We start from the raw sequence: 57,671 nt of genomic DNA on the forward strand, positions 1-57,671 counted from the left end.
TTTCCCGAAATCATGCTCTGAATGAGGATTTAACGCATCATTAGTTAAAAATGATTTCAGATAAGACCATGTAAATAAATAAACCCCCATAGAGGCTAAGTTATTTTTCGGGTGTTTAGGTTTTTCTTCAAATTCAGTGATTGTGTAGTCTTCATCAGTGTTCATGATGCCAAAACGGCTCGCTTCATCCATAGGCACCTCAATGACTGAGATCGTCACATCTGCTTGTTTTTCTTTATGGTATTGAAGCATTTTGTCGTAATCCATTTTATAAATGTGGTCCCCTGATAACACGAGTACGTATTCGGGCTCGTATTGTTCAATGAAGCAAGTATTTTGATAGATAGCGTCTGCTGTTCCGAGATACCAAGACCCGCCTGCTTTTTCTACAAATGGAGGCAATGCTGTTAATCCCCCTTGACGATGATCAAGCCCCCAAGGAGTTCCAATTCCAAGGTGGGTGTTAAGTGCTAATGGTTCATACTGAGTGAGAACCCCTACTGTATCAATACCAGAGTTTGTACAATTGCTGAGCGGGAAATCAATAATGCGATATTTGCCTCCAAAATACACAGCTGGTTTAGCCAGCTTTTTTGTGAGCGAGCCTAATCGTTTTCCTTCCCCACCAGCTAAAAGCATTGCGACACATTCTTTTTTAGAACTGTTCATTTAGTAAGCCTCACTTTCATTAAACGTCAATTGATGGCACTTTGCTTGTTGGTTGCTTGTAAATTAGAAATTGTTCTCAAACCGCTTCTAAGATAGTACGAATATATTTCCTCTTTACTCTATGATTGTGCAAACGCTTACCATGACTAATAAAAAATATAAATTTTTCACTGGGGGTTTTTTGGGTAATAAGTTCTGTTTTATCTATTTTTTTAATTGAAATAAAGATTACCTATAGCTAATATTGGTCTTTTGAACTAAAATAATATGTATCAAAAGAACTAAGGTGAGGCTTATGAAGGATACAATTGAGCCACTCTATGATAAAAGTTGTACGTGTATGGTTTGTAGTCATTCATTTACAACAAAGAGAATTCGTTCTCGCTTTGTCAAAGTAAAAAAGCTGCACAATGATTTTTTTACTGAATATAAAGAAACTGATTTAAATCCTATTTATTATGAAGCCGCAGTGTGTCCGGAATGTGGGTTTACATTTACTGATATGTTCCAACCAAGCTTTCCACAAGGCTCCTCAGATGCGATAAGAGTAGTGTTGAAAAGCTGGAAGAAACAGAATTTTGGAGAGAAGCGGACAAGAAGCGATGCGATACGCACATTGAAGCTGGCCTTACTGTCTGCTGTCCTTAAAAAGGAAAAACATATCGTCATTGCCGGGCTTTGCCTGAGGTTAGCTTGGATTTACCGTGAATCACGTTCAAGTAAATTATCTTCAAGTGAATTATCCCAATCTGAAGAAAAACGTTTCTTAGAACAGGCATTAGAAAGATACATCGCTTCTTATGAACAAGCGGATTATGTTGGTACGCAGATGAGTGACATAAGAATTCTTTATTTGATTGGAGAGTTATCGAGACAATTAGGGAATCAAGCAGATGCCATTCGTTATTTTAGTGAAGTGATTCATCACAAAAATAGAGCAGTTGAAGCAAAGCTTGTAGAGATGGCAAGAGAACAATGGTACATCATGCGTCAAGACATCAAGGACGTAGAAAGTCAATAAAGGCAAGGGTATGAAAGATCATAGGAGGTCTGGCGTTATGAATGTGCAATACATAAATGCGATTTGCCGTGCTGCAAAATCGATTTTAACGAGTCATTTAGGAGTAGAAGTTGAGAATATGCGCCCAAGTGCAGGCAGCGGGACAGTTCCTTCACACGGGATTTCCGTCATTCTTGGGGTTAAAGGCGACTTAAAAGGTCAAATTATATGTACCTTCCAAACCGAAACCGCCTTAAATATTGTTGGAGCTATGATGGGCGGAATGAAAATAGAAGTACTAGATGAAATGGGCTTCAGTGCCGTTCAAGAGTTCGGAAACTGGGTTGCTGGAACGACTGCGACTGAACTATCAAAAGAGGACTGTGTGATTGATGTAACTCCGCCTGTAATCAATGAAGGAGATTCAAAATTCCACTCCAGTTATCCATATATAACAGTTCCCCTAAAAAGTACATTAGGGGAGATTCAAGTGCATATTTCCGTATCAGAAGATGGGGCAAAGACACGATCTGCTATATAGGCAGGTCGTTTTTTTGTTCACCGAATACACTAGAATGCTGCTTCCTAAAAAGAAATAAGAGTGTTCCAATCAAAAGAGTGTTCAAATCGACAAAAAACGGGTAAACTCATGGGTGTTATGGTAAAGGAGATGATATGAATGTCAGAAATAGATGTTTCCAAATTTGAGAAAAAAATGATTATCCGAACGATAGAAGAACGTGATTTTGATGCAATTATAAATATGCAAAAAGTATGTTTTCCAAACATGGAGCCATGGAAGAGAGAACATTTGCAAAGTCATATCGATATTTTCCCAGAAGGGCAGTTCTGTGTTGAGTATGACGGGGAAATCATTGGTTCCTGTTCTAGTTTGATTATCAACTTTGATGAGTACGATGATCAACATACATGGGATGAAATTACTGATGAAGGCTACATTACGAATCATGATCCTGAAGGATACAATTTATACGGAATTGAAGTGATGGTTCACCCGCAGTACCGCCGCATGAAAATTGGCAGAAGACTTTATGAAGCACGGAAAGATCTTGCAAGAGAACTTAATCTAAAAAGTATTATTATCGGCGGGAGAATCCCAAATTATCATAACCATGCAAAGGAACTTACGCCGCGTCAATATGTTGAAGAAGTAACGATGCATAACTTGTATGATCCAGTTCTTACTTTCCAAGTGATGAATGGATTCAGCTTGAAACGAATTAATCAGAACTATCTTGAAGACGACCGTGCTTCCATGCGTTATGCGACTTTGATGGAGTGGAATAATATTGACTATCGTCCGACGACTCCTAAACGTCAATTTAAAACATCTTTCCCTGTGCGCATTACGACCATCCAATATGAGATGAAGAAAATTTCTTCATTTGAAGATTTCGCGATTCAGTGTGAGTACTATACAGATGTTGCGGCAAGTTATCAATCGGACTTTGCTGTATTTCCGGAGATCTTTACGTTGCAGCTGCTTTCTTTCTTACCGGAAAAAAGCCCAAGTCGTGCAATTCGCAGGCTGACGGAATTTACTGAGGATTACATTGAATTATTTACGAATTTAGCGGTTAAATACAATGTAAACATTATTGGAGGATCGCATTTCGTTGAAGAGGAAGGGAAGATTTACAATATTGCGTATCTCTTCCGTCGTGATGGAACAATTGAGAAGCAATATAAACTTCATATTACACCAAATGAACGTAAGTTCTGGGGTATTCATGGTGGAGACAAAGTAAATGTATTTGATACAGACTGCGGAAAGATTGCCATTCAAATTTGTTATGATATTGAATTCCCTGAGCTTGGTCGTATTGCAGTTGATAAAGGTGCAAATATTATCTTTACTCCATTCTGTACCGATGACCGCCAAGGCTATCTGAGAGTACGTTACTGTTCACAGGCTCGTGCGATTGAAAATCAAGTATATACCGTTCTTTCTGGTACAGTTGGAAACTTATCTCAGGTGGAGAATATGGATATTCAATATGCTCAATCTGGTATCTTCAGTCCATCAGACTTTACGTTTGCACGTGATGGAATTGTCGGGGAGTGCAACCCTAATATCGAAACTGTTGTAGTCGGGGACGTTGACCTTGAAATCCTCCGCCGCCATCGCCGCGCAGGAAGTGTGAACCAGCTTCGTGATAGAAGACATGATGTCTATAAGATTGTTTATAAACAAGACTAAATCTAGAAGCTGAAGACATTACTAAAGCTCAGCACCTTGAAAAAGCACCTTTGCCAGGTGCTTTTTTGGTATGAATAAAACGAAAAGAGGTAGTATTTAGTTGGGCTGATTAAAGTCCCCCCTGCAGTAGTGGCTGATTTCCGCTGCGATCAACGGAGCGAAGAAGTAATATAGTGCTCCCTCATTATAAGTAGCTTCTAAACCTAAAAGACGGTGCGGCAGATAAAAGCAATTTTAATCAGAACTGAACTCATTTGCTACGTCATTACACTACAGTTCTGGAAAAAGCGATAACCTAGCGGATGAACTATACGGAGACTTCTACGGGGCCTAGAGCAGGAGTGAGATCCCACAGGGCAAAGCCCGAGGAAGCTCACTAGCTACCGTGAAAAGCGAAGTAAAGTTCAGTAGCGGCGAATTCGCTATAACCCATGTTTAATTATTTGAAGCTAAATAAGCTTTCAAGCTATAACTACCTCACTCCCAAAATAATAAAATGCAATCACTTAGCGGATGAACTATACGGAGACTTCTACGGGGCCTAGAGCAGGAGTGAGATCCCACAGGGTAAAAGCCCGAGGAAGCTCACTAGCTCCCCGTGAAAAGCGAAGTATGGTTCAGTAGCGGCGAATCCGCTATAACCCATGTTTAAAGCATTTGAAGTTAAGTCACTATTTTCCCATGAAAAGCCGAGTACATTTAAGGAACGGCGAGTATACTCAAGCACATATCCGCCCCTGTGGCTGGCAAAAACGTTTATCATCCTCCCTAAATGGATAAGCTGTAGACATTAAATGGGAGGAATGAAATATGAAGCTTGAAAAGGTATTACGGCCAGAATGGGTTATTCCAGCCATCATTGTACTCTTTATTTTAGGTTCAGGAGCTGTTCTTTTCTTAGCTGCCGTCTCAAAAGATCAAGTCGTAACCAATTGGTCGATGAATGTAGCAGGGCTTGATGAGTTTTATCAGACAGGAGAAGCGGTCGATATTCATTTATTTTTAGAGGACGCAGAAGGGCACCCGATTGAAGATGCCAATGTATCAGTTCTCCTAGACAGGCCTGAGACGGTGCATCATATGAATAAGGTGATGCATAAGGTCGAGGGGGGCCTATATGAGACAGAAGCCATCTTCTCTTTGCCTGGTACTTGGATTGGAATGGTAGAGGCAGTTAGAGGGAAGGATGTGTACCGCAATCAATTTTTGCTTCGGGTAGAGGGCGGAATAATTGCAGAATCTAATCGTGACCCTGAAGATGCATTCACTCTAGATCAGCCCTTACCTGCATATTTACAAAAAGAAATGGAAGCGATTCCGGCATCGCATCCTTAGACTTTTCAAATAATACCAATAGCGTTATAATGACTCTATGATAAAAGGTCGGAGACAAAGGGACCACAACATGATGCGGAGTGAAGGCAGCTCTGTAGATGGTTGTGGTCTTTTTTAGAGTAAGAAGGAGTGAAGAAGATGGCCCATACATTCTCAAGTGAAAAGCGTTTTGCTTATGTTAATGAGTTAAAAACAAAAGAATTGGATCTTTTGGTCATTGGTGGAGGGATTACTGGTGCCGGGATCGCACTCGATGGAGCATCAAGAGGGTTGAAAATTGGTTTAATTGAGATGCAGGATTTTGCGGCAGGGACCTCAAGCCGTTCCACTAAGCTTGTACACGGAGGTCTGCGTTATCTTAAGCAGCTTGAAGTTAAGCTAGTAGCGGAAGTGGGCAAAGAACGGGCCATTGTATATGAAAATGCACCCCATGTAACTTCACCTGAATGGATGCTTCTACCTATTTTTAAAAATGGCACATTCGGCAAATTCTCGACTTCCTTTGGTTTAAATGTATATGACCGGCTGGCTGATGTTAGAAAAGATGAAAGACGTCATATGTTGAACAAAAAAACAACGTTACAGCGTGAGCCTCTGCTTAGAAAAGATAAATTGAAAGGCGGCGGACTGTATGTAGAATACCGTACAGATGACGCACGTCTCACACTTGAAATTCTGAAAGAAGCCGTGAGACGAGGGACTGTTGCGGTTAATTATATGAAAGTCGAGTCTTTTCTCTATGAAAACGGTAAGGCAGTCGGTGTTGTGATGGTTGATCAATTTACAGGTGAGGCGCATAAAGTATTTGCGAAAGTGATTGTCAACGCAGCCGGACCTTGGGTAGATACACTGCGTGAGCAGGACAGGTCCAAATCGGGTAAGCAGCTTAAGCTATCTAAAGGGGTTCATCTAGTTATTGATCTTGCTCGTTTTCCTTTAAGTCAAGCGGTTTATTTTGATACTGAAAAAGATGGCCGGATGATATTTGCTATTCCTCGTGATGGGAAAACGTACGTTGGAACAACCGATACGTACTATGAGGCTGACATCGCTCACCCAAGAATGACGATAGCTGACCGCGATTACATATTAGAGGCCGCCAATTTTATGTTCCCTTCCCTGCATTTAACTCCAGAAGATGTTGAGTCAAGCTGGACTGGGCTCAGACCTTTGATTTATGAAGAAGGAAAAAGTGCTTCAGAAGTGTCACGGAAGGATGAAGTATTTACCTCTGATTCCGGCCTTTTGTCTATTGCAGGCGGAAAGTTGACAGGATACCGGAAAATGGCTGAGCGTGTGGTGGATGACGTTTGTAAAAAGCTTAGTATAAAAGCAGTCTGCCAAACGGATTCGATTACTTTGTCTGGCGGCCATGTAGGCGGGATTGACCAATTTCAAGCATTTTTAGAGCAGCAAACGAGAGAAGGAGTCCGTCTTGGGCTCTCAGAAAATACCGCGTATGGCCTCTCAAAATTATACGGCTCGAATGTGACGAAAGTATATGCCTGTCTTAGACAGACCAAAAGACATGCCGAAGCATTCCATTTGCCAAAAGAATTACTAGCTCAATTAAGGTATGGGATAGAAGAGGAAATGGTTGCAACGCCCCTTGATTTCTTTAACCGCAGAACGGGAGCTCTATTCTTTAATATTCAATGGGTAATTGAACATAAAGAAGCCGTTCTCCGCTACATGAAATCAGTGTTTGAGTGGAGCGAAGAAGAAGCGGCGATGCATGAAGAAGAATTAAATAGAGAGATTCACTTTGCTAGAACACCAGTAGCTGACGAGAATAAGCCAGTATAAGGCGTACAAGAAGTACGTCTTATCTTTTTTTGCCCTTAGAGTAATTTGTAAGACATAGATATTTAATTGCTAAGAGGTTTCTCCGGTGTGGTGTGGAATAGTATATAATGTCTAGGAGAGATTCGAACTAGGAGAGGTTCGACTTAGAAATGATCGAGTTAGAGAGGGGAAATGATATGAATTGGAGAGCTCGCTACGCGAGATGGAACAACTTCCATGCGCTAGAAAAGGAACTGAAAGAAACTTTAACTAAGATTGAAAGTAATGAAGCAGCCTTAGAAGATTGTTTTTATAAAGATCTAGAATTCGGCACGGGCGGCATGCGTGGTGAAATTGGCCCAGGTCCTAACCGAATGAATACATACACAATACGCAGAGCAGCTAAAGGCCTTGCTCTTTTCATTGAGGCACAAGGTGAGGAGGCAAAGGAAAGAGGCGTAGTCATTGCTTATGATTCAAGACACAAATCACCTGAATTTGCAAAAGAAGCGGCGCTCACTCTTGGAAAACATGGTGTGAAGACGTATTTATTTCTTGACCTTAGACCGACACCAGAACTGTCTTATGCGGTTCGTAAGTTAAACGCGTATGGCGGAATTGTTGTGACAGCTAGTCATAATCCTCCAGAGTACAACGGATTTAAAGTGTACGGCCCAGATGGCGGTCAGCTTCCGCCAGGTCCTGCAGATGAGCTTGTCCGTTATGTAAATGGAATTGAAGATGAGCTGACGATTGAAGTGGCGGATGAATTAGAACTTAAGGCAGAGCGCTTATTACAAATCGTTGCTGAAGATGTAGACAATGCCTACAACGAAGAGCTTAAAACAATTGTTGTGGATTCTGAGCTCCTTAAAGAAGTTGGAGGAGATGTGAAAATTGTTTTCACTCCGCTCCATGGTACAGCAAATGTATCAGTCAGACGTGTACTAGAGGAGACAGGCTTTACCGATGTCACTGTCGTAGCTGAGCAAGAGCTGCCAGATCCGCAATTTTCTACGGTGAAATCGCCTAATCCAGAGGAGCATGCCGCTTTTGAACTGGCAATTCAGTATGGTGAAAAAGAGGGCGCAGACCTGCTGCTTGCAACCGACCCTGATGCTGATCGCGTCGGACTTGCCGTGAAAAATAATGACGGGGAATATGTCGTATTAACAGGTAATCAAACAGGTGCACTTTTGCTTGATTATATTTTGAGTCAAAAAGAGAAGCAAGGGACCCTCCCTGCTAACGGAATTGTAATGAAAACAATTGTTACTTCAGAATTAGGCCGGTCCATTGCAGAACACTACGGAATGACGGCAATGGATACACTAACTGGCTTTAAATTCATAGGAGAGAAAATTGCTCAATTTGAGAAAACAGGCGAGCACACCTTCTTATTTGGGTATGAAGAAAGCTATGGCTATTTAATCGGTGATTTCGTACGTGATAAAGATGCTGTGCAAGCCTGCTTAGCTGCGGCAGAATTAGCGGCTTACTACAAATCTCGTCAAATGACAGTGTATGAAGGGTTACTTGAGTTGTATGAGAAGTATGGCTTCTATCAAGAGTCATTGCAGTCACTCACGCTAAAAGGAAAAGCTGGTATCGAGAAAATACAGTCGATTATTTCTTCCTTTAGAACAGAGCCGCCAGTTGAGATTGCTGGTAAACGAGTGGCCTATATTGAAGACTATCAATCGAGCCAATCAATGAATGTCGTATTAGCTGAACCGAGTATGATTCAGCTTCCAAAATCAAATGTTCTAAAATATAAGTTAGAAGATGGCTCTTGGTTCTGCATTAGACCATCCGGCACAGAGCCAAAAGTGAAATTCTATTTTGGGGTTCAGAAGAATTCATTAGAAGAAAGCCGGTTAAGCTTACAAGAGTTAGAGCAAGCTGTTATGAATCGTGTACATGCTTTAAGTTAATCTCACAGAGAGCTATGAATCCTTTTTAAGGATTTGTAGCTTTTTTAGTTTACTAAAAGCTGGATGATCCAATGTTTTCCTGTTAAAATAGCTAAAACTACAGAGGAGAGAGCCCATGATTACCTACCCCCACTTAAAACAAAGCGCGACAATAGGAGTGACTGCTCCTTCATCAGGAGTCCTAGACAATCTTCATCCTCTTTTAAAGCAAGCATGTGCACGGCTTGAAGCAAAAGGATATCAGGTGAGGAGTGGGGCAACAGCCTGGACTCAGGAAAAAGCAAGATCCGCTTCTGCAGCAAAACGAGCAGAAGAGTTTAACGGTATGATGGCGGACCAGGATATTGATGCGATCATTCCACCATGGGGCGGAGAATTGTTAATTGAAATGCTGGATGGTGTAGATTTTAAAGCGATACAGCCTAAGTGGGTGCTTGGATATTCGGATGTGAGTGTATTGCTGTTAGCAATCACACTGAAAACAGGGATAGCTACTGCTCATGGAACGAATTTAATCGACCTGCGGGGAGAAGAGTCAGATGAAATAACAGCCATGTGGGAACATGTTTTATGTACAAAACAAGGGGAAGGTATTGTTCAGCACTCATCTGATGTCTATCAAAAAGAATGGAATTTCGAAGAACCTAGTCCTCACATCTTTCATTTAACGGAACCGACAACTTGGAGGGCAGTCAATGATGAGAAAGTTGTTCTAGAGGGAAGATTACTTGGCGGCTGTATTGATGTCATCAGACATTTAATTGGAACACCTTATGGAGATGTAAGGAAGTTTTATAGTCAGTTTGGTGAAGGAAAGCCGATTATTTGGTATTTGGAAAACTGTGAATTAACGACAACGGATTTAAAAAGAACGCTTGTGCATATGAAATTAGCTGGATGGTTCGATCATTGTACTGGCATTATGTTTGGCCGGAGCAGTGCAAATCAGCCTGTGCAAGATTATACAGTGCATGATGTTTACAGCGAATTACAAACAGAGCTTGGGATTCCCGTCGTGTATGACATTGATTGCGGTCATATGCCGCCGCAGCTCACATTGATAAATGGTGCTTATGCTAAAGTGTTAGTGGACCGTGGCAGGGGCATGGTTGAACAATCTTTTATTTGAGCATCATCTTAGTACTCTCCTATTAATTGTTCTCATGAATTGTCTTATCCTCTCATAAAATGAAGGAAGCAGCATTTAGGAGGGGATTTTAAAATGAATGAGAACTGGAAGGAGCTTGAATATGCAATTGCTGAAATCACAGAAATTGCAGAAGGCTTTGGACTAGATTTTTATGAAATGAGATATGAGATTTGCCCTGCGGAAATTATCTATACATTTGGTGCCTATGGAATGCCGACACGTTATTCACATTGGAGCTTTGGAAAACAATTTCATAAAATGAAGCTGCAATATGACCTCGGCCTCAGTAAAATCTATGAGCTCGTTATTAACTCAGACCCTTGTTATGCGTTTTTACTAGACAGCAATTCGTTAATTCAAAATAAATTAATTGTTGCTCACGTCCTTGCACATTGTGACTTCTTTAAAAATAATGTAAGGTTTTCAAATACAAGAAGAGATATGGTAGAGAGTATGAGTGCAACCGCAGACCGAATTGCGCACTATGAGCATGTGTATGGAAAAGAAGAAGTGGAGAATTTTTTAGATGCGGTACTTGCGATTCAAGAACATATTGACCCAAGCCTCGTTCGTCCGAAGCTGGCATGGAGTAAGGATGACGATGAAGATAGTACGATCGTAAAAAAACGAGGCGATTATGATGATCTTTGGTCTCTTGATCAGAAAGCAAAAACAGAAGAGATAAAACCCAAAAAACGAAAGTTTCCTCCTAGCCCGGAAAAAGATATTCTCCTGTTTATTGAAGAATACAGCCGTGAACTTGAACCGTGGCAGCGTGATATATTAACTATGATGCGAGAGGAAATGCTCTATTTCTGGCCGCAGTTAGAAACGAAAATCATGAATGAAGGCTGGGCATCATTTTGGCATGCTAGAATCTTACGAGAAATGGACCTTACAAGTGAGGAGACCATTGAATATGCAAAATTAAATGCAGGCGTTGTTCAGCCTTCAAAAACGTCGATTAACCCTTATTATTTAGGGCTTAAAATCTTTGAGGATATTGAAGAGCGGTATAATAATCCAACAAAAGAAATGCAGGAGCGGCAAGGTGTAAAACCTGGCAGCGGACGTGAAAAAATGTATGAAGTAAGAGAAATCGAATCGGATATTTCTTTTATAAGAAACTATTTAACCAAAGATCTTGTGATGCGTGAAGATATGTATCTATTCCAAAAACAAGGTGCAGAATATAAGGTAGTAGATAAAGAGTGGGAACATGTCAGAGACCAGCTTGCTTCCTCAAGAGTAAATGGAGGGTTTCCTTATTTATCGGTAACCGATGGAGACTATTTAAAGAACGGTGAACTCTACATTACTCATGCATTTGAAGGAACAGAGCTTGATGTCAGTTACCTAGAAAAAGTTCTTCCATATTTATATCAACTATGGGGAAGAACCGTTCATATCGAATCAATTATTAATGAGAAACAAATTACATTTATCTATGATGGCAAGAAGGTACACCGTAAGTATTTATAAGCTTGTAAGAGGTTGGGATTGAAGTAAGGTCTATAAATTCTGAAGTGTGGTGTGTATAAAAGGCGACTCTAATAAAAAAGGTCGTCTTTTTGCGTTTTTTGATTTTGAACTTAATTATTTGTGTATTCACTCCGATGATTAGGGCGAAAGGCAATCGAATTCGAGGATGGCTTTTGAAGGAGTTGAAAAGCTGTCAAACATTCTGGTTAGTTTAAGGTTGCCGCTCCTGAAATATGCTTCGCTTTTCGCGGTGAGCTGCTGAGCTTCCTCGGGCTTTAGCCCTGTGGGTTCTCAGCCCTGCTCTAGGCACCGCAGAAGTCTTCACATATTTCATCCGCTAAGTAATCTTCTGAAAAACGGATTTAGTGGAGTGATTTCGATTTGTATCAGACCAATCGAAACACAAATTATATTAGCTTCACTATAAAGATAAGTCACTTAATCGTTCAATGAGGATGATACTTACCTACCTATTAGCTCCGTTGATTGGAGCGGAAGGCACCGACTCCTGCGGGAAGTGCGTGACCAGGGAAGACCCCACAGGAGCGTAGCGACGAGGAGGCTTCCGGACCGCCCGCGGAAAGCGTGTGCCTGCAGAGGAAATCAACAACTATGGCAAGGGGAGACATTGTTTTCATGTTCCTCACTGAAGAATTTGTACTGTTCATCAATTAGCATTAACCCAATGTACAATGTACATAGCGCTAATCTAGTGTTTCGTTTTGTACAAGCCAAATCTCATGCGAAGACGTATATTTCCTCTGCTCTTTGTTTAAACTAACCTTTGTATCATGGTTAATGGTACATATTACCGGGTATAAGTTTTAAAAAATGAATTGGAGGAATTTATAAATGAAGATGTTAAAAATGTTTTTAATGAGCATTGGGTTAATCACGATTCTAGCTGCTTGTGGAGGGAATGATAATGTAGATGAGCCTCCAGCAGATGCGCCTGTAGAAGAAGACGATACAATGTTTGATGATAACGATGACGCTGCTGCACCGGATGAAACGGGTGTTACAAATGGAGAAGAGGGCAGTTATGCATTCACTTCTTTCGATTTAGATGTGGAGTATCAAGATAACCAAGAGGTCGATGTTGATTATGAAAGCGAACAAGACGGAATGGAAGCAAAGTATCGCAACGACTTTGAAGGAATTGACCTTGAAGGCGATGAAGCGATGCAGGAGCTTGAGGCCTACTTCACTCAGTTAGATTTTGATTCAGCTGCAGCAGATGAAGAGGTCATTGACCAAGTGATGTCCGTCTTTAATTTAGATCCATCTTACACTGAATTTGAGCTAGAAGTTGATTTTGCAGATGGAACAGAAAAGGAATACAAAGCGCAAGGCAATCAATAAATACAAACAGACACATCACTTCGGTGGTGTGTTTTTTATAGGTTATAACTGACAGAAAATTTAAAATAGACTGTTGACTAGGTGCTTATCTTCGAAGTATGATTAAATTTGCTCCAAAAATCATTCGAGTTACGAATGAATAAGGAGGAATCTGGATAATAAAAGGCGGGTGTACATATGGATACGTTTAAGCGCTTAAAGAGCTTTTATTGGCCTTATAAAAATTACTTTATTTGGTCGCTTGTTGCCTTAATAGGTGTAACAGGAATGACCGTTATGTATCCAATTATTTTGCAATATACAATTGATCATGCTGTACTTGGCGGTCAGTATGAGGTCATCCCTTATCTCGTTTTAGGCTTGATCGCTGTCATGGCTGTTAAAGGGGGTGCTGTCTATATCCATCAATATTTAGGGGATTTGTTTGGTATTACAGCGGTTCATCGTTTACGGAATTCGTTATATGAGAAACTTCAATTCTTACCATTCCGTTATTATGACAATGCTAAAACAGGAGATTTAATGTCACGTCTAACAGGAGATGTGGAGACGTTTCGTTTCTTCTTATCATTCGGTTGTGCGCAGCTTGTAAACTTTGTTCTCCTTGTCTGCTTTAGTATGGGGGTTATGTTTTACTACTCTGTTCCACTGACACTTGTGACGATGGTGATGCTGCCCTTCCTAGCTGTAGTCGTTTGGAAGTTTGATAAACGGGTCCATCCCGGATTTCGGGGAATTCGTAAATCTCTCGCAAGGCTTAACACAAAAGTGCAAGAGAATGTAAGCGGGGTTCATACGGTTAAAGCTCTTTCGCAGGAAGATGAAGAAATTTCAAGGTTTGATCAGACCAATGATGATTATAAACAAAAGCACTTAGATATTTCTAAAATATGGGGAAATTACTTTCCGTTGATGGAGTTCATTGGAAATCTATCGGCTGTTTTTCTGCTTGCTTTTGGAGGATATCTGGTCATTCAAGGAAGCCTCCAGCCAGGTGAGTTAGTCGCTTTCTTTAGTTTAGTTTGGTATATTATCGGGCCGATTATGAACTTAGGTTTTATTATTAATATGTTTTCACAATCTAAAGCTTCAGGTGAGCGCTTGTTAGAGATTCTTGATGAAGAGGAGAGGCTGGATGCTGCAGATAGAAAAGAAGAGAGCAGCAATCCACGCTTAGTAGGGGAAGTCTCTTTTAAGGATGTCAGCTTGCATTACGGAGAGAGTGATCGTCCGGCTTTAAGCAGCCTGACTTTTCATGCCGGAGAAGGGAAAACGATTGGCTTAGTCGGTGCGACCGGTTCAGGTAAATCTAGTATCGCTCAATTGATTACAAGGTTTTATGAAAAAAGCTCAGGTGAGATTACGATAGATGGCAAACCGATAGAAAATTATTCACTAAGCCACTTGAGACATCATATTGGAACTGTGATGCAGGAAACGTTTCTTTTCTCCTCGACCATTCGTGATAACTTAGCATACGGTCGTCCTGATGCTTCAATGGAAGAAATTATTGCTGCAAGTATCCGGGCTGATGCTCACGAATTTATAACGGAACTGCCTGATGGATATGATACCGTGCTCGGTGAACGTGGTCTTGGATTATCCGGAGGTCAAAAGCAGCGTATTGCGATTGCCCGCGCGATTATTATGAATCCAAGCATCCTTATTTTAGACGACGCAACAAGTGCGGTTGATATGCAGACAGAAGTGAAAATTCAGCAAGCATTTCGCGAGCTGATGAAGGGGCGTACCACGTTTATCATCGCTCACCGAATCTCTTCTGTAAAACAGGCAGATGAGATATTGGTTCTAGATCGAGGTGAAATTGTAGAGCGCGGCACTCATGAACAGTTACTTCAGCACAAAGAAGGGTTATACCGAAGAATTTACGATATCCAAAATCAAGACCAAGAATATGTGTTGCAACAAGCATAAGGAGGTGTAGCAATTATGCAGCATACAGAGAAGAAAGTCCGATTTCATTATTCAACAGAACAAGTGATTGAAAAACCATTCAACTGGTCACAAATGGTAAGGCTTTTAGGGTATATGAAGCCTTATGCTTGGACCCTTTTACCAAAAACGATATTTGTCATGCTATTAGCAACGGCAGTGAGATTAGCTGTTCCTATCTTTATTGGGGTATATGCCTTAGACCGAGCCATTGCAACGAACGATCTCACTCTCGTTTATACGTACGCAGGAATCGTTCTCGCTCTGTACATCATTGCTTATGCAGCGAATGTCTTTCGAATTAGATGGATGAATGAACTAGGGCAGCATATTATTTATGATATTAGACAGGCATTATTTAAACATATTCAACGGTTGTCTCACCGTTTTTTTGACCAGCGTTCAGGAGGATCTATTCTAGTTCGAGTGGTCAATGACGTGAACTCGATGCAGGATCTATTTACGAATGGTGTTGTTAACTTATTGATGGACATTATTATGCTCGTTGGAATTGTGATTATCTTATTTACACTTAGTCCCGAGCTTGCGGTTTTGATTCTCATTGTGTTGCCGATTATGTTCATCATTTCAACTAAATTGCGTAGAAAAATCCGCAGGTCTTGGCAGGTTGTGAGGGTGCGTCAATCAAAATTAAATTCTCATCTAAATGAGAGCATTCAAGGGATTCGCGTCACTCAAGCCTATTCTCAAGAAAAACAGAATATGGAATTCTTTGATCAAGTGAATACGGATAATTATGAAAGCTGGAAGACGGCTACGCGTATGAATGCACTATTTCGTCCTTTTGTTGAAATGGCAAGCTTGGTAGGTGCTGTTATTCTTATTTGGTATGGTGCCCACCTTTATCAAACGGGTGCCGTTACCATCGGGGTATTTGTTTCCTTTGCTTTTTACTTAGGCATGTTCTGGGAGCCGATCTCAAGACTTGGCCAAGTGTATAACCAGCTGTTAGTAGGGATGGCCTCATCGGAGAGGATCTTTGAATTCCTAGATGAAAAGCCGTCTGTACCTGAGGCCAAACATCCAAAGACCCTTAAGGATGTAAAGGGTGAAATTGTTTTTGATCAAGTGGAATTTGCCTATGATGAGAAACGACGTGCTTTAAATGAAATCAACTTAACATTTAAAGCCGGCCAAACTATTGCGTTGGTTGGTCACACGGGTTCAGGTAAATCAACCATTGTCAATTTAATGAGCAGATTTTATGACCCAACAAAAGGCTCGATCACGTTAGATGGCGTTGATTTACGGGATTTGCAGATTGATGAATTAAGAACGAATGTTAGTTATGTCTTGCAAGATACGTTCATATTTGCTGGAACCATTATGGATAATATACGTTTCGGTAAGCCGCAAGCGACTGACGAGGAAGTCATGACAGCAGCTAAAGCGATTGGTGCGCATTCCTTTATCGAGCGGTTGGATAAAGGCTATTTCACAGAGGTTGAAGAAAAAGGGAATGTTTTATCTGTTGGAGAGAGGCAATTGCTCTCATTTGCCAGAGCATTGCTCGCTGATCCGAAAATATTAATTTTAGATGAAGCTACGGCAAGTATTGATACAGAGACAGAGCTTAAAATACAAGCCGGTCTAAAAAAGCTGCTTCATAACCGTACTGCTGTAATGATAGCCCATCGACTATCAACGATAAGAGATGCTGACCATATTATTGTTCTTGATCATGGGAATGTGATAGAAGAAGGGACGCATAATTCACTGATGAGTCAAAGAGGAACGTACTTTGGCCTCGTTCAATCACAGTATACTGCCATCACTGCTGAATAATTTGACTAGGCCTACGGATGAAATCATTGAGATGAAATCATTCGCAGGTCTTTTTTATGCGAGCAGGAACATTTTTAAATTTACTGCTTTTCATGTACACTTTAGAAAAAAACATGAGGGAGTGCGTTGTAAGTGAACAATGCCCAAATTCTAATTGTTGAAGATGAAGCGAATATTGCTCGAGTCATAGAATTAGAGCTTGAACATGAAGGCTACGAAACAGAGATTGCAGCAGATGGACTAAGCGCACTAGAGCAGATCGAGCAAGGTGGATGGTCTCTGATCCTGCTAGATGTGATGCTGCCGAGATTAAGCGGAATGGAAGTGTTAAGAAGAATACGGAAGGAAGGGAATACGACTCCCGTTATTATGTTAACGGCTCGCGATACCATAGTAGATAAAGTGATGGGCCTTGATCAAGGTGCAAATGATTATGTGACTAAGCCTTTTGAGATTGAAGAGCTGTTAGCACGCATAAGAGCCTGCCTCAGAACTCAACTCAGTACAAGCGGTACACAGATTGATGAAGGTGACTTAACGTTAGCTGATTTGTATGTAAATGAACGAACACGAGAAATTAAACGCGGAGAAACAACGATTGAGCTTACTCCGCGGGAATTTGATTTACTTGTCTATTTGCTGAGTCATACCCAGCAGGTAATGACAAGAGAGCAAATACTTGAGCATGTATGGGGATTTGACTATTTTGGCGATACGAATGTCGTCGATGTCTATATCCGCTACATTAGGCAAAAGCTCGATAAACCGTTTGATGCTCCTCTCATTCATACGGTCAGAGGGGTCGGCTATGTCATGAAGGAATCTACTACATGAGTATATCAAAGCGAATTACTCTTTTTTCGACGGGCTTTTTGTTTCTATTGCTTGTGTTAGTCAATGGCAGTATCTATTTTTTATTCCAACAATTTGCCACCAATGCTGAACTAGAGAGAATGCAGACGCAATTGCAAACAATTGCTGAATCAGCCCAGGGGAGCCAATCGGATCTATGGCTTACATCCTATGGTACCGGAGAGGGCATGCTCCGTGTGATCCGTGAAGACGGCTCATCTGCCTTAACGGTAACAAAGGAGCCTGATCTGCGCTTAATCCCTGCCGAATTCAGTAATAGGGAGAGCGGGCAAGTAATCGGCTATCAAGAACAAACCTATTCCCTTAACCGGTTTCCGGTGATTTGGGTGGATGGTACCGTTGTTTCTTTGGAATTAATTCATCCGCTTACTACACTTGAATCCACTCTTTCTATCCTTAGAATCGTATTAATGATTGCATCCGTATTGATTCTTATCCCTGCTTATTTTGCAGGACGGGCACTGGGCAGGCTCATATTAATGCCAGTTCAAACGTTAATGAACACGATGCAAGGCATTAGAGGAAGCGGGTCTTTTCAGAAGATTGATATCAAGCTTGGTGCGAAAGACGAGTTAGCTCAAATGAGTCATACCTTTAATGAAATGATGGAGCTGTTAGAAGAAAATTATGATAAGCAGCAGCGTTTTGTCTCAGATGCCTCCCATGAGCTCCGAACCCCTCTAACAGTGATCGAAAGTTATGCAAGCCTCCTAAAAAGATGGGGTATGAAGAAGCCTGACCTGTTAGAAGAAGCTGTAGATGCCATCTATGATGAGTCCCAGCGGATGAAAGGCTTAACAAAACAGATGCTGGCCCTTGCTACAGGAGAACCAGATAAAACCGTCATTCTTCAGCAAATAGACCTTGTAAAGTCGGCCGAAGATACAGCGAAACGGCTTAGGCAAGCATATCGTAGAGAGATCGTTGTCACAGCTAATGAGAAGCCCATCTATATACTCGGTGATCCAGAGCGAATCAAACAGCTTCTATTTATATTTGTTGAGAATGGATTGAAATACAGCGATGGTGACATTAGGATCACGCTTGATCAAAAGATAAATAATGTTCTACTCTCTATTCAAGATAAAGGAATTGGTATCCCGAAAGATGATATCCCAAATGTATTCGAACGTTTCTTTAGAGTGGATAAGGCTAGAAGCAGGCAGACGGGCGGAAGTGGTTTAGGTTTGTCCATTGCCAAAGCAATTATTGACGCGCACGGAGCAAAAGTAGATGTTCAAAGTGAAGAAGGAAAAGGGACGACATTTAGAATCTTCTTTTCACAAGTCAATGAAAAACAAAGTGGAGGTGAAAAGGTGGATGAGTAAGAAATATAAGTGGATCGCAGCAGGCGTTGTCGGTATTTTGGTGATTGGATTAGGTATGTTTATGATGCAGCCGGCAGAAGCTTCATTGGATGAAGAAGAAGTCCGGGAGCTGATAGGATCCCAGTTTGGAGGCACGATCAGTTCAGTAAACAAAACGTTAGCTGATGGAACAAGTGTCTTTGAAATTGAATTGTTATCAGATGGCGGTATTTATTTGATTATAGTTGATGCGGCTTCGGGAGATATTTTATCGTTAGAACAATCCATCGCAAGAGAAGAGGTAGGAAGCCCAGGTTCAACTGATGAGGCCGAGAAACTAACTGTAGAAGAAGTGAAAAGTCTGGTAAAAGAAGAGTATGGGGATGAGGTGGTTATCTCAAGTATTGACCTTGTTAGTGAAGCACAATCAGAAGACTCTTCCTATGAAGTGATGATGCAGGAGGGTGCAGGGGAATCACGATTGATTATTAATGCTGTAACGGGCGAGACAATCAGTTACTCTCTAGTAGATGAAGGAGAGCATCCAGGTGCTTCTAGCAATCAAAATAATGAGACAAAAGGTGAACCTATTGGAGAAGCGGAAGCCGCACGAATTGCCCTTTCAAAAGTAACGGGAGAAGTAGATGATGTCGACCTTGAGGAAAAAGATGGCCGCCTTTATTATGAAGTTGAAGTCGAAAATGACGCAGAAGGCTATGATGCCTATGTTTGGATTGATGCATTAACCGGAGAAGTAGTAAATATCATATGGGAAGATTAAAAGGTCCGGCTAAATACCGGGCTTTTTGTTTTCTCATGGATTCTCATCAATTTCTCATTTTCCTTTAAGGGTGTTTTCATTTCGTGTGTATATGATTAAGACATAAAGAAAACACACAAACAAAAAACACACAAAAAGGAGAGATTCATTATGAAAAAGTGGGTAGCCATTTTCTCAAGTGCTTTATTAGCTGGAGGTGCTGCAGTAGGAGCTTCTGCTTCTGATGCTGGTAAGTTCGTTTCATATGAAAATACGGTAGCAACAAACACTGAAACCGTAACAGAAAAGGATGACAATCAAGCCAAAGATCAGATTACAAAAGAAGAAGCAGTTAAAGCAGCGCAAGCTATTTTAGATGGCTCTGTAAAAGAAGTAGAGCTTGACCATGAAGATGGGAAGCTTATCTATGAGGTTGAATTATATTTTAACGGAAACGATTATGACTTTGATATTGATGCTATCACAGGTGATGTTTTATCGATTGATGATGATCTTCTAAAAACTCCAGTGAAAAATCAAATGAAGGTAAATGTAGGCGAAGCCAAAAAAGAGGTTCTTTCTCTATTTGATAAAGCGGGTATAAAAGATGTAGAGCTAGAAATGAAAGATGGTCGCTTTGTATATGAAATTGAAGTGAAGGTTGCAGGAGAAGATGGAGACGTCTACATTGATGCAACAACAGGTGAGGTGCTGTACATTGAAGATGATATTCGTAATAAAGCAATCAGTCATAGGGCTAATGAGGACGATAAAGAAAGAAGCAGCCTAGAGTCAACGAATAAGTCTGATCACGACTTTATAAAAATCACAAAAGAACAAGCAGTTGAAACCGCACTAAATCACGTAGGAGGGGGCACGATTGATGAGGTTGAATTAGATCGTGAGGATGGAATCTTAGTCTATGAAATTGAGATTGAACAAGATGGCCAAGAAGTAGACGTAGATGTTGATGCAGCAACAGGTGAAGTAGTATCTGTCGACTGGGATTAATTATAAGAAGAGTTTTAGAGAGTTGCCTCATATTATTAGGTAGCTCTCTTGTTTGTTAGGAGTGCCTCAATTAGTTAATAGAGGAATACGAATCTGCTTGTCAGTGATGCATATACAGGATGAATAGGAGCAATAAAGGAGAAGGGCGCAATATAGCCCGCAACTGTTCCAATAACTGGACCAGTCAGCACAATCACCTTTAAGGGCAAGGCATAAACATCTTGAAAAAATACAATTAAAGCAGCAGCACATTCACAGTTGGCAGCATAAATGCTTTCTTTGCTGAGGATTGTCATAATTAGGCAGGAGTTTATCCTTTTATAGCTAATCTCTATAATAAGCTTATTAAATTAGGGGATGATCGGATGATTCGGCAAGCAGAAGTGAGAGATGCAAAAGAAATACAGAGCATTGCAGAAATAACATGGAAGCACACATATAAACGTTTATATTCTATGGACGTTATAGAGAATTTTCTTCAAAAAGCGTATGAGATTGAGAGGTTAAAAAAATCAATTCAAATATGCTCAGAACGGAATGATTGTGGATTTATAGTGGCAGAAGACGAGGGTCAGTGTATAGGTTTCGCGCAAGCTGTTCCTTATTTAGATGGGCTGGAATTATCAAGAATATACATTTTACCGGACTCACAGCGAAAAGGACTTGGGCAGTTATTAGTAAATAAAATAATTGATATTGCCAAGGCTGCAAACAAACCTCACTTGTATGTATATGTAGAAAAGGAAAATGAGGATGCAAGGGCTTTTTATGAACGAGAAGGGTTTCATACGATCGATGAGATTGAAGATTCTGCGCTCGGTGTGAAAAGTACACTCGTAAAATGTCAGAAGCAAGTATCCTAGTATTATGGCTGCTAAGAGGTAACTGATTTGGAAACCTTTGTAGTTTGTTGAAAAGAAACACCTCTTCACATGGTATAATAGTACTGCATGAAAATCATAAGGAGGGGTGTAGGTGATACAGGAGAAATGGGATGCCATTTTAAACATATGTAACGACCTAGAATTACCAGTAGCGATTTTCTCAGAAACTCATAAAATCCTTACATATAACAGCTACACCGAAAAGGTAATGTTTCACCCGCAAAAACAGCTCGCTGCTATACTTGCACAATTGCCAAACGTGACAAATCAATTAACGAAACAGAATATGAAAATTCAGGGACAAGATTATATCGTTTATAAAAATATACTGAATACCGCCTCGCGCGAATCATATTTATTATTTTATCCAACTGATCAGCGCACTGAATTAATGAATGAGATTGAAGAGCAGCTAGAACAACTCGTAAATACTAGATTTGAAGGCACCTTAATTCATGACCAAGGAAAGATTATCAGTGTAGATGAAGAATCGGCTGTTTTATTTGGTTACACACGTAAGGAATTGATTCATTTATCTGTCTTTGAACTAATTTCACCGGAGGATTGGATCAAAGCGCAGGATGCAATTGTTAATGGATTAATCGAACCTTTTGAACTAAGGGCACTTCATAAAGATGGGACAACCATTCATATAGAGGTGCAGGGCCGACCCTACCCTTATAAGAAAAAAAAGGTGCGTCTTGTTTCGATACGAAATATTACTGAACGAAAAAAACAAGAAGAACAGATTACATACTTAGCTTATCATGATGAAGTGACAGGTTTATTAAATAGAAGAGCCTTTCAAGAGCATGTGAAAGAGCAGTTAAATGCATTAAAAAGCGACGAATCTGTCGTTGTCGCAACAATCGGATTAAACCGCTTAAAAACGGTAAATGATGCTATGGGAATTGAGGCGGGAAATCGTCTTGTAAAAGAAGTGAGCCACCTATTGAATGAAAAGTGTCTCCCGCGTATTCACCTAGCTCGATTGGGCAGCGATGAGTTCATCCTTTCATTTATCGAAAGCAATCCACAAGATGCTGTCATTCCTTTTATTAATAATATTCTGGAGTGCTTCAATGAACCTTTGCAGCTCGATGAATTCTATTTTCATGTTAATTTAAGCGTAGGGCTGAGTATCTCATCTAATGCTTTAATTGATGTGAATGAATTAATTAGACAAGCAGAAGTTGCCCTGCACACGATCAAAGATTCTACACATGGTTCTATTCAATTTTATGAAAAGGAAATGAGCACAGGCTCGATCCGTGAGATGATTATTGAAAACGAACTCCGCCATGCGATAGCTAAAAATGAATTTACACTTGTGTTTCACCCGCAGGCCTGCCTTGAAAGTGGAGATTTATCTGGTGTGGAGGCCTTGCTGCGTTGGAAGAGTTCTGCTTTAGGAATGGTGTCTCCTTTTGAATTTATTGAAGTGGCAGAAAAAACGGGTTTAATTATTCCAATTGGGAAATGGGTTATTGAGCAAGCTTGTCACTATGCCTTGAAGTTAGAAAGGGAGTTAGGGCGGCCGGTTAAAATGGCTGTTAATTTGTCACCGGTTCAATTTGTACAGCCAAACCTTGTTGAGATCATCACAAATGCCCTAGAAGAAGCCGGGTTAAATGCCTCTTCACTTGAACTTGAAATCACAGAATCTGTGGCGATGGAGGATGAGGCTCATGTGATGGAGAAGCTGACTGCTTTACGTGAGCTAGGAGTCCATGTGTCGATTGATGATTTTGGAACAGGTTATTCATCCTTACAGTATTTAAGTCAGTATCCGATTGATAAATTAAAAATTGATAAATCATTTTTGCGAGTGCAAACAAATACAAATCAAACGATTATAAAATCGATTGTCTCAATGGGTCATAATATGGGGATGAAAGTGATAGCGGAAGGCGTAGAGTCCTATGATCATGTAGCGCTGCTTAGAAGTCTCGACTGTGATGAGATGCAAGGGTTTGTATGGACAAAGCCTCTTCCATTTACTGAACTAATCACAAAATTAACGAGTGAAAGCAGGTTTCCTCTAGATACAGTTAAAAATTGATTGACATTTCTAATAAATCAGATACTATTGAACTATTATCCAAATATAAAATGTTAGAGGTGTCACATATGAAATACGCGTTTGCAAAGAGAATCCGTCATCTACAATCATCAGCCATTCGTGATATTTTAAAAGTCGTAGGAAGAGGAGATATCATTTCATTTGCAGGAGGCCTTCCTGATGATGAGCTGTTTCCGATCGAAGGAATTGAAGAATCGTTTGCTAAGGTGTTTGAGTCAGGCAAAAAGTCTCTTCAATATACAGAAACAGAGGGGTACCTTCCGCTTAGAGAAGTCATTTTAGAGAGAATGAGCAGAAAAGGGATTACGAGCTATTCTGCTGAAAATGTTATGCTTACTACCGGTTCGCAGCAGGTTATTGATCTGTTTTCACGTGTAATGCTGAATCCGGGTGATGTCATTTTAACAGAAGATCCAACTTACCTTGCTGCCCTGCAAGTATTTAAATCCTATGAAGCGAAGGTCGTGGCTGTAGCTTCAGATGATAACGGGATGCTTCCGGATGATCTAGAAAGAAAAATGAAGCAGTACAAACCAAAAGCAATCTATGTCGTGCCAACTTTTTCTAATCCAGCAGGCCGAGTATGGTCGCTTGAGCGCAGACAGCAGCTCTTGAGCCAAGCAGAAAAAGGCAATGTCATTATTTTAGAAGATGACCCGTATGGTGATATTCAATTCCGTCAAGATGAGACCTATACTCCGCTTGCCGCTCTAGATGACGGGACACAAGTTCTGTATACAAGTACTTTCTCAAAAACGGCAGTACCTGCTCTTCGAACGGGATGGGTAGCAGGACCATTTCAAGTCATTCGTATGATGGCCCAAGCTAAACAGGCAAATGACCTGCATTCTAATTCTTTGTCTCAACACGCGTTATACCAGCTATGTATGCATTTTGATTTAGATGCTCATATTCAGCAGTTAATACGCGTATATGAGAGCCGCATGAATATGATGGTAAATTGTATTGAACAAGCAAATATTGATGGGCTTCGTTTTGTGAAACCTAAGGGAGGCATGTTCCTTTGGCTGGAACTTGCTCCTGAAATTAACACAACAGCTCTATTGCCAGAAGCAGTAGAGGCAGGAGTTGCTTATGTTCCGGGGGAACCGTTCTATGCAGATGTAGCGCAAAAGAACACCATGCGCTTGAACTACACGCATGCAACACCTGAAAAGATTGAGCATGGGATGGGATTGCTGCTTGATCTTCTTAAAGAGAAAAGTAAAAACCCTCATATCTTCTCATAACATAGAAAACCGTGTGAGCACTCTGCTCACACGGTTTTTAACGTAATTACCTGAAAAGATTAAGAATAAGATCCAATAATCCAATCGAACTTAGGAAAATGATGAAGATGGCAACCGGTGCAAAATAACGTAATAAGAATAACCACGCATTTCCAAGCCACGTATCACCGAAGTCAGAATCAGATAATGCATCTGCTTTCTTAAAACCCCAGCCCATAAACAAAGCAATCATTAAACCGCCTAATGGAAGCAAAATATTTGATGCGATAAAATCGATTGAATCAAGAATATCACGACCACCAATAATCGCTACATTAGATAAAATGCCTTGACCAAGTGAAGAAGGGATACCTAGTAAGAAGATAATTCCCCCGATAACTAGAGCTGCCTTTCTACGTGACCAAGAGAAACGGCGAATAAAATAAGCAACCGCTACTTCTAATAGAGATACAGCTGAAGAAAGAGCAGCTGCTGCTAATAAGAAGAAGAATAATAGACCGAATAACCAGCCCATTGAAATACTGTCAAATACATCAGGCATGATCATGAATACAAGACCAGGGCCACTTGCTGGCTCAATTCCAAATGCAAAAACAGCAGGGAAGATCATAATGCCGGCTACAATCGCAAATAACGTATCAAGACCTGCAACACTCGCTGCAGCACCAGGCAGTCGTTCTTTATTAGATAAATAACTACCATACGTAATTAGGGCACCCATACCTAGACTTAATGAGAAAAAGGCTTGTCCAAGGGCTGCTAGATAAATATTCGGATCTGTTAGAGCGCTCCAATCAGGACTGAAAAGAAAGGCTAGACCTTCTCTAGCTCCACCAAGAGTTAATCCATAAGCAGAAAGACCAATTAATAATACACCTAATAATGGCATTAAAATTTTGTTTGAACGTTCAATCCCTTTTTTAACTCCAACATAGACAATGGCAATGGTCGCAGCCATAAAGAGGAATTGCCATAACAGCGGATGGTATGGATTAGTAATAAAGTCAACAAAAAATCCTTCATAACCGCCTTCAGGAGCAGTCCACAGGTTTCCTGTCAGATAATTGACGAAATAGTAAGAAATCCACCCTGCGATGACTCCGTAAAAGGATAGAATCATAAATGCAGCAGCTACTCCCATCAGTCCGGCTATCTTCCAAGGCTTCCCTGGAGCAAGCTTTTCAAATGAACCGACTGCATCACTTTTCGCTTTACGTCCAATTGTAAACTCCGCCATTACAATTGGAATCCCGATTAATAAAATACAAGCTAGGTAAATGAGCAAGAATGCTGCACCACCATTTTCTCCTGTAACATAGGCAAAGCGCCATACGTTACCTAAACCTACTGCTGACCCCATCGCAGCTAAAATAAATCCTAGCCGCGAGGCCCATTGCTCACGACCCACATCTTCCTTTAGCGACACAACGTATTCCTCCTTTAATACAGTAAAATAATTTCGTGAACTTACTATAGCATAAAAGCTTCTCTGTGAATAGGGAATTTTCTGACTTTTTAGGTATTTGTCCTCTAATTTTTAAAAAAGTATGTAATTCATAAAGGATTATTCATAATTTTCATATAATGATATCTTTTTGTTATACTTAAAATCAAGGATGGTGGTAGAAATGTTAACATTGCTTAAAAACGGAGATGTATTTACACCTGATTACATAGGAAAAAAGGATGTCCTCATCGGAGGAGGTAAAATTCTAGCGATTGATGAAAATATAACACTTGCAGGCACTGTAGGTGTTGAGATGATTAATGCTCAAGGTATGCATGTAGTGCCTGGCTTTATTGACAGCCACGTTCATATTATTGGCGGGGGTGGAGAAGGGGGATTTAGTACAAGAACACCTGAATTAACGTTAACAGAGGCGACGAAAGCCGGAGTGACAACCATTGTGGGAGTATTAGGTACAGATGGCTTCTCTCGTACAATGACAGATTTGATTGCTAAAGCAAAAGGATTAACAGAAGAAGGGATTACTTGCTTTGTGCATACTGGATCTTATCACGTGCCCATTCAGCCTGTGACAGGGAGAATTGAGACGGATCTAATGCTGATTCAAGAAGTTATTGGAGTGGGGGAAGTGGCGATTTCTGATCACCGGTCGGCACAGCCAGAGCTTAACGAGTTAAAAAGGCTTGCGGCAGAAGCTAGGGTGGGAGGTATGCTCTCTGGAAAGGGAGGGATCGTAAATGTTCACATCGGCGACGGTGCAGATAAGCTTTCATTATTAGAAGAGATTGCAAGGACCACAGAGATTCCAATCACTCAATTCTTACCTACGCATATTAATAGAAATAAAGATTTGCTCCAAGCCGGGATTATCTATGCGAGTAATGGAGGGCGCATTGATTTAACAACGAGCAACTTGCCTCATGAGGGCGAATCTGACTTGAAATGCAGTAAAGCGTTTAAGAAAATCCTCTCACGCGGGATAGATCTTTCTCTTGTTACATTCACCTCAGATGCTCAAGGAAGTCTGCCTAGATTCAATGACAAAGGGGAGTTTACCGGCCTTGGAATTGGCGAGATACGTTCTCTTTATAATGAAGTGCGTGCATCAGTTATAGAAGAAGGCATCCCGCTTGAGCAAGCTCTTCAAGTAGTCACACGTAATGTCGCAAACGCTCTTAAACTAAAAGGAAAAGGTGAGCTTGCAATTCAAAATGATGCAGATATTGTTCTGCTTGATAAACAAGACTTAACGATTGATACTGTTATTGCTAAAGGACAAAAAATGATTTCGCATAAAGAAACGATCATAAAAGGTACGTTTGAATAATTTATTAAGATGAATACCTTCACGCTGGTAAGTCGTTGCCTTATCAGCTAAATGTCCTATTTTACAGAATGAATTCAGAAAAATTTGAATTGATCATACATTTTTTGTATAATAGATAAGGAAAGAGTACATAGGGAAAGGAGTACCCCTTAAAAACCGACTGGTTAGTATAAAAGTCGACATAATTTTTGAATGCGCTTTCATTTGTATGTTTTATTTACTTAAATTCTGAACAACCGCTCAGAATATACTTATTTCTATACCTAGGAGGAAATGCGATGAACTTTGATTTAACGAAAGAACAGAAAATGATTCGTGATATGGTTCGAGATTTCGCACAAAATGAAATTGCACCAGGTGCTGAGGAAAGAGATGCAAGCGCTGAGTTTCCGGAGGACATTTTTAAGAAAATTGGAGAACTTGGACTTTTAGGCATTCCATTCCCAGAAGAATATGGCGGTTCAGGCGGAGATACGGTTTCTTATGCATTAGCTGTAGAAGAAATTGGCCGTGCATGCGGAGGTACAGGTTTAAGTTACGCTGCGGCTGTATCACTAGGGGCAAGTCCTCTTTATTATTTTGGAACGGAGGAACAGAAAAAAGAACATCTTACTCCCCTTGCACAAGGACAGTCCCTAGGTTCGTTTGGGTTAACGGAGCCTAATGCGGGTTCTGATGCAGGCGGTACACAAACAAAAGCTGTTCTTGACGGTGATGAGTATGTGATTAACGGCGAAAAATGCTGGATCACGAATGCGAGTTATGCAAGAACCGTGATTGTAACAGCAGTAACAGGAAAAGACGATAGAGGGAAGAACATTATCTCAGCTCTTATTGTCCCAACAGATTCGCCTGGATTCACGATTAATAGCAATTACGAAAAAATGGGTGTTCGAGCTTCTAATACATGTGAACTAGTTTTAGAGGATGTCAGGGTGCCGAAGGAGAATTTATTAGGTGACCCACAAGGCGGGTTTAAACAATTTCTTTATACATTAGATGGCGGCCGCATTTCCATTGCAGCTCTTGGAGTAGGTATTGCACAAGCGGCATTTGAGCGTGCGCTCGCTTATTCTAAAGAACGTAAGCAATTTGGAAAGACGATCTCTAGCTTCCAAGCGATCCAATTTAAGCTTGCTGATATGGCCATGGAAATTGAATTGGCGCGAAACATGGTGATGAAGGCTGCGTGGTTAAAGGATCAAAATCGTGCTTTTGGGAAAGAGGCTGCGTTTGCTAAGCTTTATGCGTCTGAAACAGCTACACGTACTGCTAATCAGGCGATTCAAATTCACGGGGGATATGGTTACATGCGTGAATATGAAGTAGAACGTATGCTGCGTGATGCAAAATTACTTGAAATTGGGGAAGGGACTTCTGAGATTCAGCGTCTCGTTATTTCAAGACAGCTAGGCTGCCGCTAACAAGATTGACGTATAGGCTCATCCACTTAAAACATAAGGGGGATTATTATGTCAGATATTCAAGTACCTATCGGAAAACTGTTAGAAGATGTAGCAAAAAGACAACCTGATCATGAAGCGGTTGTTTATTCTGACCGAGGGTTAAGGTATACGTATCAACAATTTGATGAAGAATGTCGCAAAGCTGCAAAAGGGCTTATGGCACTCGGAATTGAACGCGGGGAGCATGTAGCGATCTGGTCTACTAATAAACCAGAATGGCTCACAAGTCAATTTGCTACAGGAAAGATGGGAGCTGTATTAGTTACCGTCAACACAAATTATCGTACCTCTGAGCTTGAGTACTTACTGAAACAATCTGATGCAACGACCCTTATTTTAATGGATCAATTCCGTGATGCATCCTATATAGAGATGCTTTATAAAATTGTACCTGAACTGAAGCTTGCTGAGCGTGGAAACTTGCAATCTAGCAAACTTCCAAAATTAAAAAATATCATTTTCTTAGGCGAAGAGGCTTATCCTGGTATGTATACATGGGGAGATTTAATTGAGCTAGGCAAAAAGGTAACAGATCCAGAGCTTGATGCCCGTATGGACAGCCTCGATAAAGATGATGTGATTAACATGCAGTATACCTCTGGTACAACTGGTTTTCCAAAAGGGGTTATGCTGACGCATTATAATCTAGCTAATAATGCAGTTAATATTGCCGGCTGCATGAATTTAACGAATAAAGATCGCCTATGTATTCCAGTCCCTTTCTTCCATTGTTTTGGGTGCGTACTTGGAACAATGGCATGTGTTTCTGTCGGTGCTACGATGGTACCTGTGGAAGAATTCAGTCCAAAGGCTGTGCTTGAAGCCGTTTCAAAAGAAAAGTGTACGGGGCTTCACGGGGTGCCAACGATGTTCATCGGCGAATTAAATGATCCTGATTTTGACACATATGACCTGTCTAGCTTACGTACAGGGATTATGGCCGGATCTAATTGCCCAATTGAAGTAATGAAAGCGGTTGTGGATAAAATGGGTGCTAGTGAGATTACGATTGCGTATGGCCAAACAGAATCATCTCCAGTTATTACACAAACTCGCGTTGATGATCCATTAATGCTCCGCGTAGAATCAGTTGGCCGTGCTCTTCCTAATGTAGAAGTGAAGATTGTCGAACCAGGAACGAATGATGAGGTCCCTCGCGGCGTTCAAGGTGAGTTATGTACACGCGGTTATCATGTCATGAAGGGATATTACAAAAATCCTGAAGCAACTAAAGCAGCAATCACTGAAGATGGCTGGTTACATACGGGTGATTTAGCTGTGATGGATGAAAATGGTTATTGCCGTATTACAGGCAGATTAAAAGATATGATCATTCGCGGCGGAGAAAATATCTATCCGCGTGAAATTGAAGAATTTCTTTATCAGCATCCAAAAGTGCTGGATGTTCAAGTTGTAGGGATACCTGATGAGAAATATGGTGAAGAAGTCTCTGCTTGGATTAAATTAAAAGAAGGAGAATCGACAACAGCTGACGAATTACGTAAAGACTGCATGGGTAAGATCGCAGCTTATAAAATTCCTCGCTATATCGCATTTGTCGATGAATATCCGATGACGGCATCAGGCAAAATCCAAAAATTTAAATTAAGACAGCAAGCAGAAGAGACGTTCAGCCGAGTGACCAATGAATAGATTGTAAGCGTTATCAAAATTGGCCGGATGATGTCGAAGCTCATCCGGCCTCCCAATGAGGTGAGAAGATGTTTACGAAAATATTAATTGCAAATAGAGGCGAAATTGCTGCGCGCGTCATTCGAACATGCCAGCGCATGGGTGTTAAAACAGTGGCTATTTACTCTGAAGCCGATGAGAATGCTTTGCACGTCAAATTAGCAGACGAAGCCTATCTAGTAGGTAAGCCGAGAGTAAATGAGAGTTATCTCCAAGTAGAAAAGATTATAGAAGTAGCGAAAAAAAGCGGAGCAGAAGCTGTCCACCCTGGATACGGTCTCCTGTCAGAAAACAGTGAGTTTGCTAAACGGTGTGTAGAGGAAGGACTTGTTTTTATTGGACCTTCTCCTGAAGTGATCGCGAAGATGGGAAGCAAGATCGAAGCAAGAAAAGCAATGGAAGCAGCCGGTGTGCCTGTTGTACCTGGAATTGAACATGCTTTAAGAGATGTGGATGAAGCTGTAGAGGTAGCAAATAACATCGGATATCCTGTCATGCTAAAAGCGTCTGCTGGCGGCGGAGGAATCGGTATGCAGATTGTTCGAAATGAGGGAGAATGCCGCAAAGCATTTGCAGGTAACCAAACGAGAGCTCAATCGTTCTTTGGGGACGGTGCAATGTTTGTTGAGAAGTATATTGCAAACCCGCGCCATATTGAAATTCAAGTATTAGCCGACCAAAAAGGTAACACGGTTTATATTTGGGAGCGTGACTGTTCCGTTCAACGACGTCATCAAAAAGTTGTAGAGGAAGCCCCTTCCCCGTTTTTAGATGAAGAAACACGCAGACAAATGGGGGAAATGGCTGTGACAGCTGCTAAGGCGATTGGTTATGCCAATGCTGGTACAATTGAATGTCTTGTAGATGAAAATAAAGAGTTTTATTTTTTAGAAATGAATACAAGACTTCAAGTGGAGCATCCGGTCACAGAAGAGATTTCAGGACTTGACTTGGTGGAATGGCAGTTAAAGGTTGCTTACGGAGAAGAACTTGATTTCACTCAAGAGGAAGTGAAGCTAGAGGGACACGCAATTGAGGTCCGCATTTATGCTGAAGATCCGAAAACTTTCTTCCCATCACCAGGAACAATTAAAGAGATTAACTTGCCAGAAGCACCGTATATCCGCCATGAATGTCCGGTGAGCGCTGGTTCAGTAGTGACTCCTTTTTATGATCCGATGATTGCAAAGCTTGTCGTGAGAGCTGATACAAGAGATGAGGCCATTGAGAGACTGCAAGCAGCTCTTGAAGAATACTCAATTGAAGGCATTAAGACGAATATTTCTATGTTAAAAGAAGTGATCGCTCACCCAGTATTTAAGCGCGGGGAAGCGACTACAGCATTTGTGGAAGAAAATTTACAACCAGCCCAAGGAGGAAAACGATCATGACGAAAGTAACAACGAATATGGCAGGGAATGTATGGAAGATGTTAGTGAAAGAAGGCGACAAAGTAGAAGAAGGCCAAGATGTAGCCATTTTAGAATCAATGAAAATGGAGATTCCTGTTGCTAGTGAAGCATCTGGTACGGTGACCGTCATTCATAAGCCTGAAGGAGAATTTGTGGATGAAGGTGAAGTTCTGCTTGAGCTTGAATAAACAAATCTAGGTTAGCTGAAGCGTTACGCTTCAGCTTCCTCCATATTGGAATAAACTCAAAGTGCTACATGAATCAGCATTCGATAAAGGAGGATTTATGTGCTTCAGGATAAAGTATTGATACGTGAAGTTGGACCAAGGGACGGTCTTCAAAATGAAAAGCAGATGATTCGAACAGAGGACAAAATAGCATGGATTAATCAGTTATCCAAAACAGGTCTTTCTTATATTGAAGTGACGTCATTTGTAAATCCGAAATGGATCCCTGCATTAGCAGACTGCCTGGATGTGGCAAAGCAAATTGAACGTAAGCCTGGTGTGACGTATGCAGCACTTGTGCCTAATCAACGAGGCCTAGAAGGTGCCCTCGAAGCTGATATTGATGAAGTCAGTGTCTTTATGTCAGCGAGTGATACCCATAACAGAAAAAATATTAATAAATCAATGGATGCGACATTCCCTGTCTTAAAAGAAGTGGTACAACAAGCAAAGAGTGCAGGGAAGTCAGTAAGGGGCTATGTATCCACTGTTTTTGGCTGTCCTTATGAAGGCAAGGTTTCTATTGATCAAGTAGTACATACTTCAGAGAAATTAATGGAAATGGGTATTGATGAACTATCGCTAGGAGATACGATTGGTGTCGCGACGCCTAATCAAATCGAAGAAGTACTGCTCGCTTTGAAAGGCATTATTCCCATTGAAAGACTGGCCCTTCATGTCCATGATACGAGGGGAACCGCACTCGCTAATGTGTATCAAGCCTATCAACTAGGAGTTCGCCGTTTTGACGGGGCAGCAGGCGGGTTAGGGGGATGTCCGTATGCCCCGGGAGCTGCGGGAAATGTGGCGACTGAAGATATGCTTTACTTGTTTAACGGACTGGGTGTGGAAACAGGGGTTTCGCTCGAACAGTTAGTAGATAGTGCAGAGTTTATTCATAAAAAAGTAGGCCGCCCTCTGCCTAGTCATAATCTCCAAGCTAGACTTGCGAGCGATTGTAAGGAGGGTGTGTAATGGACTCACTCGTTTTACTTGAAAAGAATGAAGAGGGCGTTGCGCTTCTGACACTAAACCGTCCGAACGCTGCAAATGCTCTTTCAGTAGACATGTTAAAGCAATTTCATGCGCATTTGGATGAATTGGCATTTGATGAGAAGGTACGAGTGGTTGTGATCACTGGTGCAGGAGAAAAAGTCTTCTGTGCAGGGGCTGACCTAAAAGAACGTGCTGGAATGAACCCAACCGAAGTAAAGCGGACAGTTACACTCATTCGCACCCTGATGGATAAAGTAGAAACACTGCCGCAGCCGACGATTGCAGCCATGAATGGGGGCGCATTTGGCGGCGGACTTGAGCTCGCATTAAGCTGTGATATCCGTATCGCTAAAACAGGCGCCTTATATGGTTTAACAGAAACAGCTTTAGCGATTATTCCCGGAGCGGGAGGAACGCAGCGTCTGCCAAGGCTGATTGGTATTGGGAAAGCAAAAGAACTGATCTACAGCGCAGCTCGAATTGATGCAGATGAGGCGAAGCAAATTGGCCTTGTCGAAAGAGTCGAAGAGGCACATACACTTTTAAGAAGTGCTTATGAGCTTGCCGGTAAGATGGCTTCAAATGGACCAATCGCGCTAAGACAGGCTAAGCGTGCCATCCAGGCTGGAATGCAGGTAGATCTTGCCACAGGACTTGAGATTGAGAAGTTAGCTTATGAACAAACGATTCCAACAAAAGACCGGCTTGAAGGTCTGCAAGCGTTTAAAGAAAAGCGCAAACCGAACTACAGAGGAGAATAGGAGGCGTTTAGATGTCATTTGAACAAGTATTACAAGAACGTGTTGAGAAGATCAAAAAGGGTGGGGCTGAGAAATACCACGCAAGCAATGCGGAAAAGGGTAAATTATTTGTACGAGAGCGTCTTGAGCAATTATTCGATGAAGGAGTAGAACTTGAAGATGGCTTATTTGCTAATTGCCAAGCAGAAGGTCTGCCGGCAGATGGGGTCGTTACAGCAATAGGCAAGATTCATGGACAAACGGTTTGTGTGATGGCTAATGATTCAACGATTAAAGCAGGATCTTGGGGAGCAAGGACGGTTGAGAAAATTATCCGCATTCAAGAAACGGCTGAAAAATTGAATGTACCAATGCTTTATTTAGTGGACTCAGCCGGAGCGCGTATTACAGATCAAGTAGAAATGTTCCCAGGCCGCAGAGGAGCAGGGCGCATTTTCTATAACCAGGTGAAACTATCTGGGCGTGTGCCGCAAATTTGCTTATTATTCGGCCCTTCGGCTGCTGGCGGTGCGTACATCCCTGCATTCTGTGACATTGTCATTATGGTAGACGGCAATGCCTCAATGTATCTAGGTTCTCCGCGAATGGCTGAGATGGTCATTGGGGAGAAAGTATCACTTGAGGAGATGGGCGGAGCGAAAATGCATTGCTCGGTTTCCGGGTGTGGAGATGTACTTGCAAAATCAGAAGAAGAAGCGATCTCTATGGCTCGTGAATACTTGTCCTACTTCCCAGCAAATTATGGTGAACTGCCCCCTGAGACCACACCAGCTGCGCCTAAAGAGTTTGAAAAAAGTATTGATGAAATCATTCCTAAAAATCAAAACGCGCCATTTAATATGCATGATTTAATTGAGCGTGTAATTGATGAAGGCTCTTTCTTTGAAATTAAAAAGCTTTTCGCACCGGAGCTCATCACAGGGCTTGCACGTATGGACGGGAAACCTGTAGGAATTATTGCCAATCAGCCGCGTGCCAAAGGCGGGGTGTTATTCCACGATTCTGCTGATAAAGCTGCAAAATTCATCAACTTATGTGATGCCTATCATATCCCGCTCGTTTTCTTAGCGGATATTCCAGGCTTTATGATCGGAACGAAGGTAGAGCGAGCCGGTATTATTCGCCACGGCGCTAAAATGATTTCTGCAATGTCAGAAGCAACGGTGCCAAAGATCTCGATTATTGTGAGAAAAGCATACGGTGCAGGTCTTTATGCGATGGCTGGCCCTGCATTTGAACCAGATTGCTGCTTAGCCTTGCCTAATGCTCAAATTGCTGTAATGGGACCTGAGGCGGCTGTTAATGCAGTATATGCTAAGAAAATCTCAGAGCTGCCAGAAGAGGAAAGACCAGCATTTGTTGAAGAGAAGCGTAATGAATATAAGGAAAATATTGATGTGTATCGCTTAGCTTCTGAAATGGTCATTGATGGCATCGTTCAAGGAAACGACCTGCGTAAAGAGCTCGTGACACGCCTTGAAGCCTACCGTACAAAGGAATTAGACTTCACACACCGCAAGCACCCAGTTTACCCAGTATAACTTTTAACAAGAAGAGACTTGGGGTCACCGTGTTTTAACAAATGAGAAAAAAATGAACCGTGTATATAGCGGCTGTTTACTTTATTGCACTGGAGTCTGATTAACATATTTGGAGGACTCACTTTTGCTTTTTGCTATGGAGGATTGACAATGAGACTCTTGTTAGAAGTACTCAATTTCCTCCTCGCTCCGTTGATTGGAGCGGAAGGTAATCGACTCCTGCGGGATGTGCGTGGCCATGGGAGACCCCACAGGAGCAAAGCGACGAGCCGGACCGCCCGCGGAAAGCTATTGCCTGCAGCGGATATCAACAACTAGTAAAAGCGGGATACTTTTTCTTCTAGCATGATTCAGCAGCGGCTTATATGCTCTTTCTATCATTTAGTTCTAAATTCATACCACACTTTGATCCTGGTCTCTTTTTCAAAATGTGAGGGGGAAAAACGATGAGTGAGACTGTCTGGCATCCAACGAAAGAATATATTGAGTCAACACGACTTTATCAATGGATGAACAAATTAGGATACAGCGATTATGATACGTTTTTCAATAAAACGGTTGAAGACGTAGCATGGTTTTGGCATGAAGCAGAAAAAGAATTAGAAATTCCTTGGTATGAGCCCTATACCAAATCATTGAATGATGCAAACGGCATAGAATGGCCGATTTGGTTTGAAGAAGGTACCTTAAATGCATCTCATCTCTCCATTGGAAAATGGGCAGAAGATCCTTCCATGAAAGATAAAAAAGCGCTTGTTTGGGAAGGCGAAGACGGGGCAGTTAGATCCTTTACATATATAGAAATGCAAGAGGAAGTGGACCGTGTAGCAGGAGGCTTCCGCAAGCTGGGCCTGAAAAAGGGCGATGTTGTTGGAATCTATATGCCTATGCTGCCAGAAACGGTGATTGCGATGATGGCTGCTTCAAAGATTGGTGCAGTGTTCGCCCCGGTATTTTCAGGCTATGGCGCAGAAGCAGTGGCAACTAGGCTTAATGCGGGAGAGGCTAAAGCTCTTATTACAGCAGATGGATTTTTAAGACGTGGGAAGACTGTGATGATGAAGGAAGAAGCTGACCGTGCGGCTGACTTATCTCCCACCGTGGAAAAAGTGATCGTCATCAGCCGTCTGAATGCCGATACTATGTGGAATGATGAACGGGATGTTGATTGGCAGGAAATGCGTAACTCTGAGAAATATGAGCAGACAGAACGGATGGACAGCCAAGAACCTCTTATGCTTTTATATACGTCAGGGACAACCGGTAAGCCAAAAGGGGCAGTGCATACACATAGCGGCTTCCCGATTAAAGCGGCATTTGACGCTGGAATTGGGATGGATGTAAAAAGAGAAGATGTTCTTTTCTGGTATACCGATATGGGCTGGATGATGGGACCTTTTCTTGTTTACGGTGGTTTAGTTAATGGAGCTACAATTCTGTTATATGAAGGTACACCTGATTACCCAAATCCCGACCGTATATGGGAACTTGTGGCGAAGCATAACGTCAGCCATCTTGGTATTTCACCTACGTTAATACGATCTTTAATGACGCAAGGCGACGAGTGGGTCAATAAGCATTCCTTAGATACACTGCGTGTAGTAGGATCAACAGGTGAACCGTGGAATCCTGAGCCGTGGATGTGGCTTTTTCAGAATGTCGGTAAAAAACAAATCCCTATTTTTAATTATTCTGGCGGCACAGAAATTGCCGGTGGGATCTTAGGGAATGTACTCGTCAGACCAATAGGACCAATCACTTTTAACTCTCCGTTACCCGGAATGGCAGCAGATGTATTTGACCCAACCGGAAAGCCTGTTGAAAATGAAGTAGGCGAACTCGTAATTAAAAAGCCGTGGGTAGGGATGACAAAGGGATTCTGGGGTGACTCGGAACGTTATTTAAACACCTACTGGAGCCGATTCGAGCAAACGTGGGTACACGGAGACTGGGTGATTAAAGATACGGAGGGGCAATGGACGATTACCGGCCGATCGGATGATATTTTAAATGTTGCCGGCAAACGCTTAGGTCCTGCTGAAGTAGAATCAGTTCTCGTCGGTCATGAGGCAGTGAAGGAAGCAGGTACAATCGGAATTCCTGATGAAGTAAAAGGAGAAGCTGCGATTTGCTTTGCTGTTCTAAATCAATCAAAGGAACCTAGTGAGGCACTAAAAAAAGAGTTGTTAAGTCTAGTTGCTGAAAAGCTAGGAAAGGCGCTTAAGCCAAAAAATCTATACTTTGTCAGTGACCTGCCGAAAACAAGAAATGCAAAAGTAATGCGAAGGGCAATTAAGGCCGCTTATTTAGGATTAGAAACAGGAGATTTATCTGCTCTAGAGAATCCTCAAGTTTTACGTGAGATCGAGCAGGTAAAAGAAAATGTGAATTTATAAAAACAAGCAGATAAGACAATCGTCTTATCTGCTTTTTACTTGGACAAGTTTTTCCCTCTAATTACCAATAAAATTATTTGTATTCTTGTACATAAGCAGCAGGAAAAAAACCAAACTATGATTACACAAGGAGGAGGTGAGACACATGGCTAACAACAACAGCTCAAATCAACTTGTAGTACCTGGCGTACAACAAGCACTTGATCAAATGAAATATGAAATCGCTTCTGAGTTTGGTGTACAATTAGGACCTGATGCTACAGCTCGTGCTAACGGATCTGTAGGTGGTGAAATCACTAAGCGTTTAGTTCAAATGGCTGAACAACAAATGGGTGGTTACCAAAAGTAATTAAATATAATGGCTTAAGAGGTGGGTTCGCTCACCTCTTATTTATTGGAAGGACGGGTTCTAATGAGCATGTGTCCGGCATGTAATGGCCTTACTACACTTCATATCACATGTGAATATTGTGGACAAAATGTAACCATTTATGGTCGCACCTCCGATTATCAAGATGATTATAGTGCTTATGAAGAGTATGATGTAACAAGCGCTCAATCGATTCAAACTCAATCAACTCAAACTGAGAGTGAAGGCTGCACGCATTATGTAGGATGTGAAAGTTGCCGAACATCCTACACTTATTCATTTATAGAAGTTGACTACAACACGTAAGAAGCGACTTATCTCGTATTGAGAAAGCCGCTTCTATTTGTTTTATGGACGGATACGTAATTCAGTTTCTGCATCAAAGAAGTGAGCTTTGTTCATATCAAAGGCAAGATCTAGTGACTGACCGCCTTCTATATCTGTACGTGAATCAATTCTAGCAACAAATGCTTGGCCATTAACAGAAGAATAAAGAACGGTTTCTGCACCTGTCAGCTCGGCTACATCGATTTCAGCTGTTAATTTTGTTTCCGGTGATGATTCGATAAACAGAAGTTCATCATGAATATCTTCTGGACGAACGCCTAAAATAATCTCTTTGTTCATGTATCCTTTATCACGAAGAACAGACAACTTGCCAGCTGGTACTTTAACGGTTACATCACCAACTTTAAAATAATCGCCTTCAATTTTTCCAGTGATAAAGTTCATCGAAGGAGAACCAATAAATCCACCAACGAAAACATTCTCTGGGTTATCATATACGTCTTTAGGTGTACCTACTTGCTGAATAAATCCATCTTTCATAATAACAATGCGACTAGCCATCGTCATCGCTTCTGTTTGGTCGTGCGTTACGTAAATCGTTGTTGTTTGCAAACGCTTGTGTAGTTTAGTGATCTCAGCACGCATTTGTACACGTAATTTCGCATCTAAGTTTGATAATGGCTCATCCATTAAGAATACTTGAGGATCACGAACGATTGCACGGCCTAGGGCAACACGTTGACGCTGACCCCCAGACATTGCTTTTGGTTTACGATCTAACATCGCTTCAAGGCCTAGAATTTTTGCAGCATCTCTCACGCGACGGTCAATTTCATCTTTTTTAAATTTACGAAGCTTTAAACCGAAAGCCATGTTTTCGTATACATTCATATGCGGGTATAGAGCGTAGTTTTGGAATACCATCGCAATATCACGATCTTTTGGTGCTACATCATTAACGCGGCGGTCGCCGATGTATAAATCACCTTTTGAGATATCCTCAAGCCCTGCAATCATACGTAGTGTCGTTGATTTACCACAACCAGATGGCCCAACAAAAACAATAAACTCTTTATCTTTAATGTCAAGATTAAAATCAGTTACTGCAGTCACATCACCATCATAAATTTTATATATGTTTTTTAATTGAATATCTGCCATTTTAAATCCCCCTCATGTGTTCGTGCTGTTATTGTAACCCCTTTCACACAAGCAGAGCTATGGTCAGTGTGCACAAGCTTTCAGTCATCGTTTGTGCACATTGACGATTAATCATGTTGATAATGAAGGAGAAGCATATAGACGAGAGCTGCATCTGAGAATTGTTTTATATCAATACCAGTCCGATCTACAAATTTATCAATCCGGTATTGCAAACTATTTCTGTGCATATGTAAGGCTTTCGCTGCTTGTGTAGTATTAAGATTATGGCTGAAGTACGTCCCAACCGTTGTAAGCAGCTCCTTATCATTAAGCAGTTCCACAGAAATCAAGCGTTGGATGATACGATCCATTTCCTTACCAGTTGAATTCCTCATTAAATACAAAAGCAGCACCTCTTGTTCTTTATAAACGTGTTTAGGGTGGCTTTTAGATAAAAGGTATTGAAATAGCTCATGTTGAAATAAGAAGGACTCCCTAGAATTCTCGACTGTGGATTCAATCCCAATCAAGGTATATAAATCAAGATAAAAATCCATTGAGATCGCTTCAGCAAAGCTCTCTATATCCATCTCATCCCCGTATCCATCTATTGACTCTAATACAACGACTCCATATTGTTGATGCACCCAGACTATCGTTATTACATGCGGAAATGCCTCCTGCCAGGTAGAGCTAAGGGCTTCGTAATCATCAATTGATTCGCTTAAATGAAAATGAATAAGCCGGACAGGCCTCTCTATGTTTGGCTGCCTCACATCTGATTCAAGCAGCCACGCCCGCCATTCTTTGTCTGTATATGTGACGGCTTTTGGGGTGTGCTGATACTCTTTATAAAAATACGTTAATAATGCTGTCTCTTTTTCATTTAACTGATCCCGCCAAAAACCAAGAAGGGAAGCTGAATCATCAATCAGCCATAAAACTTCTGGATGTGGAGGAGTGATATGGGCTGGAACAATGGCTTTTTCAAATAATCGTTTGATTTTTTCATTCACAGTTACTAAGCACCTCTCATATACACTGTTTTTACAGAGTATAACAAACAATGGAGAATGACAGAAACAAATCTGCCAAAACAAAAATCCTTCTGCATATAACACGAGAAGGATTTAATACATGTTGTTATTTATTTTCATTTGGTCGATCTTCTCTTTCAAGATCTCTTGCTTCTTCAATGGTTCCTGCGTGATGTTCATTTACGACACCGCCGCCAAGCCCCTCATTAATCATCCGGTCGATATCCATAAAAAACTCGTCTCTTCCTTCATTAGATGAACCAGTAGAAGAACTATACTTGTTTTCCTTTTTCTTATCTGACATCGCTCACCCCTCCTTTACCTATAGGATGGATGATTACGAATAAATCTATGCATTAATGCTCTTCGTATACATGATATAACATCAAGTCATGGACTTTGGGTTCAAGCTCCTTTTTCTTGTCCTCAGTTGGCACTGGATGATTCCAATCAATTGAGCCATCCTTATGGTACGTACCAGTTAAGTACGATCCCGCGTAAAAAAAAGAAAAGGCCCATTCTCTGCGTACTAAATTATTTCGAAGTTCCTTCCATTGAAAATGAGAAATCAATTTGCTGCCCCCTAACATGCTGCATATAGTTTAAGCGTTTACAATAACTATATCATGTCCGGGAGTGTTGTGTTAGGCTTCCTTTTCCGAAATATCATCCGAATGCCAATGCCCGCCTCCAAACCATAAGTAAACCTGCCCATCAGATTCGTGGATATAGGTAAAACAAACAAGTCCTGATTGTAAGGCCATCTTGATTCCGGCTTCGTCATTGTATTTGATTTTTTTGTACATCACACCGAGATCCTGCATAGATGATTCTATAAGGCTTCTTTGTATATGAGTGTGTTTATACTTTGGAGCAAGTAAAACTGCTGAGAGTTTGGTTCCAAAATTAACGACTACAGAACAAGCAATGATTTTCCCTTCCCAAAGAGCAATTTTAATGGAATTCCCAGCTTCTTCGATATGGTGTTTCTTTAGATGAAATACATATGAGTGGATTGGCTGCTTAGGTGCCTTGTCGTACCGTTTTGTAAAACGTATGAGCGGACGCCGGTACTTTTCCCAATTATGATAATTGATGGTAATGATCTTCAACGCACTTCCTCCTTTTCTGTTGAATAAAAAGAAAGCCACAAAAAGAAAAATCATAAAAAGAAAGCAACGATTTTAGCTTCCGAATATATATGGAACTAGCGTATGGAGAGCGTGATATCGTATACTATGTGATATGCGCCTATATGGTGATTGATAGAAAGGGTGACAGCTGTTGGATACAGCATGGTTTATTGGATTTATGGTAATCATAGGAGCCGTTATTGGCGGTGCAACAAATTCACTTGCTATTAAAATGTTATTTAGACCTTATACTGAAAAAAGAATTGGGAAGTGGAGAGTTCCTTTTACTCCAGGACTCATTCCGAAACGCCATCAAGAGCTAGCAACACAGCTTGGCCACATGGTTGTACATTATTTACTCACAGCAGAAGGATTAGGTAAGAAACTAAAGAGTACAGCGTTTGTAAAAGCGATGAATGACTGGTTATCGACGGAACTGTTGAAGCTGCTTAGAAGTGAACTAACGATAGGAGAGCTTCTAGAAGATAAACTTGGTGTGAAAGAGCCGAAACAGACACTGCTTCAAAAAACGGAAGGCTTGATTGAAAAAAGCTATGATCGTTTCTTTCAAGAGAACCGTTATAAGCAGATCAGTGAGGTGCTTCCAAGAGGGGTTAATGAAAAAATTGACCATAGTGTACCCGTAATTGCGGACTTCTTGTTAGAGAGAGGACAAGCTCTTTTTAGCAGTGAAGAAGGCAAGGAGCGTCTAAGCAAGATGATTGACCGTTTTCTTTTAAATAAGGGGACATTAGGAAATATGATTTCAATGTTTCTTGGCAATGAGAGGCTCGTTGATAAGCTCCAGCCTGAACTAATGAAGTTTATGCGAGATGATGGTACAAAGAGAATGGTTGAAGAGATTTTAGAAAAAGAGTGGGCGAAACTAAAACAAAAAGATGTATCACTCATAGAAGATCAACTAAACAAAGAAGATATTATTGAGTATATGACGACCGCTTTAGAGAAAAATGTCCCGTTTTATCAATGGGTAGACCAGCCGCTTTGTGACTGGAGTGAACCATTTGAAGACACGTTAGTTACCAATTGGGTGCCAAAGCTTGTCGATGCTGTTTCTGATTTATTAGCCCTGCACCTTGAAGGACTGTTAGAAAAGCTGAATTTAGAGGATATCGTTCGTGAGCAGGTTGAGGCATTCTCTGTAGAACGTTTAGAGGAACTGGTATTAACGATCTCTAAACGGGAATTTAAAATGATCACCTATCTTGGGGCTTTGCTCGGAGGTATGATTGGATTTATTCAAGGTTTATTTGTTTTATTCATCGGGTAAAGAGTAAGGAGTGTGACTATAAATATTGTTTAAATTCACCCTTGAAGGATGAATTGTCTGTTTAGACATGTTATAGTCGTAAAGACTATTTTTTTAGGAGGACGTTATAAATGTCAAATGTATACGATAAGGCTCATGAACTAAAGAAAGCAATTGCTGAAAGTGAAGAATTCTCTGCATTAAAATCAATGCACGAACAAATTGAAGCAGATGACATTGCTAAGAAAATGCTAGAGAACTTCCGTAACCTGCAGCTTGAGCTTCAACAAAAGCAAATGCAAGGTATTCAAATTACGGAAGAAGAAGCTCAAAAAGCTCAACAGCAATTTGAACTTGTTCAACAACATGAGTTAATCTCGAAATTAATGGAAGCTGAACAACGTCTAAGTGTTATCATTGGTGATATCAACAAAATCATCACAGAACCTCTTGAAGAGATCTATGGTAACCCTGAAGGTCAACAATAATTTAATAAACGTACAAAAAGTCACGAGAATGATGCTCGTGACTTTTTTTATTGAGGATTATTCTTCTTTAGTTTTTTACCAATCAAAACAGCCATGTGCAGAACAAATCCAGCAAATAACCCCACACTAGCTGCTCCTAGAAGACCCATGACTATTTCTCCCGCTGAGCCTTCTGCGAATTGTAGACTGGTTAACAGCATAAAAACGGCAGGTACAACTAAATAAAACTGTACAAATGATTTCATATGAACTCCCTTTTTCTATTAAGATGAACGTTATCTACAAAAGAGTATAACGAAAGCAACGAGATACGTCTATTTAGTTTTGGTTCTATTCAAACAGTCTGTAACATACAGTCTAGAGAACAGACAGGCAGACCGAAATGGGACGTGTCGTCGTAAAGAAAAAGGGGGAAAGCATCATGACGTACCGATTACTAGCCCTGAATATTGATGGAACATTGATTGGTTCAAATGAGAAGATCTCAAAGCAAACGAAAGAGGCTATTGAGTATGTGAAGAAAAAAGGGGTGTATGTCACCTTAGTGACTTCAAGACCTCACCTTTCCGCAAAACGTTTGGCAAAATCCTTAAAGATTGATAACTATTTAGTAACAAACAATGGCGCATTTGTTGCAAATGACGCAGAAGATCCTTTATACGTAAAGCGAATTGATGTGAATAAAACATTGCAGCTCGTTGAAGTATTAGAGCAGTATGATTGTCATATTCGTGTTCTTCATGAAAGCTTCTCTATTGGAAATAAGGTACGGCAGAAAAATCAGCTGATCGCAAAGATGACGATTGGTGTAGGGGACCCATTATTTTACCCTGTGACGTTTGTAGATTCTGTTTATGATCGTTTACTGCAAGAAGCGATTGCTCCTCCTAAAGTACAGGTTCAATTCTTTGATGAAGAAGAACAGAACTCCGCTTTAAACCAAGTGAAAGAAATGATTAAAGGGATAAATGCTGTTTCCATTCAAGATGGAAAAGTAGAGTTTGTAGCAGAGGGAGTCTCAAAGCTTCATGGGTTACAAAAAGTAGGGCAAGAGCTTGGTATTTCCCTGCAAGAAATGGTTGCTGTCGGCCTTGAAGAAGATGATATACCAATGATCAGTCAAGTAGGATTAGGGGTAGCTATGGGGAATGCCAGTGAAGAAGTAAAGAAGGCAGCCGATTGGATCACGCGCTCGAATCATCAAAACGGAGTTTCTTACATGATTCGAGAAGTGTTTAGAAAGCAGCTCCGTGTTCAAGTGGAATAAAACAACTCATAGTACTTCCACATCCATAATAAATAAGAGCTGTCCCAAATGGGGCAGCTCTTTTGTTTACACATGAAATAACAATAACTTACCAGCACGTGTAAGGCGATGAGTATGATTTGTATAGTTGTTTTCCTCTAACTTTTTCTTTCCAATCTCTTGTGCGGCATCATCATCCGCAGCTTCGATTCGTTCCTCAAAAACCATTTCGCCATTAGGTTCATAAACGGTTAGAAAATACTCATTCATTATTATTTCCCCCTAAACTATTGTAAGAATAGTGTAAATTCAAACGCTTACATTAGCAAGTATAAAATATATTTGGTAATTATTGTTTTTGCTGTTGCAATAATTGGAAGGTGGTCATATACTGTATATATAGATATACACACCAATACACTTTAAGAGGTGAAGCTCATGTCAGAGAATCAATTAATTAAGAAGATTATTTTATTCGAGTTAAAGAATACACCATTCATTAAGTATCTATGGATGGTTGCTGCAATGGGTTTAATTGTTTTTTTAGGAAGTCAATTTATTAATGAAGTAAGCGGGGGCGGACGATTCCCTATTATTTATGACTTTCTGTTTTTTAGTGCTTTGTCGCTTGCGTACACGGTAAGATACAAACCATTCAACATACAAGATATAAAAGGCGGGTTATACGCTAGTTCTTTTTTTATCTTACTTAAACAAACACCTATTGCTGATCGAGTTATTATGAAAAGCAGATTTATCATGAGTGCAATTTATATTCTGACGTTTAACACTATTGTATTTGTGCTGTTCTATGTGTTCTCAAATAATATCAAAGAAGTATTATCAGTTTCTGAGGCAATAATTCTCGGTCTAAGCTGGCTTGCCATCAGCTATGTGTGGGGGGGATTATATGCAGCAGGTGAACCAGGTGGAAGATATTCACCTGTGGCTTTGATCATATGGAGTATCGTTTATATTGCAGTGCTTTTTGTATTACTAACTGGATTTAACCTGCTAGCAGGAGCCCCGTATATCATTTGGTCTATCAGTATTGTACAAACAAACCCTATGTTACTCTTAGGTATTTCATTTTTGTTTATGATCATAGCTACAGCCACGTGGATTTACTCTTATAGATACTATGAAAATAAAACTAGTTATCACCTATAAAAGGATCGTCTGTTGAAAGGAGGTCTTTGATTGAAATTACCAATAAGCGTCCAAGAAGGCTCGCGCACCCCGATATATCATCAAATAGAAGAACAGATTAAAGCACTCATTGTTTCAGGGCATGTAAGTGCAGGTACACCGCTGCCTTCTATTCGAGCGTTATCAAAAGATCTTGCTTGCAGTGTCATTACCACAAGAAGAGCTTATCAAAATCTTGAGCAGCAGGGGTATATAAAAACCAGCCAAGGCAGAGGAACATTTGTAGCTGAAATTGATGAAAGATCTAAGAAAGAAGCTAAAACAGAAGCTGTGTATGACACATTAAAAAAAGCAGTAGAAGTAGGACGTCGGCATAGTTATACCGATGATGAACTTAGAAAATTATTTGAAGAAGCGCTAATGGAATAGATCGATTACAGGGAGGGATATGTAATGATTTCGTTACAAGACATATACAAAAAGGTAGATAAAAGCTTCGAACTAGGCCCATTATCTTGCCAAATTGAACCGGGCAGTATTGTAGCACTCGTTGGGAATAACGGGGCTGGAAAGTCCACATTATTTCAAACCATGATGGAATTAGTGAAAAAAGAATCTGGGGAAATCGACCATCATTTTGGGACAGATCGTGAAAACGGATGGAAACAGGCTTTTGCTTATGTCCCGCAAACACCGCTGATGTACCACGGGTTTACAATAGTCCAATTAGCAGATTTCTTTGAAATGAGCTATCCGGGTTGGAATCGTAATGAATTTGACAGGCTTACTTCATTATTTAATTTACCCTTAAAGAAACAAGTGGAAAAACTTTCAGGGGGGATGCAGAAAAAAGCGATGCTTTCATTAACATTAGCAAGGGAATCAAAGGTTTTGCTCTTAGATGAACCTTTAGCTGGAGTTGATTTTGAAGGCCAGGAACAAATGAGAGATGAAATGGTTCGATATATGGAAAGGGCAGAGGATCAAACGATTTTGTTATCAACTCACTCAGCTGATGAAATTAGAACACTCGCAGACTATATTTTGTTAATGAAAGATGGACATCTTCTCAATCAGTATGAAAAAGACAGCTTGATCGCATCTTGGAGCCGTATTTGGGTGGAGGGAGATACATCTGCCCTTAAAAATCTCAAAGGCATGGTTTCAGCTAGCAAGCAGGGTTCATTAGTTGAATGCGTAACGTCCAATGCGTTTGAGGTTGAACAAGAATTGAAGAAGATGGGTGCTACAGTCACATCGATTCAACCACTAGAGCTAAGAGAAATCTTGCGCATTATCTTAAAAGAAGAAACGAAATCTGCATAAGAACGTATAACATAAGAACCTATAAAACTAGTGCAAACAAGAAAATAAAGGAAAGGCGGGAGTGAGATGACGCTTAAAATTAATAACATTACCAAACGCTTTGGTCAATCTGTGGCGGTTGATCAGCTGTCACTAGAAATTCCTAGTGGAGAAATGTTTGGAATGCTTGGAGCCAATGGGGCGGGAAAAACAACCACCTTTCGAATGATGCTTGGTCTCCTAGAACCGACGGAGGGGGAAATGACTTGGAAAGGGGAGAAGATTGATTATTCTCGGACAAATGTCATTGGGTATTTACCGGAAGAGCGAGGATTATATCCAAAACTTAAAGTAAGAGACCAGCTTATCTACTTAGGGCGCTTGAAAGGGATGCATAAAAAAGACATCATCACAGAAATGCGAATGTGGCTTGAACGATTTAAAGTGACGGATTATGAAACAAAACGCATTGAAGAATTATCAAAGGGAAACCAGCAAAAAATTCAGTTTATCGCATCCGTCATCCACAGGCCTGAGCTGCTTATATTAGATGAACCTTTCAGTGGACTTGACCCAGTTAATGCTGAATTACTAAAAGAAGCCGTAATTGATCTGAAAATGAAAGGCACGACAATTGTCTTTTCCAGCCATAGAATGGACCACGTAGAAGAACTGTGCCAGCATTTATGTATCCTCCGTCATGGTACACCAGTGGTTAAAGGGGAGCTTCGTGAGATTAAGCGCAGCTTCAGAAATAAATTTATTGTAATCGAAGGAGAAAGGTCGTTTGAGACGCTTAAAAACCTTCCTGGCGTTAAGAAGTTTCAGCAAAAGCAGGGCGGCGTGCGTCTACAGGTGGAAGATGAAGAAGTGGCAAAAGTCATTTTTGCAGAAGTGGCAAAGTCCGGATATGTGAGGCGTTTTGAAGTAGAAGAGCCAAGCCTTCAAGATATATTTATCGAGAAAGTAGGGACTGCATATGCGTAATTTTGGAATCATTCTAGCTCATACTTACAAAAACCGTCTCATGTCTAAGGCCTTCCTCATTTCGACTGCCATTACTCTGGCCTTTATGCTTGTTCTTACAAATATGGATCGTATTTTCATGATGTTTGAAGAAGATGCAGAGAGCCGCGCAGTAGAAGTTGCTCTTGTAGAAGAAGGCAGTGAGCTGTATGAACCTTTAAATGAACAGCTTATGCAGCATGAAGACCGCATCCAGCTTACTAGAACTTCATTAAGTGAAGAAGAAGCGTTAGAAGCTGTGTCAAGCGGGGATTTTGGTGCAGCCCTTGTAGTTAATAGAGATAGCGCTGGTGAGATTCAAGCAACGTATTATTCTGACTCTCTAACGCAGCAATTTACACCGATCCAGCTGCAAAATGCTCTGCAGCACATTAAAGAAACAGAAGCAACACAAGAACTGGGACTTAGCGGTGAAGTGTTAGCTGATATTTACTCACCGATCACATTTGAAACATCTACAGTGAGTGATACGGCGCGAACAGAAAGTGAATTAAACCAAGCAAGATCGATTGTATATGTGCTTCTGTTCGTCATTTATTTTTCTGTATTAATCTTTGGAAATATGATTGCAACTGAAATAGCTACAGAAAAGTCTTCGCGTGTTATGGAGATTCTTGTTTCTAGTGCCTCGCCAGTCGCACAGATGTTTGGAAAAATAGTTGGGATAGGGTTATTAGCATTAACGCAATACGGGTTGATCTTTCTAGTTGTCATTCTTAGTTCATTAGCAGGGGCCGAGCAGGCTGAAGGCGGTCTTTCGATGCTTCAAGCGCTGTTTTCAGAGGATATTCCGCTAGATTTAATTGGATTTGCTGTTTTGTTTTTCGTATTAGGCTATTTGCTGTATGCGACTCTTGCTGCTACTCTAGGCTCCTTAGTCAGTCGTATTGAAGATGTCAATCAAGTTATCGGTCCAATGAATCTGCTTGTGATCGTAGCATTTTTCATAGCTATGTTTGGCTTAAATGCACCTGAATCAAGTTTTATCACGATTACTTCCTTTATCCCGTTTTTTAGTCCAATGATCATGTTCTTACGTGTCGGGATGCTTTCTATACCCCTATGGGAGCTATTATTATCAATCGGTCTTCTTCTGGCATCAATTGGACTTTTAGCGACAATTGGAGCAAGAATCTTCAAAGGCGGCGTATTATTATACGGTAAGAGCTCAGCATTAAAGGATATTGGCCGCGCTCTTAGAATGACAAGAAAATAACGAAACAAGAGTAAGAATAATTAATGTACTGGAAATAAGAGTGGATTTGTATCTGAAGTATCTTATGATATGATGAGATTATTAAAAGGAAAGGAGGGCGAATAGATGATTGAGTTTATAACAGATATGACGATGCTTTGGTTAAGTGTTGTTATGACAGTGCTTTTAGTTGCCGCTTTTGCGAGAGCGAGTGTGGCAGGAGTTTGGTTTACGTTTCATATGACAAGTAAAAAGCAGTTAAGCCAAACAGAACATCAACCGTTAGTCATAGCTGCTCTCATTCGCCCTTCATCAAATCCATATCGACCTAAGATCCCATCTGTATTTGATAAGGGCCAGTCTGATGATGAGCCGCACTCTCTTGTTGTTTAACTAAAATAGTTAAAACAACAAGGAGGAATAAAGTTGAAAAAAGTATTATGGATCATAATAATCATCTTAATGGTAGGTGCATTAGCAGGCTGTGGTGCGAACGGTCAGCCGATTACAGCAGAAACAGAGGGGATTTGGAATCACTTCTTTGTTTACCCGCTTTCTTGGGTTCTGATAAGTGTAGCAGATCTATTGAATGGAAGCTTTGGGTTATCGATTATTGTTGTGACAATAGGCATCCGGCTATTCTTACTACCATTGATGATCAAGCAGCAAAAAAGCAGCCGTGCAATGCAGGCATTGCGTCCCGAGATGGAAGCTTTGCAGAAAAAGTACGGTCAAGGAACAAAGCGTGATCCAAAAGATCAGCAGAAAATGCAAAAAGAATTGATGGCTTTATATAAAGACAGCGGAGTTAATCCAATGGCTGGTTGTTTACCGCTTTTTATTCAATTACCGGTGATGATGGCTTTTTATTTTGCGATCATGCGCACAGAAGTGATTGCTCTACATTCATTTTTATGGTTTGATCTAGGTTCACCAGATCCTTTATATATCTTACCTGTTGTAGCAGGAATTACGACGTTCCTCCAAGTGAAAATGACTTCATTTCAATTAAATGATCAAATGAAAGTGATTATTTATATTATGCCAGTCATGATTGTCGTAGCTGGAGTTACGTTACCATCAGCTTTATCATTGTATTGGGTAGTGGGAAATCTATTTATGATTATCCAAACCTATTTTACTGTAGTAAGGTTTGAACAATTGAAAACGGATATTTCTAAGTGATGTTTAAGAGGATGCCTTCATATATTGAGGGGTCCTCTTTTGTTTGTCGTGATATTCACCCACCACCTCATCCATGCATAAAATGGCAAATGAAGGAGGAGATGAGATGAATCAGGTGCAAGAAATGCAATCATTGTGTCAGCAATATATGAATCAAGCAGTGCATACTCAAATGAATGGTCAGCCTGCCTATAACGGTGTGATAGAAAATGTCGATAATGAATACCTTTACTTGCTCGTGCCGGTAGATGAATTCGGGCAATATATGGATTTGGCAGATTTAATGGGAGATGATCAACAGAATCAAATGGTACGTTCTTATCAAGATCAGCGTTATCCATATTATGCATACAATCCTTATTACCAGCCTTATTTCTATCCATATTACCCTAGGCCAAGAGGGTGGAATCGTTTAATCCTTCCGCTAGCAGCCCTGACTGCGATCGCTTTATTATAGGTGACATTTATATAAAATGGGCTCAAATTTGAGTCCATTTTCCGTTTCAAAATATGGGTAAATTAATTGTGGGAAATCTAGTTATTTCATGTTATTTGTCATGATTAGATAGTCTCAAATGCTAATTTGCGTGATAATAATAGTGGGAAACAAGTATTTTTACAGCAAAAGACATTATCTTTACTTCCCCGGGAAATAATCGACGACATCTTCCTAATTATGCAAGTTGAAAGGGATCATTCTTGCCTTTATTTCCTGATGACCGTTTAAATTATGTGATTAGTGGAAAATGTACTAAAATAGGTGTAAAGTCAAATTAGTCATATGGGTATTCATAACACTTGATTAATTTGTCCGTATAGACAAGAAGGAGGATGCGGGAATGGGACAATATCTCGTTTATCTCGTTGAGGATGAACAAAATTTATCAGAAGTATTAAAGGCCTATCTTGAGAAAGAAGGTTGGGAAGTAAGTGTATTTAATGACGGAGATGCTGCTCGTGATGCAATTGAAGACAAGCCTCATTTATGGATTCTAGATATTATGCTGCCTGGAACAGATGGGTATCAACTATTAAAAGGCATTAAAGAAAATGGAGATACACCTGTTATCTTTATTTCAGCGCGTGACCAAGACTTAGATCGTGTCTTAGGTCTAGAAATGGGAAGTGATGATTACTTAGCGAAGCCATTCTTGCCGCAAGAACTGATCATCCGCGCTAAAAAGCTAATAAATCGTGTATATGGCTCGGCTTCTCAAGACCAGAAGAAAATTGAACTTAATCAATACCTTATTGATCCTGTGGGTCGTACGGTTGTCGATTCAGAAGTGAGCGAAGAAGAAATTGTTGATTTAACAACAAAAGAAATGGACCTAATCTTGCTTCTAACAGGTGAAATTGGTAAAGCATTTTCACGCGAGAAGATTATTGAACATGTATGGGGTGAGAATTACTTCGGCTCTGAACGTGCTGTTGATGATGTCGTACGTCGTGTGCGTAAGAAGATGCCGCGTATTCATTTAGAAACGTTATATGGATACGGATATAGGGTTCTTTCTTCATGATCAAAGTGAACTTAGCCAAGCGAATCTGGCTTGCTTTTATTTCACTCATTGTTTTAGTTGCATTATCAATTATTATTATTTACCCTATCTCAATTAAAGGGACACTTACTGAGGAAACGTACCGATTAATTGAGACCGCACAAACAAGATATGCGTATCCTTTGCTTGACTTAATCGACCCAAGAGATGAAGCCGGTGACTTTATGGATCGCCGAGAAGCAGGAGATATCGGTCATTTCTTTATACATGATACGGTTGGACGAGCCCCTGTCGGTGATTCGTTCCCTCCTCCTGATATTTTACTTGAGATGGCACAGAATGCGTACAAGCAGGAGGCAAACCGAGGGCGTTATGAAATTCAGTACGGCGAAGCCACGGTATTCTATGTCATTTCAAAAGCTCAGGTTCAAGGCACTCCAGGATTTCATATTTCCTATATGTGGGATACGTATCGTGATCAAATGGTAAATAGATTATGGGAGAGGCTATTATATCTTTTATTACTAACAAGTGGTCTGAGTCTATTACCTGCGATATGGCTGAAGCATTACTTGCGCCAGCCGCTGATTGTGCTTGGGAATCATCTAGAACAAATAGCGAACCGTGATTGGCAGGAGCCTCTTAAATGGGACGGGGATGAAGATTTTCAGCGTCTTTCTGACCAATTTGAGAAGATGAGGCAGAATTTAAACAGTTATGACAGAGCGCAGAAAACATTTATCCAGCATGCTTCACATGAGTTGAAAACACCTATTATGGTCATTAAAAGTTATGCGCAATCTGTTAAAGATGGTATTCTGCCTAAAGATAACATGGAACAGACAATGAATGTGATTATTGAAGAAGCAAACCGAATGGAGCGCCGTGTTGTAGACATGCTTTACTACACGAAGCTTGACTCGTTAAAAGAAGAGACACCAAAACATGAAGAGATCATTTTTGGATCACTTGCTTTCCAAATTGAAGAACGATTCCGCGTGCAGCGAGAGGATGTTAAGATCAAAGTCATTGGTCCTGAGACTAAGATTTATGGTGATATTGAGCAATTGGAAGTGCTTTTAGAGAACTTGGTTGAAAATGCTCTTCGCTACGCTGTCGATACGATTTGGATTACAGCCAAGGAATTAGATGATCATGTAGAAGTGAGTGTTGAGAACAACGGAGAAGCGATTCCTGAGGTCGACCTGCCGCAGATCTTTAATCCTTTCTATAAAGGAAATAAAGGGAAGTTTGGGCTTGGTCTTGCTATTGTGAAAAGGATCGCTGAGCTTCACGGGGGACAGCCTAAGATTGAAAATAGTGAGGTTGGTGTGAAGTTTATTATAGAGTTTCCGAAGCCTTATAAAAACCCAAAAGACCAGCCAAAATCAAAGAAAAAGGAGAAGAAGTCGTAGATTGACGCTTCTTCTTTTTCCATTTATACTTATTTCGTTACACTAATTTTTTGTTGTAGAGAAGGTTAGCACATGAAAAATAAAGAATTTAAGTCTTTATTCATGCTTATGATTAATATGTTTGTGGTCATGATGGGGATTGGATTAGTTATTCCTATTTTGCCCTATTATGTAGAAGCATTTGGGGCATCGAGCTTTGAATTAGGTTTACTGATTGCTGTTTTTTCCTTTATGCAGTTTTTATTGGCGCCTTTTTGGGGAAGGATGTCAGATAAATTTGGCAGGAAGCCTTTAATTGCGATTGGTATGTTTGGTTTTGCTGGGGCAGAATTTATTTTCGCCTTTGCTACGGAGCTCTGGATGCTGTTTCTTTCGCGAATACTTGCCGGGTCTTTTGGTTCGGCTGTTATGCCATCAGCTATGGCCTATGTCTCAGACCGTACGTCTTCCGAAAAGCGCGGACATGGGATGGGAATGCTCGGTGCAGCGATGGCACTTGGAATCGTAGTCGGTCCTGGAATTGGGGGTTGGCTGGCTGAAGTTAGCTTATCTTTGCCGTTTCTTTTTGCAGGAATAGCAGCCACTCTTGCGGGAATCTTTTCATTATTTCTATTGCCGGAATCATTATCGAAGGAAAAGCGAATGGAAATTGAAGATTCTGCTGACCGCAGCAATCAATTTTCCCAAATGTGGCATGCACTTAAAAGTCCGGTTGGATTTCTATTAATCCTTGTTTTTGGCTTAAGTTTTGGTTTGGCAAACTTTCAAACCATATTTGGTATGTATGCACTGCATCAGTTTGACTACTCCCCTTCTCAAGTAGGTTTTATTATGGTGTTAGTTGGCGTAATAGGAGCGGTTGCTCAGGGAGGTCTTGTAGGAAGGCTTACCGTAAGGTTCGGAGATGAACGAGTGGTGTTAGGCGCACTGCTTCTAAGCGGGATCGGGTTTGTTGTAATGATGCTTGCATTTGACTTTGTGACCGTTATTTTCACAACATGCTTATTCTTTTTAGGTAACTCTATTTTAAGACCTTCTGTAAACACAATGATTTCAAAGCTTGCAGGGGATCGTCAGGGAATGATAATGGGGTTGAATAACTCTTTTCTAAGCCTTGGAAACGTTGCCGGGGCTCTGCTTGCAGGATTAATGTTTGAATGGAATATGTATTTGCCATACAGCATAGGAGCACTAACAATGTTTGTTGGTTTCTTTGCTACGGTTTCATGGCTTTCTAGAAGAAAAGAAACAATAAAAACTACTGCCTAAATAGTAAGAGCCCTTTTGGTGAAAGGGGCTTTTTTCGTTTAGGAAGGTCTAAACAAGTATGCTATACTTGAGAAGATAAAGCACAAAAAAGCAGATGATAAAAATAGATTTAGTATAATGAGGTGAAACGGTTGAGTAAAGGGATCCGCTATCATAAAGTAGGCGAGAAGATTGAAACCTATCTATTAATTAAGACAGCAACAAAAGGGATTGCGAGTAACGGTAAACCGTTCCTAACGTTAATCTTAGGAGATAACACAGGGGAAATAGAAGCAAAGCTGTGGGGTTGTTCGCCTGAAGACGAAGTGGCATTTGCTAGTAAAGCTATTGTCCATATACAAGGGGATGTTATTGAGTATCGCGGACGCCTTCAGTTAAAAATTGGAAGCATCAGACCTACAACGGCTATGGATAATGTAAAGGTGGCTGATTTTGTCAGGTCTGCGCCTATATCGCCAGAGGATATGCTTGAAGAAGTTACTCAATATATCTTTGAAATGAAAAATCCTACCATTCAGCGTATTACCCGATTCTTATTGAAGAAACACCAGCAAGAATTTCTAGAATCACCGGCAGCAACGAAAAACCATCACGAATTTGTTTCTGGATTAGCCTATCATGTTGTATCCATGTTAAAGATTGCAAAAGACTTGGCTGTCCTATATCCAACTCTTGATAAAGACCTTTTATATGCTGGTGTGATCTTGCACGATTTGGGGAAGGTACGTGAGTTGTCAGGACCTATAGATACGCATTACACGATTGAAGGAAAGCTTCTTGGACATATCTCAATTATGGTAAATGAGATTGCAGATGCAGCTAAAGAATTAGAGCTTGAAGGAGAAGAGGTGTTGATTCTTCAACATATGGTGCTCAGCCATCATGGAAAAGGAGAGTGGGGCTCACCTAAAGTTCCAGTCGTGCGTGAAGCAGAAGTGCTTCATATGATCGATAATATTGATGCGAAAATTAACATGATGGATCGCGCCTTAGAGCGGGTTCAGCCTGGTGAATTTTCTGAGCGGGTGATGGCTTTAGATAATCGCAGTTTCTACAAGCCTGCTTTTCATGAACCTCCATTAGATATCTAGTTCTATTTATCTCGCCTGTTACATATTCTCTACTAAAAGAAGACAAGCAGGGGGGATATGAATTGGAAAAACGACAAAAAAACCAACGACTAGCGTTGATATTACTATTAATTTTAGCAGTATTATTCGTGTTAACTCAGACAGCTATTGGAGCAGTGCTGTTAGCAAGTCCATGGTGGGTGTATTTTGTTATCGGAGGTATTCTATTAAGCGGGTACCTTTCAATGAAATACTCACGTGAGGAACGTGAATTCGAACAAGAATGGATTGAAAAAGAAGGCAATGTATATATGGAGAGGCTGGCAGAGGAACGAGCGCGCCGCACAAAAGAAGGATCATAGCGAGTAGCTATGACCTTCTTTTTGTTTGCCCTTCCGCCTTTCATGTTTAGCAGCAGTAGAACGTTGAGCCTACAATAATTAATAAGATAAATAGGATCACTAGCAGGCAAAATCCGTTATCGCCGTATCCGTAATCGTAGCCGCCTTGTACTGGACCTTTTTTTGACATGATAATCATCCTTTCAAAACTATGATTAGGGCTATCCCCTAATCTAACGTATGCAAGCGTCTAGTTTTTGACATAGGCTGGAGTGCAATTTGGGCGCTTAAGCAAGAGAAAAGCCGGCACTTATCAATTAAAGTGCCGGCTGTGTTATTATTCGGTTGTCTCTTCCGTTGGCTCACTTTCCTCAAAAAGGTTTGCAAACTCAGGGTCTTTAATATCGATCGTTGCATTGTCGACAAGGTCGCGTAATACTTCCTCTGTTGATTTAGATTGTTCTTGAATCAGTGCTTGTTCGATATCATCTGCAAAATCTTCATATCCAGATTTACGATCAGTTACTTTAATAATATGGAACCCATATTGAGATTCTACAGCATCACTTACTTCACCGACTTCTAGTGCAAAAGCAGCTTCTTCAAATTCAGGTACCATCTCGCCGGTACCGAAAAATCCTAAATCGCCACCGCGTGTAGCAGAACCATCCATTGAATATTCAGCAGCTAATTCTCCAAAGTCTTCTCCCGCTTCAATCTTTTCAAGGACTTCGTTTGCTGTTTCTTCATCTTCAACTAAGATATGACTCGCTTGAACCTGCTCAGCATACAGCTCTTCGTTCTCTTCGTAATAAGCTTGTTTATCTTCTTCTGTTACGTTCACTTCAGATTTGGCTAACTTATCAAGAACAATTGGTGGAACAATCATATCTTCTACAAAATCATCCATAGATTCATACGTCATATTAAATTGGGCATCTAGAATTTCAAGTAATTCTTCGTCTGTTTCGACATTTAACTGACCTTTAAAGTTCTCAATTCCTTCTTCTATTTCTTCTTCAGTCACGCCTAGTTCATTCTTAGCATCAGCAATTAGAACTCGTTGCACCATTTCCTCTAATGTTGCT

General features: G+C 40.7%; 56 protein-coding genes (2 of these 56 running past the window's edge). 45 read left to right on the forward strand and 11 right to left on the reverse strand.

What is annotated here, in order from left to right; genetic code table 11:
- Positions 1–669, reverse strand: partial view of a glucose-1-phosphate adenylyltransferase gene (locus tag PQ478_RS03555; RefSeq protein ID WP_075683180.1) — the 5' portion only. 486 nt of this gene lie to the left of the window's left edge; the window shows 669 of its 1,155 coding nt (coding positions 1–669); the start codon lies at positions 667–669; the stop codon falls past the left edge of the window.
- Positions 670–964: 295 nt separating this feature from the next.
- On the opposite strand from PQ478_RS03555, the gene PQ478_RS03560 reads away from it, so the two are divergent.
- The 18 genes from PQ478_RS03560 (at position 965) to PQ478_RS03645 (ending at position 24,865) form a co-directional block, all read left to right on the forward strand.
- Complete coding sequence (locus PQ478_RS03560; protein ID WP_289235846.1) at positions 965–1,690, forward strand: DUF2225 domain-containing protein; 726 nt, start codon at positions 965–967, stop codon at positions 1,688–1,690.
- A gap of 37 nt (positions 1,691–1,727) precedes the next feature.
- Positions 1,728–2,210 (forward strand): chemotaxis protein CheX, encoded by a 483-nt coding sequence (locus PQ478_RS03565; protein WP_075683179.1) that lies wholly within the window; start codon positions 1,728–1,730, stop codon positions 2,208–2,210.
- A 138-nt stretch (positions 2,211–2,348) separates the two neighbouring features.
- Positions 2,349–3,890, forward strand: coding sequence for a bifunctional GNAT family N-acetyltransferase/carbon-nitrogen hydrolase family protein (locus PQ478_RS03570; protein ID WP_012957657.1), 1,542 nt, complete (start codon positions 2,349–2,351; stop codon positions 3,888–3,890).
- Positions 3,891–4,700: 810 nt separating this feature from the next.
- Positions 4,701–5,225 carry a FixH family protein gene (locus PQ478_RS03575; protein WP_075683178.1) on the forward strand — a complete coding sequence of 175 codons (525 nt, stop codon included), beginning with the start codon at positions 4,701–4,703 and terminating at the stop codon, positions 5,223–5,225.
- A gap of 138 nt (positions 5,226–5,363) precedes the next feature.
- Positions 5,364–7,031 (forward strand): glycerol-3-phosphate dehydrogenase/oxidase, encoded by a 1,668-nt coding sequence (locus PQ478_RS03580; RefSeq protein WP_289235847.1) that lies wholly within the window; start codon positions 5,364–5,366, stop codon positions 7,029–7,031.
- A gap of 176 nt (positions 7,032–7,207) precedes the next feature.
- Entirely contained in the window at positions 7,208–8,944 is a 1,737-nt protein-coding gene (locus tag PQ478_RS03585) for a phospho-sugar mutase (RefSeq protein WP_289235848.1), read from the forward strand.
- Positions 8,945–9,059: 115 nt separating this feature from the next.
- Entirely contained in the window at positions 9,060–10,073 is a 1,014-nt protein-coding gene (locus PQ478_RS03590) for a S66 family peptidase (RefSeq protein ID WP_289235849.1), read from the forward strand.
- A gap of 93 nt (positions 10,074–10,166) precedes the next feature.
- Positions 10,167–11,576 carry a SpoVR family protein gene (locus tag PQ478_RS03595; protein ID WP_075683174.1) on the forward strand — a complete coding sequence of 470 codons (1,410 nt, stop codon included), beginning with the start codon at positions 10,167–10,169 and terminating at the stop codon, positions 11,574–11,576.
- An 852-nt stretch (positions 11,577–12,428) separates the two neighbouring features.
- Positions 12,429–12,938, forward strand: coding sequence for a YusW family protein (locus PQ478_RS03600; protein ID WP_289235850.1), 510 nt, complete (start codon positions 12,429–12,431; stop codon positions 12,936–12,938).
- A gap of 177 nt (positions 12,939–13,115) precedes the next feature.
- Entirely contained in the window at positions 13,116–14,873 is a 1,758-nt protein-coding gene (locus PQ478_RS03605) for an ABC transporter ATP-binding protein (RefSeq protein ID WP_289235851.1), read from the forward strand.
- Between the two features lie 15 nt (positions 14,874–14,888).
- A complete protein-coding gene (locus tag PQ478_RS03610; protein ID WP_289235852.1) occupies positions 14,889–16,697 on the forward strand; it encodes an ABC transporter ATP-binding protein in 1,809 nt (602 codons plus the stop codon).
- A gap of 132 nt (positions 16,698–16,829) precedes the next feature.
- Positions 16,830–17,531, forward strand: coding sequence for a response regulator transcription factor (locus PQ478_RS03615; RefSeq protein WP_289235853.1), 702 nt, complete (start codon positions 16,830–16,832; stop codon positions 17,529–17,531).
- The gene (locus tag PQ478_RS03620; RefSeq protein WP_289235854.1) at positions 17,528–18,898 is read left to right on the forward strand and encodes a sensor histidine kinase; all 1,371 of its coding nucleotides are present in this window, start codon (positions 17,528–17,530) and stop codon (positions 18,896–18,898) included. Before PQ478_RS03615 ends, PQ478_RS03620 begins: the two co-directional genes overlap by 4 nt.
- The gene (locus PQ478_RS03625) at positions 18,891–19,658 is read left to right on the forward strand and encodes a PepSY domain-containing protein (RefSeq protein ID WP_289235855.1); all 768 of its coding nucleotides are present in this window, start codon (positions 18,891–18,893) and stop codon (positions 19,656–19,658) included. The genes PQ478_RS03620 and PQ478_RS03625 overlap by 8 nt, the downstream gene beginning before the upstream one ends.
- A 150-nt stretch (positions 19,659–19,808) precedes the next feature.
- Positions 19,809–20,648, forward strand: coding sequence for a PepSY domain-containing protein (locus PQ478_RS03630; RefSeq protein ID WP_289235856.1), 840 nt, complete (start codon positions 19,809–19,811; stop codon positions 20,646–20,648).
- Positions 20,649–21,013: 365 nt separating this feature from the next.
- On the forward strand, positions 21,014–21,511 hold the full coding sequence (locus tag PQ478_RS03635) for a GNAT family N-acetyltransferase (protein WP_289235857.1): 498 nt from the start codon (positions 21,014–21,016) through the stop codon (positions 21,509–21,511).
- A gap of 112 nt (positions 21,512–21,623) precedes the next feature.
- Positions 21,624–23,594, forward strand: a complete 1,971-nt coding sequence (locus tag PQ478_RS03640) for a putative bifunctional diguanylate cyclase/phosphodiesterase (protein WP_289235858.1) — start codon at positions 21,624–21,626, stop codon at positions 23,592–23,594.
- Positions 23,595–23,662: 68 nt separating this feature from the next.
- Positions 23,663–24,865, forward strand: coding sequence for an aminotransferase-like domain-containing protein (locus PQ478_RS03645; protein ID WP_289235859.1), 1,203 nt, complete (start codon positions 23,663–23,665; stop codon positions 24,863–24,865).
- A gap of 46 nt (positions 24,866–24,911) precedes the next feature.
- Here the strand turns inward: PQ478_RS03645 and PQ478_RS03650 are convergent, their stop codons facing one another.
- Entirely contained in the window at positions 24,912–26,291 is a 1,380-nt protein-coding gene (locus PQ478_RS03650) for a sodium-dependent transporter (protein ID WP_012957673.1), read from the reverse strand.
- A 202-nt stretch (positions 26,292–26,493) separates the two neighbouring features.
- Here PQ478_RS03650 and iadA point away from each other — a divergent pair, with 202 nt between their 5' ends.
- From iadA to PQ478_RS03705, 11 genes are all read left to right on the forward strand, one after another.
- Positions 26,494–27,660: a beta-aspartyl-peptidase gene (gene iadA / locus PQ478_RS03655; RefSeq protein ID WP_289235860.1), complete on the forward strand. Its 1,167-nt coding sequence runs from the start codon at positions 26,494–26,496 to the stop codon at positions 27,658–27,660.
- A gap of 278 nt (positions 27,661–27,938) precedes the next feature.
- A complete protein-coding gene (locus tag PQ478_RS03660; protein WP_289235861.1) occupies positions 27,939–29,084 on the forward strand; it encodes an acyl-CoA dehydrogenase in 1,146 nt (381 codons plus the stop codon).
- A 48-nt stretch (positions 29,085–29,132) separates the two neighbouring features.
- Positions 29,133–30,779: an AMP-binding protein gene (locus PQ478_RS03665; RefSeq protein WP_289235862.1), complete on the forward strand. Its 1,647-nt coding sequence runs from the start codon at positions 29,133–29,135 to the stop codon at positions 30,777–30,779.
- A 68-nt stretch (positions 30,780–30,847) separates the two neighbouring features.
- Complete coding sequence (locus tag PQ478_RS03670) at positions 30,848–32,209, forward strand: acetyl-CoA carboxylase biotin carboxylase subunit (RefSeq protein ID WP_289235863.1); 1,362 nt, start codon at positions 30,848–30,850, stop codon at positions 32,207–32,209.
- Positions 32,206–32,418: an acetyl-CoA carboxylase biotin carboxyl carrier protein subunit gene (locus PQ478_RS03675; RefSeq protein WP_012957678.1), complete on the forward strand. Its 213-nt coding sequence runs from the start codon at positions 32,206–32,208 to the stop codon at positions 32,416–32,418. Before PQ478_RS03670 ends, PQ478_RS03675 begins: the two co-directional genes overlap by 4 nt.
- A 99-nt stretch (positions 32,419–32,517) precedes the next feature.
- A complete protein-coding gene (locus tag PQ478_RS03680) occupies positions 32,518–33,432 on the forward strand; it encodes a hydroxymethylglutaryl-CoA lyase (RefSeq protein WP_289235864.1) in 915 nt (304 codons plus the stop codon).
- A complete protein-coding gene (locus tag PQ478_RS03685; protein WP_289235865.1) occupies positions 33,432–34,214 on the forward strand; it encodes an enoyl-CoA hydratase in 783 nt (260 codons plus the stop codon). The genes PQ478_RS03680 and PQ478_RS03685 overlap by 1 nt, the downstream gene beginning before the upstream one ends.
- Positions 34,215–34,225: 11 nt before the next feature.
- On the forward strand, positions 34,226–35,755 hold the full coding sequence (locus PQ478_RS03690; RefSeq protein WP_075683162.1) for an acyl-CoA carboxylase subunit beta: 1,530 nt from the start codon (positions 34,226–34,228) through the stop codon (positions 35,753–35,755).
- A 446-nt stretch (positions 35,756–36,201) separates the two neighbouring features.
- Positions 36,202–38,151: an AMP-binding protein gene (locus PQ478_RS03695; RefSeq protein WP_289235866.1), complete on the forward strand. Its 1,950-nt coding sequence runs from the start codon at positions 36,202–36,204 to the stop codon at positions 38,149–38,151.
- A 145-nt stretch (positions 38,152–38,296) separates the two neighbouring features.
- A complete protein-coding gene (locus tag PQ478_RS03700; protein ID WP_012957684.1) occupies positions 38,297–38,500 on the forward strand; it encodes an alpha/beta-type small acid-soluble spore protein in 204 nt (67 codons plus the stop codon).
- Positions 38,501–38,563: 63 nt separating this feature from the next.
- Positions 38,564–38,827 carry a hypothetical protein gene (locus PQ478_RS03705; protein ID WP_289235867.1) on the forward strand — a complete coding sequence of 88 codons (264 nt, stop codon included), beginning with the start codon at positions 38,564–38,566 and terminating at the stop codon, positions 38,825–38,827.
- A 42-nt stretch (positions 38,828–38,869) separates the two neighbouring features.
- Here the strand turns inward: PQ478_RS03705 and PQ478_RS03710 are convergent, their stop codons facing one another.
- From PQ478_RS03710 to PQ478_RS03730, 5 genes are all read right to left on the reverse strand, one after another.
- Complete coding sequence (locus PQ478_RS03710) at positions 38,870–39,970, reverse strand: ABC transporter ATP-binding protein (RefSeq protein ID WP_289235868.1); 1,101 nt, start codon at positions 39,968–39,970, stop codon at positions 38,870–38,872.
- Positions 39,971–40,077: 107 nt separating this feature from the next.
- A complete protein-coding gene (locus PQ478_RS03715; RefSeq protein WP_289235869.1) occupies positions 40,078–40,968 on the reverse strand; it encodes a PucR family transcriptional regulator in 891 nt (296 codons plus the stop codon).
- A 127-nt stretch (positions 40,969–41,095) separates the two neighbouring features.
- Positions 41,096–41,293, reverse strand: coding sequence for a hypothetical protein (locus tag PQ478_RS03720; RefSeq protein ID WP_022626450.1), 198 nt, complete (start codon positions 41,291–41,293; stop codon positions 41,096–41,098).
- 52 nt (positions 41,294–41,345) lie between these two features.
- Positions 41,346–41,561, reverse strand: a complete 216-nt coding sequence (locus PQ478_RS03725) for a YheE family protein (RefSeq protein WP_251188934.1) — start codon at positions 41,559–41,561, stop codon at positions 41,346–41,348.
- Positions 41,562–41,633: 72 nt separating this feature from the next.
- The gene (locus tag PQ478_RS03730) at positions 41,634–42,101 is read right to left on the reverse strand and encodes a hypothetical protein (protein ID WP_012957689.1); all 468 of its coding nucleotides are present in this window, start codon (positions 42,099–42,101) and stop codon (positions 41,634–41,636) included.
- A 172-nt stretch (positions 42,102–42,273) separates the two neighbouring features.
- Here PQ478_RS03730 and PQ478_RS03735 point away from each other — a divergent pair, with 172 nt between their 5' ends.
- Positions 42,274–43,413, forward strand: coding sequence for a DUF445 domain-containing protein (locus PQ478_RS03735; RefSeq protein WP_289235870.1), 1,140 nt, complete (start codon positions 42,274–42,276; stop codon positions 43,411–43,413).
- Positions 43,414–43,523: 110 nt separating this feature from the next.
- Positions 43,524–43,880, forward strand: coding sequence for a YlbF/YmcA family competence regulator (locus tag PQ478_RS03740; protein WP_075683158.1), 357 nt, complete (start codon positions 43,524–43,526; stop codon positions 43,878–43,880).
- Between the two features lie 47 nt (positions 43,881–43,927).
- Here the strand turns inward: PQ478_RS03740 and PQ478_RS03745 are convergent, their stop codons facing one another.
- Positions 43,928–44,125, reverse strand: a complete 198-nt coding sequence (locus tag PQ478_RS03745; RefSeq protein WP_075683157.1) for a hypothetical protein — start codon at positions 44,123–44,125, stop codon at positions 43,928–43,930.
- 176 nt (positions 44,126–44,301) lie between these two features.
- On the opposite strand from PQ478_RS03745, the gene PQ478_RS03750 reads away from it, so the two are divergent.
- Positions 44,302–45,147 (forward strand): Cof-type HAD-IIB family hydrolase, encoded by an 846-nt coding sequence (locus PQ478_RS03750; RefSeq protein ID WP_289235871.1) that lies wholly within the window; start codon positions 44,302–44,304, stop codon positions 45,145–45,147.
- 66 nt (positions 45,148–45,213) lie between these two features.
- On the opposite strand, the gene PQ478_RS03755 is transcribed toward PQ478_RS03750, so the two are convergent.
- Entirely contained in the window at positions 45,214–45,396 is a 183-nt protein-coding gene (locus PQ478_RS03755) for a YhzD family protein (RefSeq protein ID WP_012957694.1), read from the reverse strand.
- A gap of 168 nt (positions 45,397–45,564) precedes the next feature.
- On the opposite strand from PQ478_RS03755, the gene PQ478_RS03760 reads away from it, so the two are divergent.
- The 13 genes from PQ478_RS03760 (at position 45,565) to PQ478_RS03820 (ending at position 56,604) form a co-directional block, all read left to right on the forward strand.
- Positions 45,565–46,296 carry a hypothetical protein gene (locus PQ478_RS03760; RefSeq protein ID WP_075683155.1) on the forward strand — a complete coding sequence of 244 codons (732 nt, stop codon included), beginning with the start codon at positions 45,565–45,567 and terminating at the stop codon, positions 46,294–46,296.
- A gap of 30 nt (positions 46,297–46,326) precedes the next feature.
- Positions 46,327–46,704 (forward strand): GntR family transcriptional regulator, encoded by a 378-nt coding sequence (locus PQ478_RS03765; protein ID WP_012957696.1) that lies wholly within the window; start codon positions 46,327–46,329, stop codon positions 46,702–46,704.
- Between the two features lie 24 nt (positions 46,705–46,728).
- Entirely contained in the window at positions 46,729–47,601 is an 873-nt protein-coding gene (locus tag PQ478_RS03770) for an ATP-binding cassette domain-containing protein (RefSeq protein WP_289235872.1), read from the forward strand.
- A gap of 66 nt (positions 47,602–47,667) precedes the next feature.
- On the forward strand, positions 47,668–48,567 hold the full coding sequence (locus tag PQ478_RS03775) for an ABC transporter ATP-binding protein (protein ID WP_289235873.1): 900 nt from the start codon (positions 47,668–47,670) through the stop codon (positions 48,565–48,567).
- Entirely contained in the window at positions 48,560–49,822 is a 1,263-nt protein-coding gene (locus PQ478_RS03780) for an ABC transporter permease (RefSeq protein WP_289235874.1), read from the forward strand. The genes PQ478_RS03775 and PQ478_RS03780 overlap by 8 nt, the downstream gene beginning before the upstream one ends.
- 105 nt (positions 49,823–49,927) lie before the next feature.
- Complete coding sequence (locus PQ478_RS03785; protein ID WP_012957700.1) at positions 49,928–50,194, forward strand: hypothetical protein; 267 nt, start codon at positions 49,928–49,930, stop codon at positions 50,192–50,194.
- Between the two features lie 33 nt (positions 50,195–50,227).
- Positions 50,228–50,986, forward strand: a complete 759-nt coding sequence (gene yidC / locus PQ478_RS03790; RefSeq protein WP_012957701.1) for a membrane protein insertase YidC — start codon at positions 50,228–50,230, stop codon at positions 50,984–50,986.
- Positions 50,987–51,092: 106 nt separating this feature from the next.
- Positions 51,093–51,443: a hypothetical protein gene (locus tag PQ478_RS03795; RefSeq protein WP_289235875.1), complete on the forward strand. Its 351-nt coding sequence runs from the start codon at positions 51,093–51,095 to the stop codon at positions 51,441–51,443.
- A gap of 382 nt (positions 51,444–51,825) precedes the next feature.
- Positions 51,826–52,509, forward strand: coding sequence for a response regulator transcription factor (locus PQ478_RS03800; protein WP_289235876.1), 684 nt, complete (start codon positions 51,826–51,828; stop codon positions 52,507–52,509).
- Entirely contained in the window at positions 52,506–53,903 is a 1,398-nt protein-coding gene (locus PQ478_RS03805) for a sensor histidine kinase (RefSeq protein ID WP_075683150.1), read from the forward strand. The genes PQ478_RS03800 and PQ478_RS03805 overlap by 4 nt, the downstream gene beginning before the upstream one ends.
- Positions 53,904–53,975: 72 nt before the next feature.
- Positions 53,976–55,172: an MFS transporter gene (locus tag PQ478_RS03810; protein WP_289235877.1), complete on the forward strand. Its 1,197-nt coding sequence runs from the start codon at positions 53,976–53,978 to the stop codon at positions 55,170–55,172.
- A gap of 131 nt (positions 55,173–55,303) precedes the next feature.
- Positions 55,304–56,263, forward strand: coding sequence for a 3'-5' exoribonuclease YhaM (gene yhaM, locus PQ478_RS03815; RefSeq protein WP_075683148.1), 960 nt, complete (start codon positions 55,304–55,306; stop codon positions 56,261–56,263).
- 62 nt (positions 56,264–56,325) lie between these two features.
- Positions 56,326–56,604 (forward strand): sporulation YhaL family protein, encoded by a 279-nt coding sequence (locus tag PQ478_RS03820; protein WP_022626467.1) that lies wholly within the window; start codon positions 56,326–56,328, stop codon positions 56,602–56,604.
- Between the two features lie 46 nt (positions 56,605–56,650).
- Here the strand turns inward: PQ478_RS03820 and PQ478_RS03825 are convergent, their stop codons facing one another.
- Together PQ478_RS03825 and PQ478_RS03830 are read right to left on the reverse strand one after the other, a co-directional pair.
- Complete coding sequence (locus PQ478_RS03825; protein WP_012957709.1) at positions 56,651–56,773, reverse strand: YjcZ family sporulation protein; 123 nt, start codon at positions 56,771–56,773, stop codon at positions 56,651–56,653.
- A 147-nt stretch (positions 56,774–56,920) separates the two neighbouring features.
- Positions 56,921–57,671 carry the 3' portion of a peptidylprolyl isomerase gene (locus PQ478_RS03830; protein WP_075683147.1) on the reverse strand. It continues 164 nt past the right edge of the window, so the window shows 751 of its 915 coding nt (coding positions 165–915); its start codon lies beyond the right edge, outside the window — the gene reads right to left on this strand; it ends in the stop codon at positions 56,921–56,923.

Origin of the sequence: Alkalihalophilus pseudofirmus (assembly GCF_029094545.1) — a bacterium.
Lineage (GTDB): Bacteria > Bacillota > Bacilli > Bacillales > Bacillaceae_D > Alkalihalophilus > Alkalihalophilus pseudofirmus.

What these genes read in the sequence shown, in the direction of transcription:
- PQ478_RS03560 (WP_289235846.1), top strand. Translation starts at nt 965, where the DNA reads ATGAAGGATACAATTGAGCCACTCTATGATAAAAGTTGTACGTGTATG.
- PQ478_RS03565 (WP_075683179.1), top strand. Translation starts at nt 1,728, where the DNA reads ATGAATGTGCAATACATAAATGCGATTTGCCGTGCTGCAAAATCGATT.
- PQ478_RS03570 (WP_012957657.1), top strand. Translation starts at nt 2,349, where the DNA reads ATGTCAGAAATAGATGTTTCCAAATTTGAGAAAAAAATGATTATCCGA.
- PQ478_RS03575 (WP_075683178.1), top strand. Translation starts at nt 4,701, where the DNA reads ATGAAGCTTGAAAAGGTATTACGGCCAGAATGGGTTATTCCAGCCATC.
- PQ478_RS03580 (WP_289235847.1), top strand. Translation starts at nt 5,364, where the DNA reads ATGGCCCATACATTCTCAAGTGAAAAGCGTTTTGCTTATGTTAATGAG.
- PQ478_RS03585 (WP_289235848.1), top strand. Translation starts at nt 7,208, where the DNA reads ATGAATTGGAGAGCTCGCTACGCGAGATGGAACAACTTCCATGCGCTA.
- PQ478_RS03590 (WP_289235849.1), top strand. Translation starts at nt 9,060, where the DNA reads ATGATTACCTACCCCCACTTAAAACAAAGCGCGACAATAGGAGTGACT.
- PQ478_RS03595 (WP_075683174.1), top strand. Translation starts at nt 10,167, where the DNA reads ATGAATGAGAACTGGAAGGAGCTTGAATATGCAATTGCTGAAATCACA.
- PQ478_RS03600 (WP_289235850.1), top strand. Translation starts at nt 12,429, where the DNA reads ATGAAGATGTTAAAAATGTTTTTAATGAGCATTGGGTTAATCACGATT.
- PQ478_RS03605 (WP_289235851.1), top strand. Translation starts at nt 13,116, where the DNA reads ATGGATACGTTTAAGCGCTTAAAGAGCTTTTATTGGCCTTATAAAAAT.
- PQ478_RS03610 (WP_289235852.1), top strand. Translation starts at nt 14,889, where the DNA reads ATGCAGCATACAGAGAAGAAAGTCCGATTTCATTATTCAACAGAACAA.
- PQ478_RS03620 (WP_289235854.1), top strand. Translation starts at nt 17,528, where the DNA reads ATGAGTATATCAAAGCGAATTACTCTTTTTTCGACGGGCTTTTTGTTT.
- PQ478_RS03625 (WP_289235855.1), top strand. Translation starts at nt 18,891, where the DNA reads ATGAGTAAGAAATATAAGTGGATCGCAGCAGGCGTTGTCGGTATTTTG.
- PQ478_RS03630 (WP_289235856.1), top strand. Translation starts at nt 19,809, where the DNA reads ATGAAAAAGTGGGTAGCCATTTTCTCAAGTGCTTTATTAGCTGGAGGT.
- PQ478_RS03635 (WP_289235857.1), top strand. Translation starts at nt 21,014, where the DNA reads ATGATTCGGCAAGCAGAAGTGAGAGATGCAAAAGAAATACAGAGCATT.
- PQ478_RS03645 (WP_289235859.1), top strand. Translation starts at nt 23,663, where the DNA reads ATGAAATACGCGTTTGCAAAGAGAATCCGTCATCTACAATCATCAGCC.
- iadA (WP_289235860.1), top strand. Translation starts at nt 26,494, where the DNA reads ATGTTAACATTGCTTAAAAACGGAGATGTATTTACACCTGATTACATA.
- PQ478_RS03660 (WP_289235861.1), top strand. Translation starts at nt 27,939, where the DNA reads ATGAACTTTGATTTAACGAAAGAACAGAAAATGATTCGTGATATGGTT.
- PQ478_RS03665 (WP_289235862.1), top strand. Translation starts at nt 29,133, where the DNA reads ATGTCAGATATTCAAGTACCTATCGGAAAACTGTTAGAAGATGTAGCA.
- PQ478_RS03670 (WP_289235863.1), top strand. Translation starts at nt 30,848, where the DNA reads ATGTTTACGAAAATATTAATTGCAAATAGAGGCGAAATTGCTGCGCGC.
- PQ478_RS03675 (WP_012957678.1), top strand. Translation starts at nt 32,206, where the DNA reads ATGACGAAAGTAACAACGAATATGGCAGGGAATGTATGGAAGATGTTA.
- PQ478_RS03685 (WP_289235865.1), top strand. Translation starts at nt 33,432, where the DNA reads ATGGACTCACTCGTTTTACTTGAAAAGAATGAAGAGGGCGTTGCGCTT.
- PQ478_RS03690 (WP_075683162.1), top strand. Translation starts at nt 34,226, where the DNA reads ATGTCATTTGAACAAGTATTACAAGAACGTGTTGAGAAGATCAAAAAG.
- PQ478_RS03695 (WP_289235866.1), top strand. Translation starts at nt 36,202, where the DNA reads ATGAGTGAGACTGTCTGGCATCCAACGAAAGAATATATTGAGTCAACA.
- PQ478_RS03700 (WP_012957684.1), top strand. Translation starts at nt 38,297, where the DNA reads ATGGCTAACAACAACAGCTCAAATCAACTTGTAGTACCTGGCGTACAA.
- PQ478_RS03705 (WP_289235867.1), top strand. Translation starts at nt 38,564, where the DNA reads ATGAGCATGTGTCCGGCATGTAATGGCCTTACTACACTTCATATCACA.
- PQ478_RS03710 (WP_289235868.1), bottom strand. Translation starts at nt 39,970, where the DNA reads ATGGCAGATATTCAATTAAAAAACATATATAAAATTTATGATGGTGAT.
- PQ478_RS03720 (WP_022626450.1), bottom strand. Translation starts at nt 41,293, where the DNA reads ATGTCAGATAAGAAAAAGGAAAACAAGTATAGTTCTTCTACTGGTTCA.
- PQ478_RS03740 (WP_075683158.1), top strand. Translation starts at nt 43,524, where the DNA reads ATGTCAAATGTATACGATAAGGCTCATGAACTAAAGAAAGCAATTGCT.
- PQ478_RS03745 (WP_075683157.1), bottom strand. Translation starts at nt 44,125, where the DNA reads ATGAAATCATTTGTACAGTTTTATTTAGTTGTACCTGCCGTTTTTATG.
- PQ478_RS03750 (WP_289235871.1), top strand. Translation starts at nt 44,302, where the DNA reads ATGACGTACCGATTACTAGCCCTGAATATTGATGGAACATTGATTGGT.
- PQ478_RS03755 (WP_012957694.1), bottom strand. Translation starts at nt 45,396, where the DNA reads ATGAATGAGTATTTTCTAACCGTTTATGAACCTAATGGCGAAATGGTT.
- PQ478_RS03760 (WP_075683155.1), top strand. Translation starts at nt 45,565, where the DNA reads ATGTCAGAGAATCAATTAATTAAGAAGATTATTTTATTCGAGTTAAAG.
- PQ478_RS03770 (WP_289235872.1), top strand. Translation starts at nt 46,729, where the DNA reads ATGATTTCGTTACAAGACATATACAAAAAGGTAGATAAAAGCTTCGAA.
- PQ478_RS03775 (WP_289235873.1), top strand. Translation starts at nt 47,668, where the DNA reads ATGACGCTTAAAATTAATAACATTACCAAACGCTTTGGTCAATCTGTG.
- PQ478_RS03780 (WP_289235874.1), top strand. Translation starts at nt 48,560, where the DNA reads ATGCGTAATTTTGGAATCATTCTAGCTCATACTTACAAAAACCGTCTC.
- PQ478_RS03785 (WP_012957700.1), top strand. Translation starts at nt 49,928, where the DNA reads ATGATTGAGTTTATAACAGATATGACGATGCTTTGGTTAAGTGTTGTT.
- PQ478_RS03795 (WP_289235875.1), top strand. Translation starts at nt 51,093, where the DNA reads ATGAATCAGGTGCAAGAAATGCAATCATTGTGTCAGCAATATATGAAT.
- PQ478_RS03800 (WP_289235876.1), top strand. Translation starts at nt 51,826, where the DNA reads ATGGGACAATATCTCGTTTATCTCGTTGAGGATGAACAAAATTTATCA.
- PQ478_RS03805 (WP_075683150.1), top strand. Translation starts at nt 52,506, where the DNA reads ATGATCAAAGTGAACTTAGCCAAGCGAATCTGGCTTGCTTTTATTTCA.
- PQ478_RS03810 (WP_289235877.1), top strand. Translation starts at nt 53,976, where the DNA reads ATGAAAAATAAAGAATTTAAGTCTTTATTCATGCTTATGATTAATATG.
- PQ478_RS03825 (WP_012957709.1), bottom strand. Translation starts at nt 56,773, where the DNA reads ATGTCAAAAAAAGGTCCAGTACAAGGCGGCTACGATTACGGATACGGC.